Raw genomic sequence first — 57547 nt, forward strand, 5'->3', positions numbered from 1 at the left:
CTCCTGGATCACGGTTTCCGCCAGGTTGGCGCGGCGCGTGCCTAACGACGCATTCATAGAAGGGTTGCTCCTGAAACTGATTGGCTCATCACGGTTGATTCTCCGGCAGGTTGCGCGCAGCCCTGATGCCCCTTGCGGCGGGATCCGTAGCCAACCAGCGGTGATGTTGTCGGCATATGTTATCAAACATCTTACTAGTCAGGCTCACGCCCTGCTTTTTGATTGCGTGCATCGCTTGTCGCCGGAAAGATTATTTTACCTTCTCCCGTAGCATACACCCATTGACAGTTGCCTGCTGACTGTTATCTTACAAGTGCGATGGCGTTCCGGCCAATTCGCATGCGGTAAGCGATGTCGAGGTTCGTCCAACCACTACTGGGAGCTGAGCATGAATAACAACAAAGGAGGGCGTACAGCCCTCGCGACCGCGGTAACATTGCTGATGGCCATGGGGACGGCACACGCAGCAGACAGTGAAATCGTCAGGATCGGCTTCGCCGGCCCCCTGACCGGGCCTTCGGCGCACCAGGGACAGGACGTCGAGCATGGCATCCAGATCGCGGTGGAAGAGGCCAACCAGCAGCAGCTGAAAATCGGTGACAAGGTGGCCCGGTTCAAGCTGGTTTCCGAAGACGATGTCGCCGACCCGCGCACAGGCACTGCGGTGGCGCAGCGGCTGGTGGACTCGAAAGTGGCGGTGGTGATTGGTCACTACAACTCTGGCACCAGTATTCCCGCTTCGAAAATCTACGCCGCCGCCGGCATTCCGCAAATCTCGCCTTCGGCCACCAACCCCACCTTGACCCGCCAGGGTATCCCCTCGGTGTTTCGCACCGTCAATGACGACGCCACCCTCGGCCGTTATGCCGGCAATTACCTGGTCAGCCAGCTCAAGGCCCAGCGCATTGCCATCTTCGATGACCGCACTGCGTATGGCCAAGGCCTGGCCGATGAGGTGACCAAGGCGGTCAAGGCGGCGGGTGGCAACGTGGTGGTGCGCGAGTACACCAATGACAAGTCGACCGACTTCAATGCCATCCTCACCACGGCCAAGGCGCAAAAGGCCGATGCAGTGTTCTTTGCCGCCCTCGACTACCAGGCCGCCCCGATGGCCAAGCAGATGAAGAACCTGGGCCTGAAGGCGCGCTTCATGAACATCGGCAACCTGCCCAACGATTCGTTCAGGCAGATGGCCGGCAGCGCCGCCGAAGGCACCTACGCCTGGAACTACGGCACGCCGTTGCAAGACATGCCCAGGGGCGCGGCTTTCGAGCAGAAGCTCAAGGACAAGTTCGGCGTGGGCGTGGTGCAGTCGTCGCCCGCCGCCTATGACGCCACCTGGGCGGCAATCAACGCCATGGTCAAGGCCGGTTCCGACGACCCCAAAGTGTACCTGCCTGTGCTCAAGAGCCAGAGCTACGAAGGCGTCACCGGCACCATCGCCTTCGACGACCAGGGCAACCTGAAGAATCCGGCGGCCACCGTGTTCCAGTTCGCTGACGGCGGCTGGAAAACCCTGTCGGTCGAGCGCGACTAAGCAGCACCTCATAACAAGCAGGCGCCGGCCTGCGACATAACAAGAAGACTTTTCCCACCTGCCAGGCCTGTTGGCGTGTGGCGCTGAGCCGCCGCGCGCCGACGACAACGCAGTTTCGAGGATTCAGCGCGTGGACGGTAATTTCGATATCTTGTTGCAACAGGTCCTCAACGGCCTAGTGCTGGGCAGCATCTATGCCCTGGTAGCCCTGGGCTACACCATGGTCTACGGCATCATCGGCCTGATCAACTTCGCCCACGGCGAGGTGGTGATGGTTGGCGCCATGGTGACCATTTCGGTACTGACAATGCTCGCTGGCGCAGGCTTTGCCCCCGGGCTCATTACCTTGCTTCTGGCGATCATGGCCGCCGCGGTGGTGTGCATGCTGCTGGCCCAGGGAATGGAAAAGTACGCTTATCGGCCCTTGCGCAAAGCCCCGCGGTTAACCCCGCTGATTCTCGCCATTGGCATCTCCATCGCCCTGCAGAATCTGGCGATGATGATCTGGGGGCGCGGCTACAAGACCTTCCCTGAAGTGGTCGAGACGCAGCCGGTCGACGTGTTCGGCGCCACCATCACCAACGTGCAGCTGTCGATCATGCTGATAGCCGTGGTGATCATGCTTGGCCTGTGGCTGCTGGTGGACAAAACCCGCCTGGGCAAGGCCATGCGCGCCACCGCGCAAAACCAGGAAGTGGCCGGGTTGATGGGCATCAACATCAACCGCGTGATCAGCGCCACCTTCCTGATCGGCGCCAGCCTGGGTGCCATCGCCGGGGTAATGCGTGCGATCAACTATGGCCAGGCCGATGCCTACATGGGCTTGCTGCTGGGCCTGAAGGCGTTCTCGGCGGCGGTGCTGGGCGGTATCGGCAACCTGTTCGGCGCCATGGCCGGCGGCCTGTTGCTGGGGCTGATCGAGTCGCTGGCAGCGGGCTACACCGGCCAGATCACCGGCGGTTTCCTGGGCGCCAACTACCAAGACATCTTCGCCTTCGCGGTACTGATTCTGGTGTTGCTGTTCCGGCCAAACGGCCTGCTTGGCGAACGCCAGGCCGACCGGGCGTGAGGAGGCGGTCATGAAAAACCTCAAGACCCAGTACCTGCTGTTGATCCTCGGCTTCATTGCCTTGCCGTTCCTGATCGAGGCCATCCCCATGCTCGGCCCCACCTGGGTGCGCATCCTTGGCTTTGCCATGCTCTACGTGCTGCTGGCGTTGGGCCTGAACATCGTCATCGGTTACGCCGGGCTGCTCGACATGGGCTACATCGGCTTCTACGCCATTGGTGCCTACCTGTACGCACTGCTGGCCTCGCCGCACTTGCAAATGGCCGGCCTGATCGAGGCTGTGCTGGACTGGCCGGTGTGGGTGATCATCCCGCTGGCAGCCGTGGCCGCAGCCATTTGCGGTGTGCTGATCGGGGCGCCGGTGCTCAAGTTGCGCGGCGATTACCTGGCTATCGTCACCCTGGGTTTCGGCGAGATCATCCGCATTTTCATGAACAACCTGGACCAGCCGGTGAACCTCACCAACGGCCCCCAGGGCATCAGCAACATTGCCCCGCTGCATGTCGATTTCGGGCCATGGGCCCATGCGCCGGATGTAGGTGCGGCACCAGTGCTGTCGTTGCAGCAAAGCTGGAGCTTGCTCGGCCTGCAGGTTTCGCCGGTGATCAGCTACTACCTGTTCTTCCTGTTCATCGTCATCCTCTGCATCGTGCTGTCCAAGCGCCTGGAGGTGTCGCGCATCGGCCGTGCCTGGATGGCCCTGCGTGAAGACGAAGTGGCCGCCGAGGCCATGGGCCTGAACAAGCGCAACCTCAAGTTGCTGGCGTTCGCCATGGGCGCGACCTTTGGCGGGGTGTCTGGCGTGCTGTTCTCCAGCTACCAGGGCTTTGTCAGCCCCGAATCGTTCACCCTGATGGAGTCGATCATGGTGCTGGCCATGGTAGTGCTCGGCGGCATGGGCTCGATCCGTGGCGTGGTGCTGGGAGCGCTGATCCTGTCAGTGATGCCCGAGCTGTTCCGCGACCTGGTCAACTGGATCCAGCCATGGGTGATGGACAACGTTACCTTCATCAGCCGCGACATCCTGCGCAACGTGCTGGATGCCTCGACCCTGCGCATGCTGGTGTTCGGCCTGGCGCTGATCCTGGTCATGCGTTTCCGGCCCGAAGGGCTGTGGCCATCCGACCGCCGCCGTGCCGAGCTGCACGAGGGTGAAGCGCAAACAGAGCCCCCGCCGGTCGTTGCAGTACCTCAACAGGCACCCTTCGAACTCCCGATCAAAGAGGCTGACAAGGCATGAGCGATATCCTTCTCGAACTGCATCAGGTCAGTAAATTCTTCGGTGGCCTGCAGGCCCTGCACGGCATCGACCTGAATATTCGCCGTGGCGAGATTCGCGGGCTTTTGGGCCCTAACGGTGCTGGCAAGACCACCCTGTTCAACGTGCTTACCGGCCTGTACCGGGCCGAACAGGGTCGTGTGATGTTCGACGGCAAGCCGCTGCGCATCAGCAAGCCGCACAAGGTGGTGGAGGCGGGTATTTCCCGCACCTTCCAGAACATTCGCCTGTTCCACAACATGACCGCCCTGGAAAACGTGATGATTGGCCGCCATGTGCGCACCCGCAGCGGTGTGTTCGGCGCCATCCTGCGTACCCCGGCCTGCGTGCGTGAAGAGCGCGAAATCCGCCAGGCCGCCCGTTACTGGCTGAATTACGTGGGCATCGGCCACCTGGCCGGCGAGTTGGCCAAGAGCCTGTCCTACGGCGACCAGCGTCGCCTGGAAATCGCCCGGGCACTGGCCACCGAACCCAAGCTGATTGCGCTCGACGAGCCGGCTGCAGGCATGAACGCCTCGGAAACCGAAGGCCTGCGCCAACTGATGTGCAAGATGCAGGCGGATGGCAAAACCGTGTTGTTGATCGAGCACGACGTGAAACTGGTGATGGGCCTGTGCGACCACATCACCGTACTTGAATTCGGTCGCAAGATCGCCGACGGCTTGCCGGCCGACGTGCGCAAGGATCCACGTGTGATCGAGGCTTATCTGGGTGCAGAGGCAGTGGCATGAAGAACATTCTGCAGGTGAGCGACCTGAAGGTCAGTTATGGCGCCATCCAGGCCATCAAGGGCATCGACCTGAGGGTGGGCGAGGGTGAGATGGTGGCGCTGATCGGCGCCAACGGCGCGGGCAAGACCACCACCTTGAAAACCCTGGCCGGGCTACTGAAACCGAGTGCCGGCAGCATCACCTTCGATGGCAAGGCGCACGCGGCGATCAAGGGCCACGACCTGATCCGCGAAGGGCTGGCGCTGGTGCCGGAGGGGCGAGGGATCTTTCCCAAGCTGACGGTGCACGAAAACCTCGAAATGGGCGCCTTCAGCCGGCGCGACGGCAAGGACGCCATCGCTGCCGACATCGAGCGCATGTACGGCATCTTCCCGCGCCTGAAGGAACGCGCCTTCCAGCTGGCCGGCACCATGTCGGGTGGCGAGCAGCAGATGTTGGCGATTTCCCGGGCATTGATGGGGCGGCCCAAGCTGCTGTTGCTGGACGAGCCGTCCATGGGGTTGGCGCCGATCATCGTGCAGAAGATTTTCGAAACCATCGTCGAGGTGGTCAAGGGTGGGGTGACGTTGCTGCTGGTGGAGCAGAACGCCCGGCTGGCATTGCAGACCTGCCAGCGCGCTTACGTGATTGATGGTGGGCGCATCAGCCTGGAAGGCTGCGCCAAGACCTTGCTGCATGACGACCAGGTGAAGAAGGCCTACCTGGGCGAATGATTCACTCACAATGACAAGAGCGTCTGTCCTGGGGTTGAGCGTTTGTATCGCTGGCCTCTTCGCGGGCTTGCCCGCGAAGAGGCCGGTAAGCCCATGCCTGATTTTCGCCCTGGCGAGGCACACCAAAATGCTTAAATGTGTGGCGCGCTGTGAGCCGTCACTCCTCCCGCAAACTCAGGTTTCAGATGCCCCTGCTCATCCAGCAGATAAGCATCCATCACCTCCCGCACCACCGGCCCTGCCACCCGGCCCCCAGCCTCACCGTTCTCGATCATCACCGCCACCACCACACTCGGGTGGTCGGCCGGTGCAAAGCCGACAAACAAGGCGTTGTCACGGTGCCGCTCCAGGGTCTTGTTGCGGTTGTAGCGCTCACCTTGCTTGATCGCCACCACCTGCGCGGTACCACTCTTGCCGGCAATCCGGTACTGTGCCCCCGCTGCCGCCGCACGGGCGATGCCACGCGGGTCGTGCATGACCATCTGCATGCCCTGGCTGACCTGGTCCCAGGCATGTTTGTCGTGCAGCACGATGTTGGGCATCGGGTTAGGGTCGACTGGCGCATCGCCGCCCACGGTCATCGCCAGGTGGGGGCGGTGCCACACCCCTTTGCTCGCCAGCAGGCTGGTGGCCTGGGCCAGTTGCAGCGGGGTGACCTGCATGTAGCCCTGGCCAATGCCCAGGATCAGCGTTTCGCCCGGGAACCATGCCTGGCGGCGCGTGGCGCGCTTCCACTCGGCCGACGGCATCAGCCCGGAGGCTTCCTCGAACATGTCCAGTGACACCTTCTGGCCCAGCCCGAATTCGGCCATGTAGTCGTGCAGGCGGTCGATGCCCAGCTTGTGCGCCAGGTCGTAGAAGTAAGTGTCGTTGGAGCGCATGATGGCGGTGTACATGTCCACCCAGCCGTCGCCGCTGCGGTTCCAGTTGCGGTACTTGTGGTCGTAGTTGGGCAGCTCGTAGTAGCCCGGGTCGAATACACGGCTACCCGGGGTGATCACGCCGCTGTCGAGGCCTGCGATGGCTACCTCCGGCTTCACCGTCGAGCCTGGGGCATACAGGCCGCGCAGCACGCGGTTGAACAGCGGGCGGTCGATGGAATCGCGCAGTTCGGCGTACTGCTTGAAGCTGATGCCTTTGACGAACAGGTTGGGGTCGAAGCTGGGGTTGCTGACCATTGCCAGTACATCGCCATTGGCCGGGTCCAGCACCACCACCGAGCCGCGGCGGTCGCCCAGCGCTTTTTCTGCGGCTATCTGCAGGTGGGCGTCCAGGGTCAGGACGATGTCCTGGCCCGGGGTCGGGTCCTTGTGGTTGAGCACGCGCATCACCCGGCCCTGGGCGTTGGTCTCGACCTCTTCGTAGCCCACGTGGCCGTGCAGCTGGCTTTCGTAGAAGTGTTCGATGCCGGTCTTGCCGATCGATTGGGTGCCTCGGTACTCGGTACTGTTGAGGACCTTGGCCTCTTTCTCGTTGATACGCCCCACATAGCCTACCGAATGGGCGAAATGTTCGGCCAGCGGGTACTCGCGGATGAACTGCGGCTCAACCTCCAGGCCTGGCAGGCGGAACTGGTTCACGGCCACCAGGGCGATCTGCTCTTCGCTCAGGCCCACCATCAAGGTGACGGGCTCGAACGGTTTGCGGCCCCGGCGCAGGTCCTTGTCGAACTGCTTGCGGTCGTCGTCGGTCAGGCCCAGTACCTGGGTCAGGGCATCGAGCACCTTGGCCGAGTCGCCACCGGCCCGCTCGCGGGTCATGGTCAGGTCGAAGCTGGGTTTGTTGTCTGCCAATACCACGCCGTTGCGGTCGTAAATCAGCCCGCGTTCGGGGGCGATGGGCAGTACGTGCACGCGGTTGTTTTCCGACACGGCTGTCTGCTGGTCGTGCTGCAGCACCTGCAATACGTACAGCCGTCCCACCAGAACGGCACACAGGCTGAACACCAGGGCGGCGCAGGCCAGAAGCCGGCGGTTGACCAGGTGCTTTTCCTTTTCGTGGTCCTTGAGGGGGATGGGCTGTGGCATCAGGGCTCTTCTTTCTACGGGTATCGCGTTGGCCGTGCGGGCGCGCGAACGGGCGGGGGATGCTACGCAACACGCCCCGCAGCCTCAAGGTGAGTGGAGCCCATCAGAAATCGCGTAGGGGCTGTGTGCCCCGTGATCAGGGCGCTGGCGCACATCATGAAGATTTGTTCATGGCTAACCCTGGGTGAAGGGGATTGGGGGCGATTCTGGTGTATTTGTGGATCCATAGATAAAATTTGTGCGATAAACGAACAAGAAATCATTTATAGGATAAATGTATAAGCTGTTGAAAATACGTAATAAAATTTTATTTTAGTCGTTTTATTTCTTTGTTAACCGCGTTTCACCCCGAGCCTCCACCTTCGAAGTGATTGTTTGTGGATCCACTATCTGGTTGATTAGCGCCTGACAACGGCCGGAGCCCTCCAGCCGTATGCGACAACAATTACAAAAAGGGTCCAGTCATGAGTGGTTTTCCAGGGCTACGGAACCGTCAGGGTTCCTTGCGCTTTGCCTGCGTGTGCGTATCTGTTCTCCCACCTGTGAACCGGCAGGTGACCTTATGAATGCCGATCTCAAGCAACGCCTGGACAACGACCCGATGGGCCGCTTCCAGTGCCTGGCCATTGGTATTTGCATCATCCTCAACATGATCGATGGCTTCGACGTACTGGTGATGGCCTTCACGGCTGCCTCGGTGTCTGCCGAGTGGGGCCTGAACGGGGCACAGGTAGGGCTGCTGCTCAGCGCCGGCCTGTTCGGCATGGCGGCCGGCTCGTTGTTCATTGCGCCGTGGGCCGACCGCTTTGGTCGCCGCCCGCTGATCCTGCTGTGTTTGGCGCTGTCTGGTGTCGGCATGCTGCTTTCGGCGATGAGCCAAACCCCGTTGCAACTGGCGTTGCTGCGTGGCCTGACCGGGCTGGGCATCGGCGGCATCCTGGCCAGCAGCAACGTGATTGCCAGTGAGTACGCCAGCAAACGCTGGCGCGGGCTGGCGGTGAGCCTGCAGTCCACCGGCTACGCCCTGGGCGCGACGTTGGGCGGCTTGCTGGCGGTGTGGCTGCTGGGGCAATGGGGCTGGCGCTCGGTGTTCCTGTTTGGCGGCATTGTCACCGTGCTGGTGATCCCGCTGGTGCTGCTGTGGTTGCCGGAGTCGCTGGACTTTCTGCTGGCACGTCGCCCGGCCAATGCGCTGGCACGGGTCAATCGCCTGGCCGTTCGCCTCGGCCAGCCGGCGCTGGCACAACTGCCAACACCCACTGCAAGGGAACAGGGCGCCGCCAGCGGCTTCCGGCAACTGCTGGCGCCTGCCATGCGCCGCACCACGCTGGTGATCTGGCTGCTGTTTTTCCTGGTCATGTTCGGCTTCTACTTCGTCATGAGCTGGACGCCGAAACTGCTGGTTGCCGCTGGCCTGTCGGCACAGCAGGGCATTACCGGCGGGGTGCTGCTGAGCGTCGGCGGCATCCTCGGTGCGGCGCTGATCGGCGGCCTGGCTTCGCGTTGGCCGCTCACACGGGTGCTGGCGTTGTTCATGCTTATCACCGCAGCGCTGCTGGTGTTGTTCGTGGCCAATGGCGCATCGGTCAGTGCGGCGCTGGCGTTGGGGCTGCTGATCGGGCTGTTTTCCAATGGCTGCGTGGCCGGGCTGTATGCGTTGTCGCCGGTGGTCTATGACGCTTCGGTACGTGCGACAGGCGTGGGTTGGGGCATCGGCATCGGGCGCATGGGGGCGATCCTGTCGCCCACCGTGGCCGGTGTGTTGCTCGATGGTGGCTGGCAACCGCTGCACCTGTACGGGGTGTTCGCCAGCGTGTTCGTGCTGGCGGCAGGGTGCTTGCTGTTGCTGCGACCGGTGGCCAAGCCGGCACCTGCTCTACCTACCGATGCATTGAGCCACTAAGTGCCGCCCGGCCTGGCCGGGCACCTGAATGCAGCTTATCGCCCCAGGTGTCTGTTGGTCTGGGGCTGGCGGCTGCGCCCAAGTAAAGCGGAGAACAATAATAATGATGCACACAACTTGCACGCTGGCCCGTTCGGTCCTGGCGGTATCGCTGGCGCTTGGCCTGGGTTTGCCGGCCTGGGGCGAGGAGGGAGGCTTCCTTGACGATGCCAAGGCCGGGCTGACCCTGCGCAACTATTACTTCAACCGCGATTTCCGCGACCCGGGGGCGGCCAAGAGCAAGGTCGAAGAATGGGCCCAGGGCTTCATCTTCAAGTTCAGCTCTGGCTACACCCCGGGGGTGATCGGTGTTGGCCTGGACGGTATCGCCATGTTCGGTGTGAAGCTGGACAGCGGCGGTGGCACCAGCGGTTCCGAATTGCTGCCGGTGCACGATGACGGGCGTGCAACCGACGATTATGGCCGGGCAGGGTTGGCGGCGAAGCTGCGTATTTCCGCGACCGAACTGAAGGTTGGTGAGCTGCTGCCCGACATCCCTCTGCTGCGCTACGACGATGGCCGCCTGCTGCCGCAGACATTCCGTGGGGCGATGCTTGATTCGCGAGAGATCGAAGGCTTGAGTCTGCAGGTCGGCCAGTACCGTGAAGTAAGCCTGCGCAACTCGTCCGACATGCAAGACCTTTCTGCCTGGGCCGCGCCCGGGGTCACCTCGGACGGCTTCAACTACGCCGGTGCCGAGTACCGCTTCAACCAGCAGCGCACACTGATCGGTGCCTGGCATTCGCAGCTGGAGGACATCTTCCAGCAAAGCTACTTCAACCTGCTGCACAACCAACGGGTGGGGGAGTGGACGTTGGGGGCCAATCTTGGCTATTTCATCGACCGGGATGACGGCCAGGCGCGCATCGGCGACATCCAGAGCCGTACGGGTTACGCCTTGCTGTCGGCCTCGCACAGTGGCCACACGCTGTACCTGGGGTTGCAGAAGGTCAGTGGCGACAGCCAGTGGATGTCGGTGTATGGCAGCAGTGGCCGTACCTTGGGCAACGACATGTTCAACGGCAACTTCAGCAACGCCGACGAGCGCTCGTGGCAAGTGCGTTATGACTACAACTTTGCCGCATTGGGGGTGCCAGGGCTGTTGGCCATGGTGCGTTACGGGCATGGTGAGAACGCGACCACGGCGGCCGGCCGCAATGGCAAGGAGTGGGAGCGCGATACCGAAGTGAACTACACCTTCCAGAGCGGGGCGTTGAAAAACCTTAACATCCGGCTGAACAACGCGACCAACCGGCGTAGCTTCAACAGTGATTTCGATCAGACCCGCCTGATTGTCAGCTATCCGCTGTCGCTATAAAGCTTTTACCGCGCCGCCTTTAAGGCATTGGGGCTGCGCAGCAGCCCCAATGACACGCCGCACCGTCTCTCGTATTGCCCGAACAAACCAACAGCACCTCCCCGCCATACGCTAAGATGCCCGCTCATGTCCCTGGAAGTAGCCCAGATGAGCAAGCCTGGTCAAATGGTGCTGGTCGCGTTGCGCAAGATGATCGCCTCGGGCGAGCTTGCAGCTGGCGAGCGCTTGATGGAAGTCCCCACCGCCGAACTGTTCGGCGTGTCACGCATGCCGGTGCGCATGGCGTTTCGCACCCTTGAGCAGGAAGGTCTGCTGGTGCGTTTTGGCGGTCGGGGTTTTCAGGTGCGTTCGGTCAGTGCCGATGACATCGCCGGCGCCGTCGAGGTACGCGGCGTACTGGAAGGCCTGGCTGCCCGCCAGGCTGCGGAACGTGGCCTGTCAGCCCAGGCCCGCGAAGCGCTGCAACGTTGCCTGGTCGAAGGCGACCAGTTGTTCGACAAGGGCTTCGTCACCGAGGAAGACCTGCAGGCCTACCACGATCTCAACATGCGCTTTCACCAGGTTATCATCGAAGCCAGCCACAACCCGGCCATCGCCGATGCCCTGGCGCGCAACGATCACCTGCCGTTTGCCTCCGTCACAGCGCTGGCCGTGGACCGCCACGACCTGCCCCGCGAATACCGGCGCTTCAACTTCGCGCACATGCAACACCATGCGGCGTTCGATGCCTTGGTCAATCGCCAGGGCGCCCGCGCCGAAGCCATCATGCGCGAGCACGCCAACGCCACCTTGCGCTACGCCGAAACCTTCGGCGGGGCAATGGTGGAAGAGGGCATGAAGGTGATTCTGCCCTCGTCGTAGGCCGGTTCAGATATCCAGCACCAGCAGGGGTGTCTTCGAGCGCGAGCAGCAGGGCGTGAACTGGTCGTTCAGCGCCTGCTCTTCGTCGGTCAGGAACATGTCGCGATGGTCTGGCGTGCCTTGCAGCACGCGCGTCAGGCAGGTGCCGCAAATGCCCTGTTCGCACGACACCGCAACCTCGATGCCGTGCTGTTCCAGTACCTGCACCACCGTCTGGTCGGCAGGCACCTCGAACACCCGGCCGGTGCTGCCGACCTGTACCGAGAAGCTGCCGTCGTTGCTGGCATCCACCGGCGCTGCGGCAAAATATTCCCGATGCAGGCAAGCCTCCTGCCAGCCCAGGCCCCTGGCGCTGTCCAGCACATGCTGCATGAAACCACCTGGCCCACACACATACAGGTGTACATCCGGCTGCGGGTTATCCAGCACCCGGGCGATGTCCAGTGCCGTTTCCGGCTGCTCGTCAAAATGCACGAACAGGCGGTCGGCGAAAGGCGCTTTACGAATGCGTTCAACAAAGGCGGCACGCTCACTCGAGCGGGCGCAGTAGTGCAGTTCGAAATCCCCACCGCTTTGCGCCAGCTGCTCGGCCATGCATAGGATAGGGGTAATCCCGATACCTCCGGCAAACAGCACACTGCGCCGAGCCCCTTCCGCCAGCGGGAACAGGTTGCGGGGTTCGCTGATGCGCAGGCGTGCGCCGGCCTGTACCTGCTCGTGCAGGCGGCGTGAACCACCCCGCGAGGCCGGGTCGTTGAGCACACCGATCAGGTAGCGGTGGCGCTCTTCGGGGTGGTTGCACAAGGAATACTGGCGCACCAGCCCATCGGGCAAGTGCACATCTATATGTGAGCCCGCGCTGAACGCGGGCAGCAGGCTGCCATCCGCTGCTGCCAGCTCGAAGCTGCAAATGCCCTGCGCTTCATCGTTGCGGGAAACCACTACGGCATCGATCATCTTGGCTTCTCCTCAGGCAGGGGTAGCGCTGGTGGCAATCAGTTGTGGTTGCGGCATGCGCTCTTTGGCAATCAGCCGCTCCAGGATCTTGCGCGACTGCACGCCACCGGCATCGATGTTCAGCTTCAGCAGGTTGCGTTCCGGGTAGGCCAACAGGTTCTGTTGCTGGCGCTCCAGCATCTCCAGGTCTTCGCTGAAGATCTTGCCCTGGCCTTCCCGGATGTTGTCGGTCAGCGCCTGGTCCTGCGCCGCAAAATTGCGCGCCATGCCCCAGAAGTACCAGATCGAGGTGTCGCTCTCTGGCGTGATGAAGTCCACCACGATGCTCGACGCCTTGTGCTGCGCCTGCGCGTGGTAGCCCCCTTTGCCGGCATGCGCCACGCCCACTTCGATCAGCACATGGCTGGGCGGGGTGAAGCGGCAGATCTGCCAGCGGTCCACCGGCACATCGTCTGCCAGCCCGTTGCCACGCAGGGCCATGCGCCAGAAGGGCGGGGCCATGATGTTTTCCATGTGCCGGGCGGTGACCACTTCGTCGCCGGTGACGGTGGTGACGGGCGGTGCCTCGTCGATTTCTTTCTGGCCGATGCTGGAGGCGTGCACGTAGGTTTCGTGGGTGAGGTCCATCAGGTTGTCAATCATCAGGCGGTAGTCGCAACCGATATGGAACAGCCCACCGCCATAGGCCCACTCTTCATTGACGGCCCATTCCAGGTGCGGGATCAGCGCCGGGTCGGCCAGCGCCTGGTCGCCGGGCCAGACCCAGATGAAGCCATAGCGCTCGACGGCGGCGAAGGTTTTGTTGCAGGGAAAGCCCCGTACCCGCTGGCCCGGCATCGACACGGTCTTGCCATCGCAGCCCATCACCAGGCCGTGGTAACCACACACCAGGTTGCCGTCTTCAACGTAACCCAGCGACAACGGCGCACCACGGTGCGGGCAGAAGTCCTCCACGGCGGCCACGCGGTTTTCCTGGGCGCGGTAGAACACGATCTTCTCGCCGCAGATCTGTCGGCCCAAGGGTTTGGTGGCGATTTCGTCGGGGGTGCAGGCTACGTACCAGGTGTTTTTGGGGTACATGGGGGAGGCTCTCCGGGTTTTGTTTTTATTTAATGGATCCATTAGAGCCAGGCCTGCCTTCCTTGGTCAACACAAAAATCTATGAATAACGATGTTATGGGCGATTATCGGATCTATAATGGATCCATAATTGATGGCATACCGCGTTCCCTGTGGGAGCGGGTTCACCCGCGAACACCGGCGTAGCCGGTGCCATACACCGCGTTGCGCCTTCGCAGGTAGTCGCGTATCGCCATTCGGGTGGTGGCGATGACCACGGCCCTCACGACGGATTTCGCATCGAGTGGTGGTATGTCACCGCCAACCTCAAGGACGCCCAGGGGCGCGACTGGGGCGCGCAGTGGACGCTGTTCCGCTCGGCACTGCGCCCCGGCCCAGAAACCGCTGACTGGAACAGCCCGAACCTGTGGATGGGGCATGCGGCTTTGACCGGCCCGGGTGGGCATCAGTCTGGCGAAAGCCTGGCGCGCGGTGGTATCGGCCAGGCCGGCGTGCACGCCCAGCCGTTTCGGGCGTGGATTAATGACTGGGTATTGCAGGGCAACGATGGCATCGAAAGCCTGCGGATGAGCGCCAGTGGTGAAGCGTTCCGCTACGACTTGCGCTTACGCAGTGAGCGGCCCTTGGTGCTGCACGGCGACCAGGGTTACAGCGAAAAATCTGGCAAGGGGCAGGCTTCCTATTATTACAGCCAGCCTTTTTACCGCGTGCACGGGGAGGTGGAGCGTGATGGCCTGTGCATTGCTGTCACTGGTCAGGCCTGGCTGGACCGGGAATGGAGCAGCCAGCCGCTGGCTGCCGGGCAGACGGGATGGGACTGGTTTTCCCTGCATCTGGACAGTGGCGCCAAGCTGATGCTGTTCCAGGTGCGCGAGGCGCAGGGTGAAGCGTATCGCGCCGGCACTTGGGTAGGCCCGCAAGGAGAGGTGGAGGCGCTTCATGGGGAGCAGATCCAGATGCAGGCGCTTGCTTTGGTGACTCAGAAAAATGACAAGCAGGTGCCAACGCGCTGGCGGGTGCAGGTACCAGCGCATGGGGTAGATATACACGTGGATGCAGTGGAACCGCAGGCATGGATGGATACGCGGTTTCCGTATTGGGAAGGGCCGGTGCGGTTGACGGGGAGTGCGGGTGGGCGCGGGTATCTGGAGATGACCGGATACTAGCCTCAGCCCATTCAATCCTTGATCAGGCCCCTTAACACGGTCCGTGCTTCCTCGGTACGCAAACAGTCGATAAACAGCCGGCTCTCCCGCGCCACCGTCGCCTCCAGCTCGGCCCGCTGGCTGTCCTTGAGCAGCCGCTTGCTGATACGCAGCGCCGCCTGCGGGTAGCCTTGCAGCTGCTGCGCAAGCCGCCGGGCGGCGGCCAGGCACTGTTCGCCATCCTCATGCAGCTCGTTGGCCAGCCCCCAGGCCACCATCTGTTCGCCATTGAGCAGTTCATTGCCCAGCAGCAAGCGGGCCGCACGGGCCTGGCCAAGCAAGCGAGGCAGCAGCAGGCTGGAGCCAAACTCCGGGCACACACCCAGTGGCGCGAACGGCATGCGCAGCTTGGTCGAACGGCTGACAAGCACCTGGTCGCAATGCAACAGCAAGGTGGCACCAATGCCGATGGCCGCGCCACTGACTGCCGCGATCAGCGGCTTGTCCAGGCCCATCACCACCCGCATCAGGCGAAATACCGGGCTGTCCAGATCACCGGGCGGGTTGTCGAGAAAATCGCGCAGGTCGTTGCCCGCGGTGAAGCACTGCGGCCCACCGGTGATGATGATTGCCTCCACACCCGGGTCTTCACTGGCCGCCAACAGCAGGTCACCCAGCCGCTGGTACATGGCCGTGTTCAGTGCGTTGAGCTTGTCGGGGCGGTTGAAGGCCAGGGTCAGCAGGCCCTGGTCCAGGTCGCGTGTGATCAGGTCGTTCATGGCAGCCGCTTTTGTTGTTGTGGGCAGGAGAGCCAAGGGTTTATCACGCACGCCGGCTTGTTGTACAGTCGTTCAGTCCAGCCCCCGAACCGAGAGCCGCCCATGAACCAGGAAGCCCGCTACCACCGCATGCTGCCGGAATTGCGCAAAGCCAACCTGGTCGAAGCGACCCTGGTGTGCCTCAAGCGCCATGGCTTCCAGGGGGCTTCGATCCGCAAGATCTCGGCCGAGGCGGGGGTTTCGGTAGGGCTGATCAGCCACCACTACGCCGGCAAGGACGAACTGGTGGCCGAGGCCTACCTGGCGGTTACCGGGCGGGTGATGGGCCTGTTGCGTGAAGCCATGGCCCAGGCCGCGCCCAATGCCCGCGAGCGGTTGTCGGCGTTTTTCCGCGCTTCGTTCTGCGCAGAGTTGCTCGACCCGCAACTGCTTGACGCCTGGCTGGCGTTCTGGGGCGCGGTCAAGACAGCTGATGCAATCAACCAGGTGCACGACCATTCCTATGGCGAGTACCGCAAGGAGCTGAGCCAGCTGCTGGCCTCGCTCGCCGGGGATGAGGGCTGGCAGGGCTTCGATGCCGACCTCGCCGCCATTAGCCTCAGCGCCTTGCTCGACGGCCTGTGGCTGGAGTCGGGGCTCAACCCCGGCACCTTCACGCCCGAGCAGGGCGTGACTATCTGCGAAGCCTGGGTCGATGGCCTGCAAGCCGGTGGTCGGCGCCGTTTCAGCCTGCCCGAGGGCTGTTGATCGCCTGTTCAGTAACGAGTACGCTGCTGGCGCGAGTGTGTAGAACAACACCAATAAAAAGAGACGACACGCAATGACGCCTCGGGTATTGATCGTCGATGACGATCCGCTTATTCGTGACTTGCTGCAGGCCTATCTTTCCCAGGAAGGCTACGACGTACACTGCGCTGATACGGCAGAAAAAGCCGAAGCCTTGCTCGGCAGCCAGGATGTCGACCTGGTGCTGCTGGATATCCGCCTGCCCGGCAAGGACGGCCTCACCCTGACCCGCGAGCTGCGGGTGCGCTCGGAGGTGGGCATCATCCTCATCACAGGGCGCAACGACGACATCGACCGTATCGTTGGCCTGGAATGCGGCGCCGATGACTACGTGATCAAACCGCTCAACCCCCGTGAGCTGGTGTCGCGCGCCAAAAACCTGATCCGCCGCGTGCGCCATGCTCGCGAAGTGCACCCCGTGCCGGCCTGTGCGCAGTCGCTGAAGCAGTTTGCCGACTGGGCGCTGGACACCGACCGCCGCCGCCTGATTGACGCGCGCGGGGGGCAAACCCTGCTCACCCACGGTGAATTCCAGTTGCTCAGCGTGTTTCTGCGCAACAGCGGCCATACCCTCAGCCGTGATCAGTTGATGGACCAGATTCGCAACCGTGAGTGGGTGCCCAACGACCGTTCCATCGACGTGCTGGTCGGCCGCCTGCGGCGCAAGCTGCACGATGACCCGGCCGAGCCGCAACTGATCATCACCATCCACGGTACCGGCTACCTGTTCACTGCCAGCGTGGCAGCATGACCCCCCGCGCCTTGGGGGTGGCGCTGGTGCTGCTCGCCGCGCAGGCCGGTGCGGCCGAGACGGTGCGCTATTGCGACTACCCGGTGTACCCGCCGATCTCCTGGAGCGATGGCCACCAGGTGCGCGGCCTGGCGCCGACCGTAGTGCGCGAGCTGTTCACCCGCATGGGCTACGACGTGCAGACGGTAGTGCTGGGCAACTGGAAGCGCTGCCTGATGGACGCCGCCGCCGGGCGAGTGGACGTGGTATTGGCCTACAACAGCGACCAGCGTGACCAGCGCATGCGTTTTTCCACCGAGCCGGTGGTACGCGAAGAGGTGGCGGTGTTCTACAACCGCCTTCGGCCGGTTCGGTTCCAGCGCGTGGAGGACCTTGCGGGCTACCGTGGCGGGCTGCTGTACGGTGAAAGCTACGGCGCCGAATTCGACCGCTTCGTGGCCCGCCACCAGAACATCGAGCGTGTGTCTTCCAGCCAGCAGAACTTCGGCAAGCTGATCCGTGGGCGCATCGATTATGTGATCCAGGAGCGGCGCACCGGCCAACTGTTCATCGAGCACCTGCCCGGGGCGCAGGATATCCGCGTATTGCCCAGCGCCCTGAGCGTGGACTACCTGCGCGTTGCGGTGTCGCGGCGATCACCCCTGAACCGGCACATGGACGAAATCGACGCGCAGTTGCAGCGTATGAACCAGGCCGGAGAGATCGCGCGCTGGCTGGAGCAGAGTGAAGTCACCTACAGGGACATGATCAACCTGCCGGTGGATGCCCGATGATCCCGCTGCGCGCTGACGGCCTGCTGCGCCGCCTGCTGTTGTTCATCCTGTTGTTCAGCTTGTGCTTCACCGTGCTGGCCAGCGGGGTGCAGCTGTACTTCGAGTACCGCCGCGAGATGCGCGACATTGACGCGCGTATGGCGCTGATCCGTGCCGGCTATCTGGCCAGCCTGGAGCGCAGCTTGTGGGACCTGGACGAGGCGCAGCTGGACACCCAACTGCGCGGCCTGGTGGACTTTTCCGATGTGGCCCGGGTGCGCCTGGTCAGCGACGACTTCCAACTGCAGCGAGGGGCGGCCGAGCCCAAAGGGCCGCTGCGCGTCGAGCGCTTCCCGCTCGACTTTCAGCCCCCTTCGGGGCCTGCCAGGCACCTGGGTGAGCTGGAAGTGACCATTGACCTGGGGGCCGTGCATCAGCGGCTGTATGCCACCGGCTTGACCAGCCTGCTGTGGATGGGCGTGTTTTTGTGCGGGTTGGCGGTGGCGCTGTCGGGGCTTTTCTACCGACTGGTCACCCGCCATCTGCAAGTGATGGCCGAGTTCGCTCGCCGTATTGGCGCCGGCCAGTGGCAGGAGCCGTTGCGGCTGGGCCGTCGCCCTTCATCGCGCCCGGATGAAATCGACACGGTGGCCAATGCCTTGGACGATATGCGCCGCGCCATCCTCAGCGACATCGAGCGCCGCGAGCGTGATCGGCTTGAACTGCAGGACAAGCGCGACGAACTGCAGGCCATGGTCGAGCGGCGTACCGCCAGCCTGGCCCGGGCCAAGGACGAGGCCGAGGCTGCCAACCTGGCCAAGTCGCGCTTTCTGGCGACCATGAGCCATGAGCTGCGTACGCCGCTTAACGGCATTCTGGGCATGGCCGAATTGTTGCGTGGCGGGCGGTTGGAGTTGCCTGACCGTCAGCGCGTCGAGGCCTTGTACAAGGCCGGCGAGGGGCTGCTGGCGATTCTCAACGAGGTGCTGTATTTCGCCCGGCTCGAAGAAGGCGAGAGCCGGGCCGAGCGGGTGGATTTTTCCTTGCGCCAACTGTGCCAGGAAGTGTTGACGCTGCTTGAGCCCATGGCCAAGGACAACGGCGACACGTTGCACCTGCATATCGATGAGCAGCTGGGCGAGTACCAGCACGGTGCCGAGCAGTACCTGCGTCAGGTGCTCAGCAACCTGCTGGCCAATGCCATCAAGTTCACCGAGCACGGCCAGGTGCAGCTTGGGGTGCGGGTGCTTGCCAGTAGCGAACACGCGCAGCGCTTGCGGCTGTCGGTCAGTGACAATGGCATCGGCATCGAGCCCGCCGTGCAGGCGAAAATCTTCGACCGCTTCGTCCAGGCCAGCGAGGCCGTGGCCCGTCGCTATGGCGGCACCGGCCTGGGCCTGGCGATCTGCAAGCACCTGGTGGAAAAACTGGGCGGCAGCATCGGCCTGGACAGCGTGCCGGGGCAGGGCAGTTGCTTCTGGTTCGAGCTCGAAATGGCCCACGGGCAACCCGTGCCGGGCCGGTCACCCGCCATGCCGCCCATGCCCAGCCTGGATATCCTGGTGGTCGAAGACGTGGCACTGAACCGCGAGGTGGCGAGAGGGTTGCTGCTGCGCGATGGCCATCGGGTGAGCTTTGCCGAAGACGCCGGGCAGGCCCTGCAGGTTTGCGCGCAGCTTCGCTTCGACCTGATCCTGCTGGACGTACACTTGCCGGGCATGAGTGGGGTGGAACTGTGCCAGAGGCTGCGTGCCTCACCCGGACCGAACCGCGCCAGCCGGATTCTGGCGCTGACGGCCGGGGTGCAACCGGGGCAGGTATCGGGTTATCTGGCGGCCGGCATGCAGGGGGTATTGGCCAAGCCGTTGCGGTTGGAGACCCTGCGCAAGGCGTTGGCCGAAGTGGCGCCCAGCGAAGGAGGCGGCACTGACGCAGACATGGACTGGTCGCTGCTGGAGACCCACCGTTCGCTGCTGGGTGAGCAGAAACTGCAGGGCTTGCTGAAGGTGCTGCGCCAGTCACTGGAGCAGCACGCCACGGCACTGACCGAGGCGCTGCTGGCCCAGGACGATACCGAAGTGCTGCACCTGGCCCATCGTTTGGCCGGCAGTTGCGACTCCCTGGGCTTTTCTGGCCTGGCGGTGCTATTGCGCTGCCTTGAAGAGGCGGCCCGGCAGCACGACGAACAGGCGTTGAAGGCGCTTGGCGAGCCATTGGCAAGCCAGCTCGGTCAGGCCCGCGCCACCCTGGAGCAGCTGATCCAGGGCTGACGTACAAAAAACTTACGACTTTTTACATCTTCGATCCGTTCGTACAACGGCGCCTTACATCTGTTTCCAATAATCCATGGCAACCGTGCTGTACGCGGTCCATGAGGCTTACTGGAGACAAGAACAATGACATGCCCTAGTGCTCAGCCCTTCCTTCGTACCACCCCGCGCACCGGCCGTAATGGCGAGGTGCACCATGACTGACACCCACGAGAAGATCCAGCTCACCCGCGCACTGAAAAGCCGCCACATCTTCATGTTGTCGCTGGGCGGGGTGATCGGCACCGGCCTGTTCATGGGCTCGGGCGTGACCATCAACCAGGGTGGCCCGGTGGGCGCGATCCTGGCCTACCTGGTGGCAGGCTTGCTGATGTATCTGGTGATGGTCTGCCTGGGTGAGCTGTCGGTGCAGATGCCGGTGTCCGGCTCGTTCCAGGCCCACGCCACCAAGTTCATCGGCCCCGCCACCGGCTTCATGATCGGCTGGGTGTACTGGATGAGCTGGGCCACTACGGTGGGCCTGGAGTTCACCGCCGCCGGCATGCTGATGACCCGCTGGTTTCCCGAGGTGCCGATCTGGTACTGGTCGGCGCTGTTCGTGGTCGTGCTGTTCGGCCTCAACGCCTTGGCCACCCGCGCTTTTGGCGAGGCGGAGTACTGGTTCTCGGGCATCAAGGTGGCGACCATCCTTGGTTTCATTGTCATTGGCTTGTTGGTGATTTTGGGCGCCATCCCGCTGAGCAGCGGGGCACCGGCACCGATGCTGGACAACCTGGTGGGCGAGTCGCTGTTCCCACACGGCCTGTCGGCAGTCTTCGCCGTGATGATGACCGTGGTCTATGCCTTCCAGGGGTGTGAAATCATGGGGGTGGCAGCCGGTGAGACCGAGCACCCGGAAAAGAGCATCCCGCGGGCCGTGCGCAACGTGGTGTTCCGTGTGCTGATCTTTTATGTGCTAGCGATTGCCGTGCTGTCGGCCATCGTGCCGTACGAGCAGGCCGGCTTGATGGAAAGCCCGTTCGTACAGGTGTTCGACATGGTCGGCATCCCTTACGCCGCCGACCTGATGAACTTCGTCATCCTTACCGCCATCCTGTCAGTGGGCAACTCCGGGCTGTATGCGTCCACGCGCATTCTGTGGGCCATGTCCAAGAGCGGCATGGCGCCGAAAAGCCTGTCGCCGCTGAGCAAGCGTGGTGTGCCGCTGCGGGCGCTGAGCATCACCCTGTGCTTTGCGTTGATCTCGTTGATGACCAGCTTCATTGCCGCCGACACCCTGTTCATGGTGCTGATGGCGGTGAGCGGCATGTCCGGCACCGTGACCTGGATCGTCATTGCCCTGGCGCAATACCGCTTCCGCAAAGCCTACCTGCGTGAAGGTGGGCAACTGCAAGGGTTGAAGTACAGGGCGCCGCTGTACCCGTTGGTGCCGCTGCTGTGCATCACCTTGTGCAGTTCGCTGTTTGTGTTCCTGGCGCTGGATGAAACCCAGCGGCCGTCGCTGTACTGGGGCTTTGGCTTCATTGCCCTGTGCTATGCGGCGTACTTCTTTGTCAATCGCCGTCGGCAGGGGGCCTTGGAGGCAAGTGCACCGGGGATTTGATGCCGTAGTCCGTTGGTTGCTGGTGTTCGTCGCAGCATGTTTGTTGCCCGTGAGATCGAGCGCCGCCCGCGCGGCGCATCGCGAGCTACGCTCGCTCCTACGTTTGTTTCGGGCCAGTAACGCCTGTGGCAGGCGCGCGCGACCGCCTCGTTTATACGATGCGATATCGCGCCGTGCGCCAAGGCGTACGCGCGCGAATCCCCCAGGAATAATTGGCCTGAAACAAACGTAGGAGCGAGCGTAGCTCGCGATGCGCCGCGCGGGCGGCGCTCGATTTCACAGTCGGTAAACATGTCGCGGCATGCACAACAAAAACTGAGTTGTGCGAAGTTGTAACAGCCCATCCCGCCTTGCTGAACACTCGTTTAGTATCTCCCTCGTCAGCCCCTCAAATAGACACAACAATACCGAGGCCCACATGACCACCCCGTCGTCGTCTCTGTTGAGCAAGGTCGAAGCCGGCGTTGCCTGGATCACCCTCAACCGCCCCGAGCAGCGCAACGCGCTGGATATCTCCACCCTCAAGCAGCTGCACGCCTTGCTCGACAGCCACAACGGCGACCCGGCCGTACGCGTGGTGGTATTGACCGGCAGCGGCCGCAGCTTCTGCGCCGGTGCCGACCTGGCCGAGTGGGCCGCCGCCGAGGCCGCAGGCACCCTGGAAACCTATGGCTGGACCGAAACCGCCCACGCCCTGATGTTGCGCTTGCACAGCCTCGACAAGCCCACCCTCGCTGCCATCAACGGCACCGCCGTGGGCGGGGGCATGGACCTCAGCCTGTGCTGCGACCTGCGCATAGCCGCCGCCTCGGCGCGCTTCAAGGCCGGTTACACCAGCATGGGCTACAGCCCCGATGCCGGCGCCAGCTGGCACCTGCCTCGGCTGATCGGCAGCGAACAGGCCAAGCGCCTGTTGTTCCTCGATGAACTGTGGGGCGCCGAACGCGCCCTGGCAGCCGGGCTGGTCAGCGAAGTGTGCCCTGACGAACAACTACCCGCCGTAGCCGCCGAACTGGCCGGGCGCCTGGCCAACGGCCCGACCTTTGCCTACGCGCAAACCAAGCGGCTGATCCGCGACGGCGCCCGGCGCACCCTGCCCGAACAGCTGGAAGCCGAGCGCCATGCCGGCCTGCTGTGTGGCCGTAGCCAGGACGGCGCCGAGGCGCTGCAAGCCTCGGTTGAACGTCGCGCCCCCCGTTTCACCGGCCAGTAACCCGATACAGACCCTGACCAGGACCTTCGCAGATGAATTTCCAACTGACCCAAGAACAAGAAATGTTGGTGGAAGCGGTACGCAGCTTTGTTGCTAAAGAGCTGCAGCCCCATGAGGAAGCGGTGGACCGTGCCGATGCCGTGCCCCCGGAACTGGCCGCGCAGATCCGTGGCAAAGCCCTCGCTGCCGGGTTCTACGCCTTCAACATGCCCGAGGAAGTCGGCGGCGGTGGCCTGGACTACCTGTCCCAAGCGCTGATCGAACGCGAGCTGTCCAAGGTGTCCTGGGCGCTGCATGTGTTCGTTGCCCGGCCTTCGAAAATCCTCATGGCCTGTAAAGATGAGCAGATCAACGACTACCTGCTGCCCTGCGTACAGGGCGAGAAAACCGATTGCTTCGCCCTCACCGAGCCGGGGGCCGGCTCTGATGCCAACGCCATCAAGACCCGCGCCGTGCGCCAGGGCGATGACTTTGTCATCAATGGCAGCAAGCACTTCATCAGCCACGCGGGCCATGCCGACTTCGCCATTGTCTTTGCCGTCACCGACACCTACGAGCACAACGGGCGCAAGCGCAACGCGGTCACGGCCTTCCTGGTGGACCGTGGTACGCCGGGCATGACCATCCGCCGTGGCCCCAAGTGCGTGAGCAACCGCGGCTATCACACGTATGAGCTGTTCTTCGACGATTGCCGGGTGCCGGCCAGCAAGGTGCTGGGTGAAGTCGACAAAGGCTGGGAAGTGGCCAACGCCTGGCTCACCGCCGGCCGGGTGATGGTGGCCGCCAACTGCGTAGGCCAGGCCCAGCGGGCCCTCGACCTGTCGCTGCAATGGGCCGCCGACCGCAAGCAGTTCGGCCAGGCCATTGGCAGCTATCAAGGTGTGTCGTTCAAGCTGGCCGACATGGCCACGCAGATCCGCGCTGCGGAAATGCTCACCCTGCACACTGCCTGGAAGATGGACCAGGGCAGCATGACCGATGGCGAGGCCGGCATGGCCAAATTGTTCGCCAGTGAAGTGCTGGGCAAGGTGGCCGACGAAGCCGTGCAGATCTTCGGTGGCATGGGCCTGATGGATGAAGGGCCGGTCGAGCGCATCTGGCGCAATGCGCGCATCGAGCGCATCTGGGAGGGCACCTCGGAAATCCAGCGGCACATCATCGCCCGTGAACTGCTGCGCCCGCTGTTGCGCTGACCGGCCTGGAGAACGCACATGTCGCAATCGATTCGTGACAACCTCAAGCGCCTGCTGGCGCCCCGGCACCTGGCCTTCGTGGGCGGGCGCAGCATGGCGCGGGCGCTCAAGCGTTGCGCTGAAGGGGGCTTTGGCGGCGAGCTGTGGCTGGTCAACCCGCAGCACGAAAGCCTGGAGGGCATCCCTTGCGTAGCGCGTGTGGCCGACTTGCCCTATGCCCCGGACGCGGTGTTCATCGCCACCAACCGCGAGCTGACCTTGCAGTGTGTGGCCGAGTTGGCTGCACGCGGGGCCGGTGGCGCCATCTGCTATGCCTCGGGCTTTGCCGAATGTGGCGAGGAGGGCCGCCAGTTGCAGCAGTGCCTGCTTGATGCTGCTGGCGACATGGCTTTGCTCGGCCCCAACTGTTACGGCCTGCTCGACTACCTGCACGGGGCCGCCCTGTGGCCGGTGGCCCATGGTGGTAAACAGGTGGAAAAGGGTGTGGCGATTCTCACCCAGAGCGGCAACTTTGCCTACAACCTGTCCATGAGCGACCGCTCGCTGCCGGTGGCCTACATGGCCTCGGTCGGTAACCAGGCGCAACTGGGTGTGGCCGAGTTGATGGACGTGTTGCTTGACGACCCACGGGTAACGGCGATCGGCCTGCATCTGGAAGGCCTGAAAAACGTGCCGGGCTTCGCGCGTGCCGCTCACAAAGCGCTGCAAAAGGGCACGCCGATCATTGCCCTGAAAACGGGCGTGTCGCAGATCGGTGCTGAACTGGCGCTCAGCCACACCAGCTCGTTGTCCGGCTCCGATGCCTTGTACGACAGCCTGTTCCAGCGCTTGGGGGTGATCCGTGTCAGTGGCCCGGTCAGCTTTGTCGAAACCCTCAAGGCCGCCGCTTGCGGGCGTCTGCCGGCAGGCGGTGAACTGATCGCGCTGGCCTGCTCAGGCGGCGATGCCGGCCTGATTGCCGACTATGCCGAACGCAACCAGCTGAATCTGCCAAGCCTTCAACAAGAACAGGTGACTGCACTGGCCGACGTGCTGCCAGCCTATGCCAACCTGGTCAACCCGCTGGATTTCACCACGGCCATCTGGGGCGATGAAGCCGCCCTGCAACGCATGCTCGACAGCACGATGAGCGGCGCAGCCGATGCGGCCATGCTGGTGCTGGATTACCCGGCAGCATTTACCGGCGAACGCAAGGAGTGCGACCTGTTGCTGGGGCTGTACTGCGATGCGCTGGAACGCCACGGCAAGATTGGCTTCGTTACCTCGGCCTTCCCGGAGCTGCTACCCGCCAGCGCACGTGAGCGCCTCCATTCACATGGCATCGCTGCCTTGCAGGGTGTGGAGGACGGCTTGGCGGCCTGGGGCCGCATCGTCGGCTACCAACGCAACCGCCAGCGGCTGCTGGAACAGGGCGAGACCGCACAGGTCCCGTTATGCCCGCAGGCGCTCACGGGCGAAAGCCAGTTGCTGGATGAATGGCAATCCAAGCAAGCGCTGCGGGCCTTTGGCTTGCCGGTGCCAGCGGGCGTACTGAGCACGCCCGAGCGTGCCGTGGCAGACGCCGCACGCGTGGGTTACCCGCTGGTGCTGAAGGCCGTCAGCGCGCAGTTGCCACACAAGACCGAAGCCGGTGCGGTGGCGCTGAACCTGCGCGATGCTGCTGCGCTGGAAGCCGCACTGGTGCAGATGCGCCAGCGCATCGCCGCCTACGCCCCGCACGTAGCATTCGACCAGGTACTGCTCGAACCCATGGCCGAGCCGCCGCTGGCCGAGCTGATCGTTGGCATCAAGCGTGAGCACGACTTCGCCCTGGCGCTGGTGATGGGTGCCGGAGGCGTGTTGGTCGAGCTGCTCAAAGACAGTGTCAGCCTGTTGTTGCCCACCACCGACAGCGCCATCCGTGCCGCACTGCTGAATCTGCGCAGCGCCAGCCTACTGCAAGGCTTCCGTGGTCGCCCGGCTGCGGACCTCGACGCCCTGGTTGCAGCCATCCGCGCGGTGGCCGACTACGCCTGCGAAAACGCCGGGCACCTGCTGGAACTGGATGTGAACCCATTGATGGTGGGTGCCCGCGGCACCACTGCGGTCGACGCGTTGATCCGTCTCGGCCAGGCGTAAGGAGAACGACATGAATAACCACAGCATGACTGCCGGTCAGGCGCTGGTACGGCTATTGGCCAATTACGGCGTGCAGACCGTGTTCGGCATCCCCGGCGTGCATACCCTGGAGCTGTACCGTGGCCTGCCGGGCAGTGGCATCCGCCATGTGCTGACGCGCCACGAGCAGGGCGCCGGTTTCATGGCCGACGGCTACGCGCGGGTCAGTGGCAAGCCTGGGGTGTGCTTTGTCATCACCGGCCCCGGCGTGACCAACGCCGCCACCGCCATCGGCCAGGCCTATGCCGACTCCATCCCGATGCTGGTGATTTCCAGCGTCAACCACACCGCCAGCCTGGGCAAGGGTTGGGGCTGCCTGCACGAAACCCAGGACCAGCGCGCCATGACTGCGCCGATCACCGCGTTTTCCGCTGTGGCCCTGCGCGGCGAAGACCTGCCCGAGCTGATCGCCCGCGCCTGGGCCGTGTTCGACAGCGAACGGCCGCGGCCGGTGCACATTTCGGTGCCACTGGACGTGCTGGCCGCGCCGGTAAGCCGCGACTGGAGCAATGAGGTGGTGCGCCGCCCCGGCCGTGGCCAGCCGTGCCGGGAAACCCTCGACCGGGCGGCCCTGAAGCTGGCGGCGGCCAAGCGGCCGATGATCATCGCCGGCGGGGGGGCGCTGCACGCTGCCGAGCCTCTGGCGCAGTTGAGCACGCGCCTGGCGGCACCGGTGTTCACCAGCGTGGCCGGCAAGGGCCTGCTGCCACCGGATGCGCCTCTCAATGCCGGCTCTAGCCTGTGCGTGGAGCCCGGTTGGCAACTCATCAGCGAGGCCGATGTGGTGCTGGCCGTGGGCACCGAAATGGCCGACACCGATTTCTGGCGCGAGCGCCTGCCGATCACGGGTGAACTGCTGCGCGTGGACATCGATCCGCGTAAGTTCAACGACTTCTACCCCTGTGCCATGGCCCTGCACGGCGATGCCCGGCAAACCCTGTGCGGTTTGCTCGACCACCTGCCGGAGCTCGCCCGCGAACCGGCTCAGGCCCACGAAGCCGTGGCCAACCTGCGCCAGGCCATTCGCAACGGGCATGCGCCATTGCAGGCCACGCACCAGGCCATTCTGGACCGCATTGCCGCCGTGCTGCCCGACGATGCGTTCATCAGCAGCGACATGACCCAGCTGGCCTACACCGGCAACTACGCTTTCGCCAGCCGGGCGCCACGCAGCTGGCTGCACCCCACCGGCTACGGCACCCTCGGCTACGGCGTGCCGGCCGGCATCGGCGGCATGCTCGCCACCGATCACCGCCCAGGCCTGGTGCTGGTGGGTGACGGCGGTTTTCTTTACACCGCCCAGGAACTGGCCACTGCGGTCGAAGAACTGGACCGCCCGCTGGTCGTGCTGCTGTGGAACAATGACGCCCTCGGTCAGATCCGTGACGACATGCTCGGCCTGGACATCGAGCCGGTCGGCGTACTGCCGCGCAACCCGGACTTCATCGGCCTGGCCCGCGCCTTTGGTTGCGCAGTGCGCCAGCCGCGAGACCTGGACGCGCTGCAGGCCGACCTGGCCATTGGCTTCGCCACACCTGGCGTGACCTTTATCGAACTCAAACACACCTGTGTGCGCTAAACCGCGCACAACACCCATAACAAGAGAAACCACCATGCCATTTCGCCGTACCCTTCTGGCCGCTTCCCTGGCCCTGCTGATCACTGGCCAGGCTCCGCTGTACGCCGCGCCGCCGCTGTCGATGGACAACGGCACCACCGCCTTGACCGTGCAAAACAGCAACGCCTGGGTCGAAATCAGCGCCAGCGCCCTGCAACACAACATCCGCACCTTGCAGGCCGAACTGGCCGGCAAGTCCAAGCTGTGTGCCGTGCTCAAGGCCGATGCCTATGGCCACGGTGTCGGCCTGGTGATGCCGTCGATCATTGCCCAGGGCGTGCCCTGCGTGGCGGTGGCGAGCAACGAGGAAGCCCGCGTGGTCCGCGCCAGTGGCTTCACCGGGCAACTGGTGCGGGTACGCCTGGCCAGCCTCAGCGAAGTGGAGGACGCCTTGCAGTACGACATGGAAGAACTGGTGGGCAGTGCCGAATTCGCCCGCCAGCTCGACGCCATCGCCGAGCGCCATGGCAAGCCGTTGCGCATCCACCTGGCGCTCAACTCCAGCGGCATGAGCCGCAACGGGGTGGAGATGAGCACCTGGTCCGGCCGTGGCGAAGCGCTGCAGATCACTGACCAGAAACACCTCAAGCTGGTCGCGCTGATGACCCACTTTGCGGTGGAAGACAAGGACGATGTGCGCAAGGGCCTGGCAGCGTTCAACGAGCAGACTGACTGGCTGATCAAGCACGCCAAGCTCGACCGCAGCAAGCTCACCCTGCACGCCGCCAACTCGTTCGCTACGCTGGAGGTGCCGGAGGCACGCCTGGACATGGTGCGCACCGGTGGCGCGCTGTTCGGTGACACGGTACCGAGCCACACCGAGTACCAGCGTGCCATGCAGTTCAAGTCGCGTGTGGCCGCCGTGCACAGCTACCCGGCCGGCAACACCGTCGGCTATGACCGCACCTACACCCTGGCCCGTGATTCGCGGCTGGCCAACATCACCGTTGGTTACTCCGACGGTTACCGTCGGGCGTTTACCAACAAGGGCCATGTGCTGATCAATGGCCACCGCGTACCGGTGGTGGGCAAGGTGTCGATGAACACGCTGATGGTCGATGTCACCGACTTCCCGGATGTGAAAGGGGGCAACGAAGTGGTGCTGTTCGGCAAGCAGGCCGGGGGCGAGATCACCCAGGCCGAAATGGAAGACATCAACGGCGCGTTGCTCGCCGACCTGTACACCGTGTGGGGCAGTTCCAACCCGAAGATCCTCGTCGACTGAACCCGCCATTGAAGGGAGATTGCCATGCGCTACGCCACGCTCACCCAACGCATCGCCGGCGACGGGGCTGCGGCCTGGGACATTCACTACCGCGCCCTGGCGCTGCAGGCCGAGGGCAAGGACATCCTGTTGCTGTCGGTGGGTGACCCGGACTTCGACACCCCTGCGCCGATTGTCCAGGCGGCCATCGACAGCCTGCGAGCGGGCCACACCCATTACGCCGATGTGCGCGGCAAGCTGGCCCTGCGCCAGGCCATCGCCAACCGCCACCGGCAGCGTAGCGGCCAGGCGGTCAGCGCAGACCAAGTGACCGTGTTGGCGGGTGCCCAGTGCGCGCTGTACTGCGTGGCCCAGTGCGTGCTGGACCCGGGCGACGAGGTGATCGTTGCCGAGCCCATGTATGTCACGTACGAGGCCGTGTTCGGTGCTTGTGGTGCCAAGGTGATACCGGTGCCGGTCAAGCCGGAGAACGGTTTTCGCGTCTGCCCGCGAGACGTGGCCGAGCGCATCACGCCGCGCACCCGCGCGCTGGCCCTGAACAGCCCGCACAACCCCTCGGGTGCAAGCCTGCCCCGTGCGACCTGGGAAGCACTCGCCGAATTGTGCATTGCCCATGACCTGTGGCTGATTTCCGACGAGGTATACAGCGAGCTGCTGTACGAGGGTGAACATGTGAGTCCAGCCAGCCTGCCGGGCATGGCTGAACGTACCGCCACCCTCAACAGCCTGTCGAAATCGCATGCCATGACCGGCTGGCGGATGGGCTGGGTGGTCGGTTCGGAGGAACTCGCCACGCACTTGGAAAACCTCGCCCTGTGCATGCTGTACGGTTTGCCTGACTTCATTCAGGACGCTGCGGTGGTGGCCCTGGAGCAGCAGCTACCAGAACTGGACGCCATGCGCGAGGCCTATCGCCAGCGCCGAGACCTGGTGTGCGAGCAACTGGCTGGCTGCCCGGGCCTCAAGGCGTTGAAGCCCGATGGTGGCATGTTCGTGATGGTTGATATCCGCGAAACCGGCCTCAGTGCCCAGGCCTTCGCCGACCGCCTGCTGGACAGCCAGGGCGTGTCGGTACTGGCCGGCGAAGCCTTTGGCCCCAGCGCCGCCGGGCATATTCGCCTGGGGCTGGTGCTGGGCAACGAGGCGTTGGTCGATGCCTGCCAGCGCATCGCACGCTGTGCCGGCGAGTTGATGCAAGGCTAAGCGACGGCGGCCAAACATCCTGTTTTGTGCAAGGAGAACACAAGTGAATGTACTGATCGTCCACGCTCACCCCGAGCCACAATCGTTTACCGCCGCACTGCGCGACCAGGCCGTGGAAACCTTCCGTGCCCAGGGCCGCCAGGTGCAAGTCAGCGACTTGTACGCCATGGGCTGGAACCCGGTGGCCAGTGCCGAAGACTTTACCCATCGTGAGAACCCGGACTATCTGGTGTATGCCCTGGAGCAACGCCAGGGGGTCAAGCGCGGTGCCATTGCCGAGGACATCCAGCAGGAGCTGGACAAGCTGCTGTGGGCTGACCTGCTGGTGCTTAACTTCCCGATCTTCTGGTTCTCGGCGCCGGCCATGCTCAAGGGCTGGATCGACCGGGTGCTGGTGTCAGGGGTGTGCTATGGCGGCAAGCGCTTCTACGACCAGGGCGGTTTGGCGGGCAAGAAGGCGCTGGTGACCGTGACCCTCGGCGGGCGCGAGCACATGTTTGGCGAAGGGGCGATTCATGGGCCGCTGGAAGACATGTTGCGGCCGATTCTGCGGGGTACCCTGGCCTACGTGGGGTTCGAGGTGTTGCCCCCGTTCGTGGCCTGGCATGTGCCGTACATCAGCGATGAGGCGCGCCAGGGCTTCTTGCAGCAGTACCGACAGCGGCTGGAGCAGCTCTCGGATGATCAGCCGCTGGTGTTCCCGCGGTTGGCGCAGTTCGATGAGGCGCTGTACCCGCTGACCTGATCTTTCTCCTGTACCAACCCTTGGGGCCGCAACGCGGCCCCAACCTGTTATCGGCATACGACATTGCGCAAACCTGGCAATGCCGTATGCCAAAAACGACCACCCACACATTCGGGGTATGTTCCCCCTCGGCAAATCCCCCGATAGTGAACCCAACGGCTCGAACCGGAGCATTCACACGATGGAGTTGCCATGCGCAAGGTACTGAAGGTGATGGGTGGTCTGCTGCTGGTGTCTGGCGCCAGCCTCGCCCAGGCGGCAGCGGTAGACAGCGGCAACACGTTGCGGTTGTACAACTGGACCGACTACATCGGCGAAACCACCTTGGCCGACTTCGAGAAGGCCACCGGCATCAAGGTCATCTACGACACCTTCGATGGTTACGAAACGGTGCAGACCAAACTGCTCACCGGCCGTTCCGGCTACGACCTGGTCATGCTCAACGCCTCCCTGGTACCCCCGCTGATCAGTGCCGGCGTGTTCCAGGCGCTGGACAAGCAGCAGCTGCCCAGCTGGCACAACCTCGACCAGCAAGTCGTCAACAACCTGCAAGGCTATGACCCTGGCCTGAAGTACTCGGCGCCCTACACCTGGGGCAGCTCGGGGGTCACCTACAACGTCGACAAGATCACCGCACGCATGCCCGACGCCCCCATCGGCTCGCTGGCCATGCTGTTCGACCCCAAGATCGTCTCGCGCTTCGCCGACTGTGGCGTCACCCTGATGGACGCGCCCACCGAGGTCATCCCGCTCGCCCTGCAATACCTGGGCAAGGACCCGCGCAGCGCATCTGCGGCCGACCTCAAGGCCGCCGAACAACTGCTGCTGAGCATCCGCCCCTACATTCGCAAGTTCGACTCGGTCAACTACCTCACCAGCCTGCCCAACGGCGATGTCTGCCTGGCACTGACCTGGTCCGGCGACTACGCCACCGCCCAGGCCCGGGCGGTGGAGGCGAAGAAGGACATCAAGCTGTCGTTCTTCATCCCCCAGGAAGGCTCGTTGATCTGGTTCGACAACCTGTACATCCCCAAGGATGCGCCGCACACGGCCAACGCCCACCGCTTCATCGAGTTTTTGCTGCAGCCGCAGACCATGGCCAAGGTCACCGACTACATCCACTACGCCAACAGCAACGCCGCCGCCACTGCGCTGGTGCGTGACGACATCCGCCAGGACCCGGCGATCTACCCAGATTCATCCACCCGCGAACGCCTGTTCGCGCAGAAAACCCAGAGCCCCAAGGACATGCGCGCCATTACCCGGGTCTGGAGCACGGTCAAGACCGGTTTCTGAATACTGCCCAACGATTCCCGCCAAGGAGCTGCCCATGGCCACCCCAAGCAACGCATTCGCCATCGCCCACGACCCGCTGGTGGAAGCCGACAAGGCCCACTACATGCACGGCTACCATGTGTTCGACGAGCACCGCGAGCAAGGCGCACTGAACATCGTCGCCGGCGAGGGCGCGTACATTCGCGACACCCACGGCAACCGCTTCCTCGATGCCGTTGGCGGCATGTGGTGCACCAACATCGGCCTGGGCCGTGAGGAAATGGCCTTGGCCATCGCCGACCAGGTTCGCCAACTGGCCTATTCCAACCCGTTCTCCGACATGGCCAACGATGTGGCCATCGAGCTGTGCCAGAAACTGGCGCAGCTGGCCCCTGGCGACCTGAACCATGTGTTCCTCACCACCGGCGGCTCGACCGCTGTCGACACCGCTTACCGGCTGATCCAGTACTACCAGAACTGCCGCGGCAAGCCACATAAGAAGCACATCATTGCCCGCTACAACGCCTACCACGGCTCCACCACCCTGACCATGTCGATCGGCAACAAGGCCGCCGACCGGGTGCCGGAGTTCGATTATCACCATGACCTGATCCACCACGTCTCCAACCCCAACCCGTACCGCGCGCCGGACGACATGGACGAGGCCGAGTTCCTCGACTTCCTGGTGGCCGAGTTCGAGGACAAGGTCCTGTCGTTGGGCGCTGACAACGTGGCAGCGTTCTTCGCCGAGCCGATCATGGGCTCGGGCGGGGTGATCATTCCACCCAAAGGCTATTTCGAACGCATGTGGCAGCTGTGCCAGACCTACGACATCCTGTTCGTCGCCGACGAGGTGGTGACCTCGTTCGGGCGCCTGGGCACCTTCTTCGCCAGCGAGGAACTGTTTGGCGTTACCCCCGACCTCATCACCACCGCCAAGGGCCTGACCTCGGCCTACCTGCCGCTGGGCGCGTGCATTTTCTCCGAGCGCATCTGGCAGGTTATCGCCGAGCCGGGCAAGGGCCGTTGCTTCACCCATGGTTTCACCTACAGCGGTCACCCGGTGTGCTGCACGGCGGCGCTGAAGAACATCGAGATCATCGAGCGCGAGCAGTTGCTGGATCACGTCAAGGACGTTGGCAGCTATCTGGAACAACGCCTGCAGAGCCTGCGCGAGTTGCCGCTGGTGGGCGATGTGCGTTGCATGAAGCTGATGGCCTGCGTCGAGTTCGTGGCCGACAAGGCCAGCAAGGCGCTGTTCCCGGATGAGGTTAACATTGGTGAACGTATCCACAGCAAGGCCCAGGCCAAGGGGCTGCTGGTACGCCCGATCATGCACCTGAACGTGATGTCGCCGCCGTTGATCATCACCCATGCGCAGGTGGATGAAATCGTCGAGACCCTGCGCCAGTGCATCATCGAAACCGCGCGCGAGCTCACCGCGCTTGGCCTGTACCGGGGCCGATGAGCCTGGCGCAAAGGCCTGTGCGGGGGCGTGCCTGGCAGGCTAGACTGCCGGGCATGACCCAGGCCACCCCCGACACCCCGCTTACCCTCACCATGGGCGCGCTGCAGCAATGGCATGCAGCGTTGCAGCGCGCGCTGGCCAATAGCGAAACGCCTGAGGCGCTGGAGTATGTGGCCGCTGCCATCGGCCAGCTGGTACAGGTGGAATCGATGATGATCAGCCTGGAGTGCCAGGGGCGGGCGCCGCAGCTGTTGTACCAGCAAGGCATCCCCGAACTGCACCGCGCCGCTGTGCTGGAACGCTACTTCAGCGCCGGTTACCTGCTCGACCCGTTCTGCCTGGCGGTGCAAGGCGGCCTGGCCGAAGGCTTTTACCACCTGCAGGAAATCGCCCCCGACAACTTCTTCGACAGCGACTACTACAAGACTTATTACCTGGCCACCGGTTGCAGCGAAGACAGCTACTACATCGTCGACCTCAGCGCGGGTCGCAAGCTGTCATTGAGCCTGTTCCAAGGTTGCAGCGGTACGCCCCTGAGTGCCGGGCAGGTCGACCTGCTGCGGGCGCTGGAGCCGATGGTGCGCGAACTGCTGGGGCGCTATGCCCGACACAACCTGGAGCCTGGCACTGCATCGGTTGAGCGCGGCGGCTTGCAGGCGGCATTTGATAGCTTTGGCTGCCAGGTGCTCACTGACCGCGAGCGCGAGGTGGCACACATGATCTTGCGCGGGCATTCGGTGAAGTCGACTGCGCTAGAGCTGGGTATCTCGCCTGAAACGGTGCGCATGCACCGCAAGAACCTGTACCTGAAGCTGGAGATCAACTCGCAGTCCGAGTTGTTTGCGCGGTTTATCGACTGGTTGCGCGGCGATCACCTGGAAATCTAGAAGCTATCGCCGCCCCTGTGGGAGCGGGCATGCCCGCGCAACAGGCACTGCGGTGGATGGCACGGGCTCTGCCGTGTTCGCGGGCTTGCCCGCTCCCACAGGGATCGCGTCAGCTTTGAAATTTCGGGTTGGTTACGAAGCGGCCAGCCGGGCCTCCAGTGCGGCAATATGCGCCTGCAGCCGTTCATGTTCCTGGCGCTCGGCGCTGATGTCTTCGAACACGCTGATCAGGTGTTCCGGCTCGCCATTGGCATGGCGCTGCAACGAGGTGCGGGCGCGCACCCAGATGTACGCGCCGTTTTTGTGGCGCACGCGTTTTTCTACCTCGTAACGCTCGGTTTCACCGGTCAGCATGCGTTGTAACAGCTGCAGGTTCTGCGCCAGGTCGTCGGCGTGGGTGATCTGCTGGAAGGTCATGCCGTAGAGCTCTTCGGCGCGGTAGCCCAGCAGCTCGCACAGGCTGTTGTTGACCCGCTGCCAGGTGCCGTCCGGGTCGATGTAGGCGAGGGCGCCCCAGGCGAGTTCGAAGATCGCCCGGAAGCGTTCCTCGCTTTGGCTCAGCGCCTGTTGGGCCACCTGACGTTCGGTGTTGTCCATGCTTATACCGACCATTTTCACCGAGCGCCCAGCGCTGTCGCGCACTACGGTGGCGCGGGAGGAAATCCAGCGTACTTCGCCATCGGGGCGGGTGATGCGGAAGTCGCACTCACAACCCGTTCCTTCGGCTACCGCCTCGGCGTACATCGCCTGCATGCGCTGCACGTCTTCGTCGGGCAGGTGCTTCCAGAAGTCTTCGTTGTGGTGCACCGGCCAGCCGTACACCTGCTCGACGTTAGGCGAGTAGGTGACTTCGTCGCTGATCAGGTTCCACTCCCAGGTGACGATGCGCGCGCCTTCCTGGGCCAGCTTCATGCGCGTTTCGCTCTCCATGATCTCGGCGGTCAGGCGCCGGCGCAGGTCGGTCATCGGCAGCTCGACCACCTGCGGTTGCTGGATGTTCTGCAGGGCTTCGTCGCCATAGCGCAACCAGATCCAGTTGACTTTGAGAAAGTCGGCCAGCTTGCGTAGGTTGTCGTAGTCGATCTCGCCGCCACGGGTCCACTTGTGCACCGCGGTGCGCGAGATGCCCAAGGCCGTGCCCACGGCTTGCAGGGTCAGCTTGTGATGCTCAAGCAGTTCCTTGAGGCGGAAGGCGAAGCTGTTTTCCAACATCGGCAGGGTGTCCTGATCTGGGCCAAGAGCCTGCCAGTATACGCAAGCCGTCAACTTTTGGTTGACGGCCGTTGCAGCGGTCACTTACAGATCCAGCACCAGCCGCGCTGTACGGGCGCGCGAGACGCACAGCATGATGCTCTGCTGGGCAGCCTTCTCCTCGTCGCTCAGGTACTGGTCATAATGCTCGGCCTCGCCCTCCAGAATGGCGGTCTCGCACGTACCGCACACGCCTTCGCGGCACAGGCACTCGACCTTGGCGGCCTTGGACTTTTCGATGGCCTGCAGAATGGTCATGCCTTCTTCCACCTGCAACTCCACGCCCGACTGCGCCAGCACCACGGTAAAGGCGCTGCCGGTAACGGGGGTGGCGGCAAACTGTTCCCAATGCACGCGGTGCTCGGCAATGCCGGCCTGGGCCGCGCAGGCGATGACCGCGTCAATCAGCGGTTTGGGGCCGCACACGTACAGGTGCGCTTGCTCGTCCAGCCCTGCGCACAGGGCGGCGAGGTCGAGCTTGCGGTCGAGGCTGTCGATGTAGAAACGGGTATTGGCCGCGTGCGGGCCACTGGCCAACTGGTCCTGAAACGCGCCATGCTCCGGTGCGCGGAAGGCATAGTGCAGCTCGTAGTCGGTGCTGCCACCTTCCAGTTCATGCAGTTGCGCCAGGAACGGGGTAATGCCGATACCGCCGGCAATCAGCACATGGCGGCCAGCAGAAGGGTCCAGGGCAAACAGGTTGTTGGGCGACGAAATGGTCAGGCGGGTGCCGACTTCCACCTGCTGGTGCATGAACGCCGAGCCGCCCTTGGACTGCTCTTCCAGGCGCACGCCAATCTGGTAGCTGCGGGTGTCGCGCGGGTCGCTCATCAGCGAGTAGGCGTTGCTGAACTGGCTGCCGTCGGCGCCTTGCATCTGCACGATGACGTGGCTGCCACCGGTGAAGGCGGGCATCGCCGCGCCGTCTTCGCGGGCCAGGGTAAAGCGCTTGATCAGCGGCGTGGCGTGTTCCACGTCGGTTACGCGGACGCTGAACATTTCATAAGTGTTGGCCATGGTTCACCTCGACTGCCGGGGGGCGCGGCAGGCCCTGCCGCGCACCTTTACGTGCCAAAAAACGTGGAGGGGTTGCCATCAATCGTCGAGGTGGGCCACGGCGATCAGGTTGTGGAAGTGGGCGATGCCGTGCTCGCTCATGCCGCTGCGCTCGCGGTCGGCCATGATGCGGCCCTGGCCACGGTAGCCACGCGATTTCAGGCCCTTCTGCACGCTTTCGACCAGGCGCAGGTCTTCTGGGCGGAACACTTCGCGGTACCAGTCGATCAGCTTCTGCTGCTCTTCAGTGATGTCCTTGTTGAGGAAGTAGATGTCGTAGTGCTGCAGGGTGGTTTCGGCATCGACCGGGAACTCGTAGATCACGGTCATGAAGTTGGCCCCTGGCGGCACGTTGAACATGGTGCACGGCCAGGCCCAGAAGCCGGCGAACGACGGGTCCTTCACGTTTTCGTCGAACTTGAACGACTGCTCCGAAGGCTTGGCCAGGCCGTACTGCAGGGTCCAGTTGCCGTGCAGGCTGTGGCTGTACTGGCCAACGTCCACCGAGTCGGAGAAGCCTGGGTGCGCCGGGGCGCAGTGGTAGCACTCCAGGTAGTTGTCGACGATCGACTTCCAGTTGGCCGGGGTGTCGCTGACGAAGCGCGCGGCCAGGTGCAGGTCGTCGATTACCGCGCAGGCTTCACGCATGCGGGCTTGCATACCTGGCAGCTGGTCTTCGACGGAGCCGGCGTCCATGTCCATGTTGATGAAGATGAACCCAGCGTATTCTTCTACGCGCAGCTGCACCAGGGTGGAATTTTCCTTGTCGAAGTTGACCACGTTGTCGCAGTTGCGGGCGTGGGCCAGTTCGCCGTCGAGCTTGAAGGTCCAGGCGTGGTACGGGCAGGTGATGACGTTCTTGGCCTTGCCGCTGCCGCTGAGCAGCTGGTGGCCACGGTGCGGGCAGACGTTGTAGAACGCACGCAGCACGCTGTCACGGCCGCGCACGACAATGATGCTTTCGCCAATCACTTCGCGGGTGATGTAGGCGTTGTTGTCTGCCACTTCGCTGCGGTGGCCCACGCAGATCCAGCTGCGGGCGAAGATGGCTTCTTTCTCGTGCTCGAACACGGCGGCCTGGGTGTAGAAGTTGGCCGGGAGGGTGAAGGCCTCGTCGGCATTCGCGCAGAAATCGGCGGGCAGGCGTTTGAAGTCGTTCATGACAGGTATCTCACAAGCTCGGTTTATAGTTGTTGGTTAACGCGTATCTGCTGGTTAACAGATCAGGCAAAAAAATTTGCAGTCTTGCAAAGGGGCTGTGGTGCAGCCCCGATGATTCAATCAATGCACGGCAGCGGCGCTGCGTGGGGCATGCTCGGCGGGTTCCTCTCCGGCCATGCGTGCAGCTTCTTCCTCGATGACGTGGGCCGACACTTGGCCGTAGTCAGCGATCATCCACTTGAAGAAGCCGTAGATCTTCACCAGCAGAATTACCATGAACGGGATCGCGGTCAGCACCACGGCCGTCTTCATGGTCGACAACGACGCCTTGGCGAACAGCATGGCCAGCGGCACCAGGGTCAGCACCACGCACCAGAACAGACGGTGGGTTGGCGTCGGGTCGTCGCCTTCACGCAGGTTGCGGGTGCTGGTGGCGGCCACCGCGTAGGCTGCGGCATCCATGTGCGAAGCACAGAAGATGGCCATGATGAACAGGTACACACCGAGGAACACCTGGCCCCACGGCAATGCCAGCAGCAAGTGCGTCACGGCCGATTCGCCGCCTTGTTCAGCGAGCATCTTCGGTACATCCACCGCGCCGGTGATGAACTGGTGCATGCTGTAGCTTTCCAGCGCGCCGAAGAAGAACCAGCAACCGAAGCTGCCACCCAGCAGCAGGGCCAGTACCACTTCCTTGATCTGCCGGCCACGCGAAACGCGGGTGACGAACATGGCCACGCCGGGTGCGTACGACACCCACCACAGCCAGTAGAACACCGTCCAGTTGCGGGTGAAGGCGCCGTCGCCGGCCGGGTCGGTGAACAGGCTCATGTGCACGTAGTTCTGGATCATCAGGCCAATCGAGTTGGCGGTGTTGTTGATGGTGAACTGGGTCGGGCCGACCAGCAGGATCACGGCAGCAAACACCAGCGCGCCGATGCACACCATCTTGCTCAGGCGCTGCAGGCCGCCATCGATACCGATGTACGAGCTGAGCGAGAACATCACCGCCACGCCACCGATCACCATCAGTTGCACGGTGAAGGTGTCCGGGGTGCCGGTCAGGTCATGCAGGCCACGGGTGAGGGTGGAAGCGGTCAGGGCCAGCGACACGGTCAGTGCGCCCATCATGGTCAGCAGGAAGATCAGGTCGACGCTGCGGCCCACCGGGCCGGTGGCCTTGAAGCCGGTCACCGCTTCGACGATCGAGGCCAGGTTCAAGCCGCTCTTCTTGCGTACATGGAAGTGATAAGCCATGGCCAGCGAAGCCAGGGCGTAGATCGACCAGGCGCTGATACCCCAGTGGAAGAACGAGTAGCCGACGCTGTATTCCAGCGCCTTCGGGGTGGCGGCGGCGATGTTCAGGCCCGGGGTCTGGTAGTAGTAGGCCCACTCCATCACACCCCAGTAGAGGGTCGACGACCCCATGCCGGCGCAGATGAACATGAACACCCAGGTGGCGGTGGCATATTCTGGCTTGCCACTGCCCAGGCGAATGTTGCCGTACTTGCTGAAGGCCAGATACAGCACGGCCAGGGTACTGGCGAACACCAGCACCTGCACGCTGGTACCGAAGGTGCGGGTGGACAGTTCGAACAACTGGTTGGCGGCGCTTTCAGCCTGGGCGGGGAAGGCTGCAAGGCCAATCACGGTGAGCAGTACGGCAATCAGGCTCACGGTAATCAGGAACACATCAATCTTTTTATTCTTGTGCGACATCATCGTCTCCTGGACGTTGGCGTACTTGTTATACCCGGCAGGCATCCGGGGTGTTGCGGTGCTGCTCCTTCCTTGGTTGTTAACCTTTAGTTTACTAGAATCTAATGGTTAACAGATTTTGCATACAATCCACGCCGCTCGCAAGAGGCAAGGGGCCGATTGTCAGACAGTTCTGACAATCGGCCCCTGTGTATCAGGCTTCGACCAGTGCGGTAATGGCGTGGCCCACTTGTTGGGTGGACTGCTGGCCGCCCATGTCGCGGGTCACCTCACCGGCGGCGATGACCTGCTCGATGGCCTTGAGGATGTCGTCGTGGGCGGCGCGGTAACGTGGATCGGCGCCGTCGTTGCCGAGGAAGTCCAGCATCAGTGCGCCCGACCAGATCATCGCGATCGGGTTGGCGATGTTCTTGCCGTAGATGTCTGGCGCCGAACCGTGTACCGGTTCGAACAGCGACGGAAACTTGCGCTCGGGGTTGAGGTTGGCCGACGGTGCGATGCCGATGGTGCCGGCGCAGGCCGGGCCGAGGTCGGACAGGATGTCGCCGAACAGGTTCGAGGCTACGACCACATCGAAGCGGTCGGGCTGCAGCACGAAGCGGGCGCAGAGGATATCAATGTGCTGCTTGTCCCAGCTGATTTCCGGATAATTGGCCGCCATGGCGGCGGTGCGCTCGTCCCAGTACGGCATGCTCACGGCCATGCCGTTGGACTTGGTGGCCGAGGTGACGTGCTTGCGCTCGCGGGTCTGTGCCACATCGAAGGCATACTTGAGGATGCGGTCGACACCGCGGCGGGTGAACACCGACTCCTGCAGCACGAACTCGTTGTCGGTGCCTTCGAACATGCGGCCACCCAGGGAGGAGTATTCGCCTTCGGTGTTTTCGCGGATGACCACGAAGTCGATGTCACCTGGCTCACGGCCAGCCAGCGGGCACGGCACGCCCGGAAACAGGCGCACCGGGCGAATGTTCACGTACTGGTCGAAATCGCGGCGGAACTTGAGCAGCGAACCCCACAGCGAGATGTGGTCCGGCACCTTGTCTGGCCAGCCCACGGCACCGAAATACAGGGCGTCGAAGTCCTTGAGCTGTTCGAACCAGTCGTCCGGCATCATCTTGCCGTGGGCCAGGTAGTAATCGCAGCTGGCCCACTCGAAGAACTCGAAGCTGATGTCCAGGCCGTGCTTGCGCGCAGCGGCCTCGACCACGCGAATGCCTTCTGGCAGTACTTCGTTGCCGATGCCGTCGCCAGGGATTGCCGCGATTCTGAAGGTCTTGCTCATGGGGTGCACTCGTTGTCTAGGGAACAGGTGCTGGCCATGCTATAAGGGCTTGCTTCGGAGATAATCTGGCCAATCATGGATTCTTGGAACACGCTACGTGAATAATCTGCCCAGTCTGGACGACCTCAACATTTTCCTGCAGGTGGCCAAACGTGCCAGCTTCGCGGCCGTGGCCGACGAGTTGGGTATGTCGGCGGCGTACATCAGCAAACGCATTCGCATGCTCGAACAAACCCTGGAGGTGCGGCTGCTGCACCGCACCACACGGCGGGTAACGGTGAGCGAGGAGGGCGAGCGGGTGTATCAGTGGGCGTTGCAGATTTTCGATGCCGTGCAGCGCATGGGCGATGACATCAGCGCCCAGCACCGCGAGCCGGCCGGCCAGCTGCGCATAGCCAGCAGCCTGGGGCTGGGGCGGCGCTTCGTGGCGCCGGCCTTGTCGGAGCTGGCCGAACGCTACCCGCGACTGGACATTCGCCTGGACGTGCACGACCGCCTGGTGGACCTGATTGCGGAGGGCGTGGACCTGGACATCCGCGTGGGTAATGCCATTGCCCCCAACCTGATTGCCAAGCCGCTGGCGCGCAACCGCCGGGTGCTGTGCGCCGCGCCGGCCTACCTGGCGCGGCGCGGTGCGCCCAAGGTGCTGGGCGACCTGGCCAGCCATGATTGCCTGGTGATCAAGGAGCGCGATCACCCGTTTGGTGTGTGGCAACTGATGGGGCCTAACGGCGAAGAAAGCGTGCGGGTGACCGGCGGCCTGTCGACCAACCATGGTGAGGTGGCGCACCAGTGGTGCCTGGACGGGCGCGGGATATTGCTGCGTTCGTGGTGGGATGTGCACGACAGCCTGCAGGACGGGCGCCTGGTGCAGGTGCTGGAGGACTATCACCAGCCGGCGGATATCTGGGCGGTGTATACCTCGCCGCTGGCCAGTTCGGCCAAGGTGCGGGTGGCGGTGGACTTTTTTCGGCAGTACTTTGCCGAGCGTTACAGCTTACCGGGCTAACTTCTGCTGGCTGGCACAAAATCTTAGCGCTTGCGCGATCCCTGTGGGAGCAACTCACAAGCGGGCTTGCACGCGAACACCGGCGCAGCCGGTGCCATGTACCGAGTCGCCTGCTTCGCGGGCAAGCCCGCTCCCACAGGGTCCCTGCTAAATCAATGGGTTCGCTCGTGTATACCTCCCGGTATATGGACAGCCCATCACCTTGCCGCATAGCTTAACCCCTCGACGGGGCGCACCTTGCACACGCTATAACAACAGCGATGCCCCGTGACCTTTCAGTCCTGCCAACCCGACAACTCTAAAAATGAGGCGGCAAATGGAAAGCATCGGCACCTATGTCATCTACGTCATCATGGTGTGCGCGGTATTGGGTGCGGTGGCATCCATTTACAATCCCGAGGGCGAGCTGGGCCAGGAGTTCATCGCCGGCCTGCACAGTATCGGGCCCATCTTCATCCCGGTAGCGGGCATCATGGCGGCGATCCCCTACATTTCGGCGGGCATCAGCCATGTGATCGCGCCGCTGTTCCTGGCCATCGGTGCCGACCCCGGCATTGCCGGCCCCATCTTCATCGCCTCGGACATGGGCGGCTACCAGCTGGCCAAGGCCTTGGCGCAAAGCCCCGAAGGCTGGATCCTGGGCCTGATTACCGGCTTTCAGTGCGGCGCCACGATCATCTTCGTCATCCCGGTGGGGCTGGCCATGTTGCGCAAGGTCGACCACAAGTACATGGCCCTGGGGATCATGGCCGGGCTGCTGACCATCCCGCTGAGCATCATGATCATCGCCATGGCCATGCAGGCCCTGGGCCTGAGCGTGCGCCCCGACATCGCCACCACTGGCGCCGCCACCCAGGCGCTGCACTTCACCTGGGCGATGCTGCTGCGCAACCTGATGCCGCTGATCCTGTTCTGTATCGCCCTGGCGGCGGCGTTGCGCTATTTCCCGACGCTGATGGTGTACCTGTTCCTCAAGCTCGGCCAGTTCATGTACATCGCCGTGGTGCTGGTGCTGGTGGCGTCCATCGTGCAGTACTTCACCGGCCTGTTCAGCCACCTGTTCGGCAATTGGGGGTTCGCGCCAATCATTGCCGACGCCGACGACCAGTTCCGTGCCCTGGAAATAGCCGGCTACATCGGCCTGATGCTGTGCGGTGCGTTCCCCATGGTGCACCTGCTCAAGCGCTTCCTGGCGCGGCCGATCGAGCGGGTGGCCTCGCGCTTTGGCATGTCCGGTGTCGGTGCGGCCGGGGTGCTGGCGGCCTCTGCCAATATCCTGGCCATGTTCCGGCTGGTCAGCGAAATGCCGCCCAAGGACAAGGTGCTGGTGATCGCCTTTTCGGTGTGCGCCGCCTTTACCTTTGGCGACCACATGGCCTTCTCGGCCAACTTCCAACCCTCGTTGATATTGCCGCTGATGATCGGCAAGCTCAGTGCTGGCCTGATCGCCATGCTGCTGGCCAGTTGGCTGGCGGTGCCCAAGGCGCAGGAGATGGGGCGCCAGGATGATGCCGCCGGTGCGTTCAAGGTAGCGGCCGAGCCGTCCTGAGCCAAAAACGTCATGCACATGATCCGGAGCGTCCAGGGCGCCCCGGATTTTGTGTTTTTTGCCAATCAAGCCGGTAAGGTCGCACAGGCCTTCCGTGCACGAGAGCGTGGTGAACAATGACAAAAGATGAGGCGAAGGGGCTGGCGGCGGTAATCGAGGCGACCGGCAGCGAGCAACTGGGGCCGGCGCTGGATGCCTGGCTGCGGGGCACGCTGGCGTTCGACATGAGTTGCGCTTACCTGTTCCAGTTCAACCAGCCTGCGCTGTTGGTGCATAACGGCTACAACCATTCGGTAACCGAGCGCACCCTGAATGCCTACGTGCGAGGCGGTTACCTGCTCGATCCTTTCTACGTTGCCTGCGTCAACGAGCATCCGGCCGGGGTGTGGCGCATGAGCGAGCTGGCGCCTGACTGCTTCTTCTCTTCGGGCTTTGCCATCTCCAAGGATATCCACCCTTGCGTGTCGTCCGACTACGGCACGGCGATTGAAGAGGTGGGCTTCATCATGCCGTTGCGGTCCCAGGTGGCGATGGTCTATTCGCTGATGCGCAACCACGGCAGTGGCGATTTCAGTGCTGCGGAAATGGACCTGCTAGCGGGCATGGTGCCACTGCTGGCGTCGGTGTTCGGCCAGCATTGCCGGTTGCGTTATGCCGATTGCCTGCGCGCTACGCCGGAGGGGGCGGTGTTGGAGGATGCTTTTGTCGAGATCCTGCAAGGGCAGTTGACCGAGACTCAGCGCCTGATCGCCAAGTTACTGTTGCAGGGGCACAGCAATGCGTCGATTGCGCGGCAGCTGAGTATTTCTGATGGGACGGTGAAGGTGCACAAGCACAACATCTACCAGCGTCTGGAGATTTCCACCAACGCCGAGTTGTTCCGCCTGTTCATCGACTACCTGGCCAAGGCCTGATAAAGCAAAGGGCTGCAACGCAGCCCTAGGATGTGAAAGCAGCAGGTTATTTGAACAGCGGGCTCAGGTGCTCGCTCAGGTAGATGCCCTGCGGGTCAAGCTGCCGGCGCAAATTACGGAAGTCCTCAGCCCGCGGGTAGATGGCGCTCACATCCTCACCGGTCAGGAAGTGCAGCTTGCCCCAGTGCGGCCTGGCGCCATACGAACGCAGAATCTGATCCACCGCCCGCAGGTAGTCCCAGTAATCGGTACCCGGTTGGCCAGACACCGAAATGGTCACGCTGTCCTGCTCGAAGAACGGGCTCATCCATGCGTCATCGCCGGCCGTGAAACGGTACTCGATGGGGTAGATGGCCTCGGGGAAGTCCTCCAGCATCAGCTTGCGCACTGCGCGCAGCGCTTCCTTGCTGTGTCGTAGCGGCACGGCGTATTCCAGTTCGTGGAAATTGGGCAGGTACTCGATCGGGTACACATCCGAGCTGTACGCCACTTTTTCGAATTCGCTTTCCCAGGCCGGGCGGTCGGTAATGTCCATGACCTTCACTTCGCACACGTCGGTAGTGCGCCCGGTGGTGGAGGTCGCGGCAGTATCGGGCAGGCAATAGCAGTGGCGGCTTTGTTCGTACGGGCACCAGAAGAAGCTGAAGTGGCGGTGCGTGCGCGCCAGTTCATCGTGCTTTTCCATCACGCTTTCGAAGTCTTCGCGCCAGATGCGCTCGTGCAGGTTGAAGCTGTCGGTTACCTGCAAGGTCAGTTCCGAAACGATGCCCAGCACGCCAAGAGAAACCCGGCCAGCCTGCAACAGGTCGGGGGTGCTTTCGTCCACCACAAGGATTTCGCCATTGGGCTGCACCAGCTTCATGCCAACGATGGACGAAGCCAGATTGCCCAAGGTAAGGCCGGTGCCGTGGGTGCCGGTGGTCAGGGCGCCGGCAATCGACTGGCTGTCGATGTCGCCCTGGTTGACCATCGACAAGCCCGCTGCACGCAGTGCCTTGCCAAAGGCATTGATGGTGGTGCCGGCGGCAGCGGTGACGCGCTTTTTCTCAGGGTCGATGTGGCGCACGCCACTCATGTTGGCCAGGCTCAGGTGCAGGCCATTGGTCAGCGCCACCGGGGTAAAGGAATGTCCGGAACCGGCCACACGCACATTCATGCCATTGCTGCTGGCCTGGTTCACCATCGAACACAGTTCGTCTTCACTGGCTGGCGCCCCGCGTGCTGCACGGATGCAGGACTGATTGCCGGCCCAGTTGCGCCAATGCGCGTGTTCCAGGCCAAATTCGTTGATGTGCATGTTGTTGGAAGAGGTGGTCACGTTGGTCTCTCCTGCTGGTTGTTCTTCTGCTCAGATGGCCGTGTAGCCGTTGTCGGCAAACAGGTGTGCGCCGTTGACGAAACTGGCGTCGTCACTGGCCAGGAACAAGGCTGCGCTGGCCACTTCCGAAGGCTCGCACAAGCGCCCCTGAGCGGCTGCAATGGCCTCTTCGCTCACATCCACGCCATGGCGGCGCAGCATGTCGATCTCGCGCAGGCCGTGGGCGGTGGCGATAAAGCCTGGGCAAATGGCGTTGGCGCGGATGCCCCGGTCACGGAACTCCACGGCGATGGCCCGGGCGAACATGTGCGTGGCGCCCTTGCTGGTGCAATACAGCACCTCCATGGGTGTGCCCACCACAGCCGAGATGGATGAGGTGCAGACGATGCTGCCGCCACCGGCGGCCAGCATGCCCGGCAGGACGGCGCGGGTGACCAGGAACATGCTTTTCACGTTCACTGCCATCACCCGGTCCCACTCTTCTTCGCTGGTGTCCAGAAAGGGCAGGGCCGCGAGGATGCCGGCGTGGTTCATCAGCACGGTAATGTGCCCGAAGGCTTGCTCTACAGCCGCCACTGCCGCCTTCACTTGCTGTGCGTCCGACACATCGGCCGCCGCGAAAATAACGTCGTGGCCTGCATCGCGCAGTGCCCGGGCTACCTCGGCGCCCTTGCTGTCTGGCAGGTCGACAATGCCCACCCGAGCCCCTTCAGCTGCAAACAGCTGCGATGCAGCCAGCCCGCAGCCCCCCGCGCCACCAGTAATCAGCGCTATCTTGCCGTTGAGACGTCCCGCCATGTTCGACTCCCGTTATTTGTTATTGATCTGTTCTTGCAGCCCGGGCGTTTCGCGATTCGCGTGGCGGAGCATGAAACAGAACAACGGGAACATCCATATACCGATGGGTATACGGGCGGCGGGCTAGTGGTTTTGCCGTTCGATCAACGTCAGGCACCGCTGCACGACCGGGCTCACATCACCCTTGCGGCGGCTGAGGATGATCGGGCTCACCGCGCCGCTATCCAGCAAACCTACATACTCGATATCGGTACGGTGCTGCTGTTGCACCGACGCCGGCACCAGGGTCACCCCCACGCCCACCGCCACCAGGCCAATGGCGGTTTGCAGTTCGTTGGCCCACTGGCTGACGCGGATGCTCATGCCGTGCTGGGCGAACAGCGCCAGTACGTGGTCGGCATAACTGGGCCGGGGGTTGGCCGGATAGAGGATGAAGGCCTCGCTCGCCAGCTGGGCAAGGCTAAGCGGGCTGCCCGCCAGCGGGTGGCCCTTGGGCAGCACGGCCACCAGCGGGTCCTCGCGCAATACCTGTTGCGCAATGGCCGCGTCATCGATGCGAATCCGCCCGAAGGCGATGTCGATGCGCCCGCTTTTCAACGCTTCCACCTGCTGCAGCGTGGTCATCTCGCTCAGGCCCAGTTCCAGCTCGCTGTCCTGGCGCAGCTCGCGGATCAGCTCCGGCAGCACGTTGTACAGGGTCGAGGGGGCAAAGCCGATGCCCAGCCACTGGCGCTGGCCCTGGCCAATGCGCCGGGTGTTGTCGCTGATATTTTGCAATTGCTGCAACACGGTGCAGGTCTGCTCATAGAAGAAGCGACCCGCCTCGGTCAGCCGCAACGGGCGTTCGCGCACCACCAGCAGGGTACCGAGCTGGTCCTCCAGTTGGCTGATCTGCCGGCTCAGGGGTGGCTGGGCAATGTGCAGCAGCTCGGCGGCGCGGGTGAAATTGAGGGTTTCGGCCAAGACTTTGAAGTAACGCAGGTGGCGCAGCTCCACAAGACCTCCAGGGTATGGTGGGAGATTCATTTGATATTGGACGGTCATCAGGGTCTCGCGCAATCCTTGAACACGCAAGTAAATGCACCATTCGGGATTGCCACTGGCAGCCCGACCTGACGGGACCTGGCTACAATGACAAGCGCGCTGATTGAACGCATAGAAGCAATTATCGTCGACCTGCCGACCATTCGCCCGCACAAGCTGGCAATGCACACCATGCAGCAACAGACCCTGGTGGTATTGCGTGTGCGCTGCAGCGATGGCGTGGAAGGTATCGGCGAGGCCACCACCATCGGCGGCCTGGCCTATGGCTACGAAAGCCCCGAGGGCATCAAGGCCAATATCGATGCGCACCTGGCGCCTGCGCTGATCGGCCTGGCGGCAGACAACATCAACGCTGCCATGCTCAAGCTGGACAAGCTGGCCAAGGGCAATACCTTTGCCAAATCGGGTATCGAAAGCGCGTTGCTCGACGCCCAGGGCAAGCGCCTGGGCCTGCCGGTCAGCGAGCTTCTGGGCGGCCGTGTGCGTGACAGCCTGGAAGTGGCCTGGACCCTGGCCAGTGGCGACACCGCCCGCGACATCGCCGAAGCCCAGCACATGCTGGAGATTCGGCGTCACCGTGTGTTCAAGCTGAAGATCGGCGCCAACCCGGTGGAGCAGGACCTCAAGCACGTGGTGGCCATCAAGCGTGAGCTGGGGGACAGCGCCAGTGTGCGCGTCGACGTCAACCAGTACTGGGACGAATCCCAGGCCATTCGCGCCTGCCAGGTGTTGGGCGACAACGGCATCGACCTGATCGAACAACCGATTTCACGCATCAACCGGGGTGGCCAGGTGCGCCTGAACCAGCGCAGCCCGGCACCGATCATGGCCGATGAATCGATTGAAAGCGTCGAGGACGCCTTCAGCCTGGCCGCCGATGGTGCGGCCAGCATCTTCGCATTGAAGATCGCCAAGAACGGTGGCCCGCGTGCCGTGCTGCGTACTGCGCAAATCGCCGAGGCCGCCGGTATCGCCCTGTATGGCGGCACCATGCTCGAAGGTTCGATCGGCACCTTGGCGTCGGCCCACGCCTTCCTCACCCTGCGCCAACTCACCTGGGGCACCGAGCTGTTTGGCCCGCTGCTGCTGACCGAAGAGATCGTCAACGAGCCGCCGCAGTACCGCGACTTCCAGCTGCACATTCCCCGTACCCCAGGCCTGGGCCTGACCCTGGACGAACAGCGCCTGGCGCGTTTCGCCCGTCGCTGATCAGCAAGCAAGGAGATAATCATGCTGTTCCACGTGAAGATGACCGTGAAACTGCCCGTCGACATGGACCCGGCCAAGGCCGCCCGGCTCAAGGCCGACGAAAAGGAACTGGCCCAGCGCCTGCAGCGCGAAGGTACCTGGCGCCACTTGTGGCGCATTGCCGGGCACTATGCCAACTACAGCGTGTTCGATGTGCCCAGCGTCGAGGCGCTGCACGATACCCTGATGCAACTGCCGCTGTTCCCGTACATGGACATCGAGGTGAACGGCCTGTGCCGGCACCCTTCGTCGATCCACAGCGACGACCGCTGATTCGCACCTGACTACCCGACAAGAACAATACGAGGTAAGCACGATGACCGTGAAAATTTCCCACACTGCCGATGTTCAAGCCTTCTTCAACAAGGTGGCTGGCCTGGACCATGCCGAGGGCAACCCACGCTTCAAGCAGATCATCCTGCGCGTCCTGCAGGACACCGCGCGCCTGGTCGAAGACCTGGAAATCACTGAAGACGAATTCTGGCACGCCATTGACTACCTCAACCGCCTGGGCGGCCGGAACGAGGCGGGCCTGCTGGCCGCAGGCCTGGGTATCGAGCACTTCCTCGACCTGCTGCAAGACGCCAAGGACGCCGAAGCCGGCCTGGGTGGCGGCACTCCGCGCACCATCGAAGGCCCGCTGTACGTGGCCGGTGCGCCGCTGGCGCAAGGCGAAGCGCGCATGGACGACGGCACCGACCCGGGTGTGGTGATGTTCCTTCAGGGCCAGGTGTTCGATGCCGATGGCAAGCCGCTGGCCGGTGCCACCGTCGACCTCTGGCACGCCAACACCCAGGGCACGTATTCGTACTTCGATTCGACCCAGTCCGAATACAACCTGCGCCGCCGCATCATCACCGATGCCGAGGGCCGCTACCGTGCGCGCTCCATCGTACCGTCGGGGTACGGCTGCGACCCGCAGGGCCCGACCCAGGAATGCCTGGACCTGCTTGGCCGCCACGGCCAGCGCCCGGCGCACGTGCACTTCTTCATCTCGGCACCTGGGTACCGTCACCTGACCACGCAGATCAACTTCGAGGGCGACAAGTACCTGTGGGATGACTTCGCCTACGCCACCCGTGACGGGCTGATTGGCGAGCTGCGCTTTGTCGAAGATGCCGCTGCCGCGCGTGATCGCGGTGTTCAGGGTGAGCGCTTTGCCGAACTGGCGTTCGACTTCCACCTGCAGGCGGCTGCAGCGCCGGAGGCCGAAGCGCGCAGCCATCGGCCGCGTGCGTTGCAGGAAGGCTGAGTTCTAGCCTGGATTCACCGTGTTTTGGCCTGGGCCTTTCCGTGCGGGGAGGGCCTGGGCTTTTTGCTGTCGGCCGCTTGTCATCTAGAATCGGCCTTTTACCCCGAGCCCGCACCATGCTCCCGATCGCACTGCTACAGACTACCGCCGACCAGGCCCCGCTGATCCGTAACCTCTATCAGTTCTATGCTTACGAGTCCTCCGACTGGGAGCAGGAAGACGTCGAAGTGGATGGTCGCTTCTACATCCACGACGAGCACCTGCAGCGCCACTGGTAGGACGACGGTTGGGGCGCCTACCTGGTGCTGGCGGACGGCTTCATCGCCGGTTTCGTACTGGTGGAACGCAGCGAGCTGCCGGGCATCGATGCCCTCGAACTGGCCGACCTGTTCATCCTGAAGAAATACCGCCGGCAGGGTATTGGGCAGGCGGTGGCGTTGCAGTTTTTGAGCGGTGAGGGCGACTGGTTGCTGCGCTGTTACGCACAGGATCCACCCGCGGTGGCGTTTTGTAACGCTGTGCTGGCGAACCTGTCGCGCCCGGCACGGGCGATTGCCTTGGACGATGAACCTGACTTGCTGAATTTCTTGGTGAGTGGCGCCCGCCATTGAGGCTTTATCCGTCTTCGTTCGTTCTTGAAGGGGAATAGCGAGATTTTTGTGAGCCACTTCACAAAATCGCCGTGAGCGGCATAATGCCATCAACGCATTCCAAGACCCGGCCACAGCGTGCTGGGATCCCTTCTCATGCCCCTCGAGGGTTCAGGTAAAGTTCATGTCGCTAGCTGCAAACCCCGACATCATGTACCGGCTGTTGATCCAGAGCGTGGTGGACTATGCCATCTACCTGCTCACCCCCGAGGGTATTGTCGCCAACTGGAACCCCGGTGCCCAACGTGCCAAGGGCTACCATGCCGATGAAATTGTCGGCCAGCATTACTCGTTGTTTTATAGCGATGCCGAGCGTGGAGCCGGGCTGCCGGCGCTGAACCTGGAGCAAGCGCGCAGCACCGGGCGCTTTGAAGAAGTGGGTTTGCGCCTGCGTAAGGACGGCACCGCCTTTCACGCCCATGTGGTCATCGAAGCGGTGCACGACGATGCCGGGCAACTGGTGGGGTTCGCCAAGGTCACCCGCGACATTTCCGAGCGCCATCGCCAGGAGCAGGAGTTGTTACAGGCCAAGGAACTGGCCGAGCAGTACAGCCAGGAAATGACCAAGCTGTCTCAGTTCCTGGATTCGGTGATTGCCAACATTCCTGCCAGCGTCATTGTCCAGGACCTGGAAAGCCAGCGCATCCTGTTGGCCAACCAGCAGGCCGAGCGCCTGTTCGGCGGGCCGGGGCGCAGCATGATCGGCCAGTTGCCCGGTGACTGCCTTGCCCCCGCAGCGGCCGACTACCTTGAGCAGCAACTGGCGCGTGGCGCCCGCAGTACCAAGGGCCATGCTGCCGAAACCCGCGTCGACACGGCCCGCGGCCCGCGCACCCTTCGCAGCCGCACCTTGCTCAGCCAGAACCGCGAGGGCCAGGCTGACTACGTGCTGTTCGTCGCCGAAGATGCCACTGAAGAGTTGGCCGCCCATGCGCAGATCCACCACATGGCGCACCATGATGCGCTTACCGGGTTACCCAACCGAACGCTGTTCAACGAACGCCTGCGACAGGCCCTGGTGCGCGGCAGCGAAAACGCCAAGCTGACCGCCGCCTTATGCCTGGACCTGGACAATTTCAAGAACATCAACGACTCGTTGGGCCATGCCTTTGGTGACAAGCTTTTGCGGGCCTTGGGCAAGCGCTTGCGCCGAGAACTGCGTGAGCACGACACCTTGGCCCGTCTGGGCGGTGACGAGTTTGCCGTGGTGCTGACGGGCCTTGATGGTCGCGATGCCGCGTGCAACACCGCGCAGCGGCTGATCAACGCCATTTGTCCGCCGTTCCAGATCGAAGGGCATCAGTTCACGGTAGGGGTGAGCATCGGCATTGCTATCGCCCCCGATGACCACGACCAGGCCGAGCAGCTGCTCGGTTATGCCGACATGGCGCTGTACGAGGCCAAGCGCAATGGCCGCAACCGCTACGAGTGTTTCGACGTTGAGCTGGACGTCGCGGCCCGCCAGCGCCGCCTGGTGGAAACCGACCTGCGCACCGCACTGCATCTGGGCCAGCTGCAGCTTCACTATCAGCCGGTGGTCGACCAGCAGACGAGCAGCGTTACCGGTTACGAGGCGTTGCTGCGTTGGGAGCACCCGACCCGTGGCATGGTCATGCCCATGGACTTCATCCCCATCGCCGAAGAAACCGGGCTGATCCACGAACTGGGCACGCGTGCACTGAACCTGGCTTGCCAGGAAGCGGCCAGTTGGGACAGCGAGCAGACCGTGTCGGTCAACCTGTCGGCGGTGCAGTTCAAAAATGGCAACCTTGTCCATATCGTCGCCCTGGCGCTGGCCGACTCAGGCCTGCCGCCGCAGCGGCTGGAGCTGGAAATTACCGAATCGGTACTGCTGGGCAACAGCGAGGAAAACGTGCGCACCTTGCGTGCGTTGAAAGACCTGGGTGTGTCCATTTCGCTGGACGACTTCGGGACCGGCTACTCATCGTTGGGGTACCTGCGGTCGTTCCCGTTCGACCGGATCAAGATCGACAAGTCGTTCGTGCACGACATGTGCGACAGCCGCGAAGCAATGTCGATCATTCGCGCCATTACTGACCTGTCCAACAGCCTGATGATCAAGACCACGGCCGAGGGGGTGGAGTCGGAAGAGCAGATGCGACGGTTGGCGGCGGAAGGGTGTTCGCACTTTCAGGGTTACCTGTACGGGCGGCCGGCGCCGGCGAGTGAGCGCCTCAAGGAGGTCATTACGCCAGGCTGACGGCTTACGCGGTCTTACTCAAAATCTAAAAGCTTGTGCAATCCTTGTGGGAGCGGGCGTGCCCGGGAGCACCGGCGCAGCCGGTGCCAGCCACTGAGTTGATTTCTTCGCGGGCGCGCCCGCTCCCACAAGGCCCGTGTCGCGCTTATGAATTTCAGCTATTCCAATCCGGCGCAAACGCCGGGCTTACCAGCCGCTGGTCCTTCGGCAACCCGGCAATCGCCGCACGGTCTTCGTCATCCAGTTGCACGTCCAGCGCTGCCAGGTTGGCCATCTGGTTTTCGCGGCTGCTGGCCTTGGGAATCGCTGCCACGCCATCCTGGTCCAGCAGCCATTTCAGCGCCACCTGGCTGGGCAGCACGCCGTGCTTGTGGGCAATCGCCTGGATCACCGGCTGCGCCGCCGCCTGGCCACGGGCCAGCGGGGTGTAGGCGGTGAGCAGCAGGTCATGGCGACGGGCGTAGTCCAGCAGCGGTTGCTGGTCGAGCAGCACGTGGTACTCCACCTGAATGGCCGACAATGGCGCACCGAGTGTTTCCACCACCTGGCGCAACAGTCCAAGCGGGAAGTTGGCCACGCCGATATGCCGCGCCTTGCCTTCGTCACGCAGCGCTACCAACGTTTCGATGCTGCGGGCCAGGTCCCAGTCCTGGCCGGGCCAGTGAATGTGGAACAGGTCGACGTGCTCGGTGCCCAGCGCGCGCAGGCTGTCTTCCAGTGACTGACGCATGGCCTTGGGTTCTAGGCGGTCCCACCACACCTTGGTGGTCAGGTGGATCTGCTCGCGCGGCACGTCGCTGTCGCGCAGGGCCTGGCCGACAGCCGCTTCGTTGTCGTAAGCGGTGGCGGTATCGATGTGTCGGTAACCCACGTCCAGCGCCTGGCGCACGGCCTGGGTGCACTCGGTGCCAGTCATCGGCCAGGTGCCCAGGCCAATTGCGGGCAGGGCCAGGCCGTTACGGGTGGTGAGCCTTTGCATGTCAATTCCTTGTAGGGTGTGCAGGGGCAGCGTCGATGGTCGACGATCAGCACGGCACGGACCATGCGCGCGGAGCACAAAGTGGTCGATCAGCGAACAGAAAATGCTGTCGGCCTGGACAAGCGGCAATTGAACTTCCTTATGCTGCGTCATCTCTTCTAGAATCCGAACTGTTGTACCCGCCAGGCCATGCCTGTGCGGCCTTCCCTGGGCGCTGCCTGCTGGCGCGCCGTCATCGAGAGAGCCATGAGTTCCAGCACACCGCTGTCCGGCGTCAACCAACCTCTGCGTGGCATCGCCCTCGTTGTGGTGGCGACGTTTCTGTTTGCCAGCCACGATGCCCTGTCCAAATTCCTCGGCGGCCTGTACCCGATCATCATGGTGGTGTGGGCACGCTATTTAGTGCATACGCTGCTGATGGCCGGTATCTTTCTGCCCAAGTCGGGTATGAACGTGCTGCGCACCCGTCGGCCGCTGTTGCAGACACTGCGTGCCCTTAGCCTGCTCAGCACCAGCCTGTTGTTCACCACGGGCCTGCAATACCTGCCGCTGGCCGAGGCCACGGCAGTCAACTTCCTTGCCCCGGTGCTGGTCACCGCGTTGTCGGCACCGCTGCTGAAAGAGCGGGTGACGGTGGGGCAGTGGGTGGCGGTGGTGTTGGGCTTTATCGGTGTGCTGGTGGTGGTACACCCGGGGGGAGCAATGTTCACCCCTGCCATTCTGTACCCGTTCGGTTCGGCGCTGGGGTTCTGTTTCTACCAACTGCTGACGCGCATCCTGGCGGCGCACGACAGCCCGACCACCAGCAACTTCTATGCGGGGCTGTGCAACACCTTGGCATTAAGTGCGCTGGTGCCATTCTTCTGGGAAATGCCGCGTTGGGACCATGCGTTGCTGATGCTGGCGCTGGGGGGCTTTGGCATGACGGCGCACCTGCTGCTGACCCAGGCCTTCCGCCATGCGGCGCCAGCGTTGCTGGCACCGTTCAGCTACTGCCAGATCGTGTTTGCCGGGTTGCTCGGGTTCGTGATCTACAGCCAGGTGCCGGATACCTTGAGCCTGGTGGGTATTTCGGTGATTTGCCTCAGTGGGCTGGGGGCGGCGTGGATGCAGCGGCGTAAATGAGGCGCTCGCCGCTGCGACAATGTCAGGGCTGGTAGTCGCCCGCCTTGATGTATTCAGCGCCTGTGAGATCGAGCGCCGCCCGCGCGGCGCATCGCGAGCTACGCTCGCTCCTACGTTTGTTTCGGGCCAATTATTCCTGTGGGTTTCGCGCGCGGACGCCTTGGCGCATGCCTCTATATTGCGTCGTGCAAACTAAGGCGATCGCGCGCGCTTGGCACAGGCGTTACTGGCCAGAAACAAACGTAGGAGCGAGCGTAGCTCGCGATGCGCCGCGCGGGCGGCGCTCGATCTCACAAGCGCCAAACTTCTTCAGTCAGGCACCTACCGAGCCATGAACTGGAGGATGCGCTCGCGCAGCCAGCGCTCGGCGGGGTCGTTGTCCTGGGCGCCGCTCCACACCATCGACAGCTCGGCCTCGGTGATATCGAACGGCGCCGGGTCGGCGCGCAAGCTGCCGTCGTCGGCCAGGGCGCAGGCGGCGTAGTCCGGCACCGTGGCGATCATCTCGGTATTGCGTAGCAGGGCACGCAGGCTGCCGAACTGCGGCACCGCCAGCACCACCTTGCGGCAACGGCCGATGCGCGCCAGGTCCAGGTCGATATTGCCGCTCATGTCGCCGGAGAACGACACCATCACATGCGGGCGGGCGCAGTATTCGTCGAGGGTCAGCGGGCCGGGTCTGTCGTCGGCACGCAGCACCCGCACACCGATGTTACGCAGCTTGCGGCGCTTGGCGGTGGCCGGCAGGTCGGTGGTATAGCTCACACCCACCGAAATTTCACCGCTGGCCAGCAAGCCGGGCATCAGCAGGAAGTTGGCACGCCGTACCACCACGCTGATGTCCGGGGCCTCTTTGCGCAAGGCCTGCAGCAGGGCCGGGAACAGGCCGAATTCGGCGTCGTCCGACAGGCCCAGGCGGAACACGTTGCAACTGCTGGCCGGGTCGAACTCGCGGGCTCGGCTGATGGCGGCGGAAATCACGTCCATGGCCGGGCCTAGCTCCCTGAAGATTTGCATGGCCCTTGGCGTGGGCTCCATGGCCCGACCGCTACGGATCAGCAGCGGGTCGTCGAACAGCTCGCGTAGGCGGGCGAGGGCGGCGCTGACGGTGGACTGGGTGATGAACAGTTTTTCACCCACGCGGGTCAGGTTGCGTTCGATCATCAGGGCTTCGAACAGCACCAGCAGGTTCATGTCGACGCGGCGCAGGTCGTTGCGGTTCATTGGGCTCGGGTTCCGGGGGTAGAGGGCTTGGCGATGTATTGAAGCATGGGGGCGGCCTGCTTGCCTTGTATGGATGTGCCGGCCAACGCCTGACAGAGCCAGCCTATCACCCCCTAACAGCCACTCTATTAGAAGTCTGCCCAAGCTCGGCTAGTCTTTCCCCTGGCCCCGCGAATTGCGCTAGGGGGCGGTGTGTCAGCACCTGCGTGCAAGACCGCACCGGCCCGCCGTGACAGCTTCGCAAGCCCCGTGTAGACCTGATGAGGGGTAGCACGAGCCCACGCGCTCGGCTGAAAGAACACCTGGCATAGACCGGAAATCTGGATAACCGACCCAAAGGTACCCGCAGATGTCGAACGAATCGAAATGCCCGTTCCATCAAACCGCAGGTGGCGGCACCACCAACCGTGACTGGTGGCCCGACCAGCTCAACCTGAGAATTCTTCACCAACATTCGTCCAAGTCCAGCCCTGACCCGGACTTCGATTACGCCAAGGCGTTCAAGAGCCTGGACTTCCAAGCCCTGAAAAAAGACCTGACCGCCTTGATGACCGATTCGCAGGACTGGTGGCCCGCCGACTTCGGCCACTACGGCCCGCTGTTCATCCGCATGGCCTGGCACAGCGCCGGTACCTACCGCATTGGCGATGGTCGGGGTGGTGCGGGCTCGGGTCAGCAGCGTTTCGCCCCGCTCAACAGCTGGCCGGACAACGTCAGCCTGGACAAGGCCCGGCGCCTGCTGTGGCCGATCAAGCAAAAGTACGGCAACAAGATTTCCTGGGCCGACCTGATCGTGCTTACCGGCAACGTCGCTCTCGAATCCATGGGCTTCAAGACGTTCGGCTTCTCGGGCGGGCGCGCCGATGTGTGGGAGCCCGATGAAGACGTGTACTGGGGTTCGGAAAAGGTCTGGTTGGGGGGCGATACCCGCTACGGCAAGGACCAGGTCAAGGCCCAGCCGCCAGGCCAGGGTGACCTGGTGGCCGAGCCGGCCAAACATGGCGAAGAGCAGAACCGCGACCTGTCGGCCGAGCGCAACTTGGAAAACCCGCTGGCCGCCGTGCAGATGGGCCTGATCTACGTGAACCCGGAAGGGCCGGAGGGTAACCCCGACCCGGTGGCTTCGGGCAAGGACATCCGCGAGACCTTCGGCCGCATGG

48 protein-coding genes and 1 pseudogene (2 of these 49 running past the window's edge) are annotated in these 57547 nt (G+C 63.3%); 34 read left to right on the forward strand and 15 right to left on the reverse strand.

Annotated features, from left to right (window positions below; genetic code table 11):
- Positions 1-57: the start of a FadR/GntR family transcriptional regulator gene (locus tag ACF8R4_RS09140; protein ID WP_016714594.1), read on the reverse strand. The gene continues 669 nt to the left of window position 1, outside the view; 57 of the gene's 726 nt are visible here — the first part of the coding sequence; it begins with the start codon at positions 55-57; the stop codon falls past the left edge of the window.
- A 331-nt stretch (positions 58-388) separates the two neighbouring features.
- On the opposite strand from ACF8R4_RS09140, the gene ACF8R4_RS09145 reads away from it, so the two are divergent.
- From ACF8R4_RS09145 to ACF8R4_RS09165, 5 genes are all read left to right on the forward strand, one after another.
- Complete coding sequence (locus tag ACF8R4_RS09145; protein WP_392492259.1) at positions 389-1537, forward strand: branched-chain amino acid ABC transporter substrate-binding protein; 1149 nt, start codon at positions 389-391, stop codon at positions 1535-1537.
- A gap of 130 nt (positions 1538-1667) precedes the next feature.
- Positions 1668-2606: a branched-chain amino acid ABC transporter permease gene (locus ACF8R4_RS09150; RefSeq protein ID WP_060497153.1), complete on the forward strand. Its 939-nt coding sequence runs from the start codon at positions 1668-1670 to the stop codon at positions 2604-2606.
- A gap of 10 nt (positions 2607-2616) precedes the next feature.
- Entirely contained in the window at positions 2617-3846 is a 1230-nt protein-coding gene (locus tag ACF8R4_RS09155; RefSeq protein WP_164524634.1) for an ABC transporter ATP-binding protein, read from the forward strand.
- A complete protein-coding gene (locus ACF8R4_RS09160) occupies positions 3843-4616 on the forward strand; it encodes an ABC transporter ATP-binding protein (protein ID WP_060497151.1) in 774 nt (257 codons plus the stop codon). The genes ACF8R4_RS09155 and ACF8R4_RS09160 overlap by 4 nt, the downstream gene beginning before the upstream one ends.
- On the forward strand, positions 4613-5329 hold the full coding sequence (locus ACF8R4_RS09165) for an ABC transporter ATP-binding protein (RefSeq protein WP_060497150.1): 717 nt from the start codon (positions 4613-4615) through the stop codon (positions 5327-5329). Before ACF8R4_RS09160 ends, ACF8R4_RS09165 begins: the two co-directional genes overlap by 4 nt.
- Positions 5330-5460: 131 nt before the next feature.
- Here ACF8R4_RS09165 and mrdA read toward each other — a convergent pair whose 3' ends face one another.
- The gene (gene mrdA, locus ACF8R4_RS09170; protein ID WP_392492263.1) at positions 5461-7356 is read right to left on the reverse strand and encodes a penicillin-binding protein 2; all 1896 of its coding nucleotides are present in this window, start codon (positions 7354-7356) and stop codon (positions 5461-5463) included.
- 562 nt (positions 7357-7918) lie between these two features.
- Between mrdA and ACF8R4_RS09175 the strand changes: the two genes are divergently transcribed.
- From ACF8R4_RS09175 to ACF8R4_RS09185, 3 genes are all read left to right on the forward strand, one after another.
- A complete protein-coding gene (locus ACF8R4_RS09175; RefSeq protein ID WP_104834553.1) occupies positions 7919-9259 on the forward strand; it encodes an MFS transporter in 1341 nt (446 codons plus the stop codon).
- 103 nt (positions 9260-9362) lie between these two features.
- Positions 9363-10616: an OprD family porin gene (locus tag ACF8R4_RS09180; RefSeq protein WP_177337065.1), complete on the forward strand. Its 1254-nt coding sequence runs from the start codon at positions 9363-9365 to the stop codon at positions 10614-10616.
- A 147-nt stretch (positions 10617-10763) separates the two neighbouring features.
- The gene (locus tag ACF8R4_RS09185; RefSeq protein ID WP_392492291.1) at positions 10764-11477 is read left to right on the forward strand and encodes a GntR family transcriptional regulator; all 714 of its coding nucleotides are present in this window, start codon (positions 10764-10766) and stop codon (positions 11475-11477) included.
- Between the two features lie 6 nt (positions 11478-11483).
- On the opposite strand, the gene ACF8R4_RS09190 is transcribed toward ACF8R4_RS09185, so the two are convergent.
- Both ACF8R4_RS09190 and ACF8R4_RS09195 read right to left on the reverse strand, forming a co-directional pair.
- Positions 11484-12434, reverse strand: a complete 951-nt coding sequence (locus ACF8R4_RS09190; RefSeq protein WP_156867411.1) for a PDR/VanB family oxidoreductase — start codon at positions 12432-12434, stop codon at positions 11484-11486.
- Between the two features lie 12 nt (positions 12435-12446).
- Positions 12447-13514: an aromatic ring-hydroxylating dioxygenase subunit alpha gene (locus ACF8R4_RS09195; protein ID WP_156867412.1), complete on the reverse strand. Its 1068-nt coding sequence runs from the start codon at positions 13512-13514 to the stop codon at positions 12447-12449.
- 152 nt (positions 13515-13666) lie between these two features.
- On the opposite strand from ACF8R4_RS09195, the gene ACF8R4_RS09200 reads away from it, so the two are divergent.
- Positions 13667-14680, forward strand: coding sequence for a lipocalin-like domain-containing protein (locus tag ACF8R4_RS09200; protein ID WP_312827067.1), 1014 nt, complete (start codon positions 13667-13669; stop codon positions 14678-14680).
- Positions 14681-14691: 11 nt separating this feature from the next.
- Here the strand turns inward: ACF8R4_RS09200 and ACF8R4_RS09205 are convergent, their stop codons facing one another.
- Complete coding sequence (locus ACF8R4_RS09205; RefSeq protein ID WP_060497144.1) at positions 14692-15438, reverse strand: enoyl-CoA hydratase-related protein; 747 nt, start codon at positions 15436-15438, stop codon at positions 14692-14694.
- A gap of 102 nt (positions 15439-15540) precedes the next feature.
- Between ACF8R4_RS09205 and ACF8R4_RS09210 the strand changes: the two genes are divergently transcribed.
- From ACF8R4_RS09210 to ACF8R4_RS09280, 15 genes are all read left to right on the forward strand, one after another.
- On the forward strand, positions 15541-16185 hold the full coding sequence (locus tag ACF8R4_RS09210) for a TetR family transcriptional regulator C-terminal domain-containing protein (RefSeq protein ID WP_060497143.1): 645 nt from the start codon (positions 15541-15543) through the stop codon (positions 16183-16185).
- A gap of 73 nt (positions 16186-16258) precedes the next feature.
- Positions 16259-16975 carry a response regulator gene (locus ACF8R4_RS09215; RefSeq protein WP_016715658.1) on the forward strand — a complete coding sequence of 239 codons (717 nt, stop codon included), beginning with the start codon at positions 16259-16261 and terminating at the stop codon, positions 16973-16975.
- Complete coding sequence (locus ACF8R4_RS09220) at positions 16972-17748, forward strand: ABC transporter substrate-binding protein (protein ID WP_060497142.1); 777 nt, start codon at positions 16972-16974, stop codon at positions 17746-17748. The genes ACF8R4_RS09215 and ACF8R4_RS09220 overlap by 4 nt, the downstream gene beginning before the upstream one ends.
- Positions 17745-19997 carry an ATP-binding protein gene (locus tag ACF8R4_RS09225; protein ID WP_392492267.1) on the forward strand — a complete coding sequence of 751 codons (2253 nt, stop codon included), beginning with the start codon at positions 17745-17747 and terminating at the stop codon, positions 19995-19997. The genes ACF8R4_RS09220 and ACF8R4_RS09225 overlap by 4 nt, the downstream gene beginning before the upstream one ends.
- A gap of 196 nt (positions 19998-20193) precedes the next feature.
- Positions 20194-21600 carry an amino acid permease gene (locus tag ACF8R4_RS09230; protein WP_392492269.1) on the forward strand — a complete coding sequence of 469 codons (1407 nt, stop codon included), beginning with the start codon at positions 20194-20196 and terminating at the stop codon, positions 21598-21600.
- 418 nt (positions 21601-22018) lie between these two features.
- The gene (locus ACF8R4_RS09235; protein WP_104834557.1) at positions 22019-22813 is read left to right on the forward strand and encodes an enoyl-CoA hydratase/isomerase family protein; all 795 of its coding nucleotides are present in this window, start codon (positions 22019-22021) and stop codon (positions 22811-22813) included.
- 32 nt (positions 22814-22845) lie between these two features.
- Positions 22846-24006 (forward strand): acyl-CoA dehydrogenase family protein, encoded by a 1161-nt coding sequence (locus tag ACF8R4_RS09240; RefSeq protein WP_060497127.1) that lies wholly within the window; start codon positions 22846-22848, stop codon positions 24004-24006.
- A gap of 18 nt (positions 24007-24024) precedes the next feature.
- Positions 24025-26124 (forward strand): acetate--CoA ligase family protein, encoded by a 2100-nt coding sequence (locus tag ACF8R4_RS09245; RefSeq protein WP_060497126.1) that lies wholly within the window; start codon positions 24025-24027, stop codon positions 26122-26124.
- A gap of 10 nt (positions 26125-26134) precedes the next feature.
- Entirely contained in the window at positions 26135-27742 is a 1608-nt protein-coding gene (locus tag ACF8R4_RS09250; protein WP_104834558.1) for a 5-guanidino-2-oxopentanoate decarboxylase, read from the forward strand.
- A 34-nt stretch (positions 27743-27776) separates the two neighbouring features.
- The gene (gene alr, locus ACF8R4_RS09255) at positions 27777-29006 is read left to right on the forward strand and encodes an alanine racemase (RefSeq protein WP_060497124.1); all 1230 of its coding nucleotides are present in this window, start codon (positions 27777-27779) and stop codon (positions 29004-29006) included.
- 24 nt (positions 29007-29030) lie between these two features.
- A complete protein-coding gene (locus ACF8R4_RS09260) occupies positions 29031-30209 on the forward strand; it encodes a pyridoxal phosphate-dependent aminotransferase (protein ID WP_060497123.1) in 1179 nt (392 codons plus the stop codon).
- 43 nt (positions 30210-30252) lie between these two features.
- Positions 30253-30954, forward strand: a complete 702-nt coding sequence (locus ACF8R4_RS09265; RefSeq protein ID WP_060497122.1) for an NAD(P)H-dependent oxidoreductase — start codon at positions 30253-30255, stop codon at positions 30952-30954.
- A gap of 192 nt (positions 30955-31146) precedes the next feature.
- The gene (locus ACF8R4_RS09270) at positions 31147-32250 is read left to right on the forward strand and encodes a polyamine ABC transporter substrate-binding protein (protein WP_060497121.1); all 1104 of its coding nucleotides are present in this window, start codon (positions 31147-31149) and stop codon (positions 32248-32250) included.
- A gap of 34 nt (positions 32251-32284) precedes the next feature.
- The gene (locus ACF8R4_RS09275) at positions 32285-33697 is read left to right on the forward strand and encodes an aminotransferase (RefSeq protein ID WP_060497120.1); all 1413 of its coding nucleotides are present in this window, start codon (positions 32285-32287) and stop codon (positions 33695-33697) included.
- A gap of 53 nt (positions 33698-33750) precedes the next feature.
- The gene (locus ACF8R4_RS09280; RefSeq protein WP_223623931.1) at positions 33751-34584 is read left to right on the forward strand and encodes a helix-turn-helix transcriptional regulator; all 834 of its coding nucleotides are present in this window, start codon (positions 33751-33753) and stop codon (positions 34582-34584) included.
- Between the two features lie 132 nt (positions 34585-34716).
- Here ACF8R4_RS09280 and ACF8R4_RS09285 read toward each other — a convergent pair whose 3' ends face one another.
- From ACF8R4_RS09285 to ACF8R4_RS09305, 5 genes are all read right to left on the reverse strand, one after another.
- The gene (locus ACF8R4_RS09285) at positions 34717-35796 is read right to left on the reverse strand and encodes a helix-turn-helix transcriptional regulator (RefSeq protein WP_060497139.1); all 1080 of its coding nucleotides are present in this window, start codon (positions 35794-35796) and stop codon (positions 34717-34719) included.
- An 84-nt stretch (positions 35797-35880) separates the two neighbouring features.
- Positions 35881-36852, reverse strand: a complete 972-nt coding sequence (locus ACF8R4_RS09290) for a PDR/VanB family oxidoreductase (protein WP_060497118.1) — start codon at positions 36850-36852, stop codon at positions 35881-35883.
- A gap of 78 nt (positions 36853-36930) precedes the next feature.
- Positions 36931-38052 (reverse strand): aromatic ring-hydroxylating dioxygenase subunit alpha, encoded by a 1122-nt coding sequence (locus tag ACF8R4_RS09295; protein ID WP_200929431.1) that lies wholly within the window; start codon positions 38050-38052, stop codon positions 36931-36933.
- Between the two features lie 120 nt (positions 38053-38172).
- A complete protein-coding gene (locus ACF8R4_RS09300; protein ID WP_060497138.1) occupies positions 38173-39771 on the reverse strand; it encodes a BCCT family transporter in 1599 nt (532 codons plus the stop codon).
- A 193-nt stretch (positions 39772-39964) separates the two neighbouring features.
- On the reverse strand, positions 39965-41056 hold the full coding sequence (locus ACF8R4_RS09305; protein ID WP_392492273.1) for a tartrate dehydrogenase: 1092 nt from the start codon (positions 41054-41056) through the stop codon (positions 39965-39967).
- Positions 41057-41153: 97 nt separating this feature from the next.
- Here ACF8R4_RS09305 and ACF8R4_RS09310 point away from each other — a divergent pair, with 97 nt between their 5' ends.
- The 3 genes from ACF8R4_RS09310 (at position 41154) to ACF8R4_RS09320 (ending at position 44528) form a co-directional block, all read left to right on the forward strand.
- Positions 41154-42065 (forward strand): LysR substrate-binding domain-containing protein, encoded by a 912-nt coding sequence (locus ACF8R4_RS09310; RefSeq protein ID WP_104834564.1) that lies wholly within the window; start codon positions 41154-41156, stop codon positions 42063-42065.
- 316 nt (positions 42066-42381) lie between these two features.
- Positions 42382-43614, forward strand: a complete 1233-nt coding sequence (gene eutH, locus ACF8R4_RS09315) for an ethanolamine utilization protein EutH (protein ID WP_392492275.1) — start codon at positions 42382-42384, stop codon at positions 43612-43614.
- A 116-nt stretch (positions 43615-43730) separates the two neighbouring features.
- Entirely contained in the window at positions 43731-44528 is a 798-nt protein-coding gene (locus ACF8R4_RS09320; protein ID WP_060497113.1) for a helix-turn-helix transcriptional regulator, read from the forward strand.
- Between the two features lie 46 nt (positions 44529-44574).
- Here the strand turns inward: ACF8R4_RS09320 and ACF8R4_RS09325 are convergent, their stop codons facing one another.
- The 3 genes from ACF8R4_RS09325 to catR all read right to left on the reverse strand — a co-directional run bounded on the left by ACF8R4_RS09325 (position 44575) and on the right by catR (position 47640).
- On the reverse strand, positions 44575-45846 hold the full coding sequence (locus ACF8R4_RS09325) for a D-arabinono-1,4-lactone oxidase (protein ID WP_392492276.1): 1272 nt from the start codon (positions 45844-45846) through the stop codon (positions 44575-44577).
- Between the two features lie 30 nt (positions 45847-45876).
- Positions 45877-46644, reverse strand: a complete 768-nt coding sequence (locus ACF8R4_RS09330) for an SDR family NAD(P)-dependent oxidoreductase (protein ID WP_060497137.1) — start codon at positions 46642-46644, stop codon at positions 45877-45879.
- A gap of 123 nt (positions 46645-46767) precedes the next feature.
- Positions 46768-47640 (reverse strand): HTH-type transcriptional regulator CatR, encoded by an 873-nt coding sequence (gene catR / locus ACF8R4_RS09335; protein WP_060497111.1) that lies wholly within the window; start codon positions 47638-47640, stop codon positions 46768-46770.
- 135 nt (positions 47641-47775) lie between these two features.
- On the opposite strand from catR, the gene ACF8R4_RS09340 reads away from it, so the two are divergent.
- The 5 genes and pseudogenes from ACF8R4_RS09340 to ACF8R4_RS09360 all read left to right on the forward strand — a co-directional run bounded on the left by ACF8R4_RS09340 (position 47776) and on the right by ACF8R4_RS09360 (position 53059).
- Positions 47776-48897: a muconate cycloisomerase family protein gene (locus ACF8R4_RS09340; protein ID WP_060497110.1), complete on the forward strand. Its 1122-nt coding sequence runs from the start codon at positions 47776-47778 to the stop codon at positions 48895-48897.
- A gap of 21 nt (positions 48898-48918) precedes the next feature.
- Positions 48919-49209, forward strand: coding sequence for a muconolactone Delta-isomerase (gene catC / locus ACF8R4_RS09345; protein WP_060497109.1), 291 nt, complete (start codon positions 48919-48921; stop codon positions 49207-49209).
- Between the two features lie 43 nt (positions 49210-49252).
- Complete coding sequence (gene catA / locus ACF8R4_RS09350; protein ID WP_060497108.1) at positions 49253-50188, forward strand: catechol 1,2-dioxygenase; 936 nt, start codon at positions 49253-49255, stop codon at positions 50186-50188.
- 116 nt (positions 50189-50304) lie between these two features.
- Positions 50305-50799 (forward strand): annotated as a pseudogene (locus tag ACF8R4_RS09355) (GNAT family N-acetyltransferase).
- Between the two features lie 163 nt (positions 50800-50962).
- The gene (locus tag ACF8R4_RS09360; RefSeq protein WP_156867416.1) at positions 50963-53059 is read left to right on the forward strand and encodes a bifunctional diguanylate cyclase/phosphodiesterase; all 2097 of its coding nucleotides are present in this window, start codon (positions 50963-50965) and stop codon (positions 53057-53059) included.
- A gap of 154 nt (positions 53060-53213) precedes the next feature.
- Here ACF8R4_RS09360 and ACF8R4_RS09365 read toward each other — a convergent pair whose 3' ends face one another.
- Entirely contained in the window at positions 53214-54038 is an 825-nt protein-coding gene (locus tag ACF8R4_RS09365) for an aldo/keto reductase (protein WP_104834570.1), read from the reverse strand.
- 246 nt (positions 54039-54284) lie between these two features.
- On the opposite strand from ACF8R4_RS09365, the gene ACF8R4_RS09370 reads away from it, so the two are divergent.
- Entirely contained in the window at positions 54285-55163 is an 879-nt protein-coding gene (locus tag ACF8R4_RS09370; RefSeq protein ID WP_060497105.1) for a DMT family transporter, read from the forward strand.
- Positions 55164-55484: 321 nt separating this feature from the next.
- Here the strand turns inward: ACF8R4_RS09370 and ACF8R4_RS09375 are convergent, their stop codons facing one another.
- Entirely contained in the window at positions 55485-56387 is a 903-nt protein-coding gene (locus tag ACF8R4_RS09375; RefSeq protein ID WP_392492280.1) for a LysR substrate-binding domain-containing protein, read from the reverse strand.
- Positions 56388-56736: 349 nt separating this feature from the next.
- On the opposite strand from ACF8R4_RS09375, the gene katG reads away from it, so the two are divergent.
- Positions 56737-57547: the start of a catalase/peroxidase HPI gene (gene katG / locus ACF8R4_RS09380; RefSeq protein WP_392492281.1), read on the forward strand. Its footprint extends 1445 nt past the window's final position; only the first 811 of its 2256 coding nucleotides appear in the window; its start codon is at positions 56737-56739; its stop codon lies off the right edge, out of view.

The sequence above is a fragment of the Pseudomonas sp. FYR_2 genome, assembly GCF_043106425.1.
Classification (GTDB): Bacteria; Pseudomonadota; Gammaproteobacteria; order Pseudomonadales; family Pseudomonadaceae; genus Aquipseudomonas; species Aquipseudomonas monteilii.

Coding starts and splice junctions, on each gene's coding strand:
- ACF8R4_RS09145 (WP_392492259.1), top strand. CDS start 389: ATGAATAACAACAAAGGAGGGCGTACAGCCCTCGCGACCGCGGTAACA.
- ACF8R4_RS09155 (WP_164524634.1), top strand. CDS start 2,617: ATGAAAAACCTCAAGACCCAGTACCTGCTGTTGATCCTCGGCTTCATT.
- ACF8R4_RS09160 (WP_060497151.1), top strand. CDS start 3,843: ATGAGCGATATCCTTCTCGAACTGCATCAGGTCAGTAAATTCTTCGGT.
- ACF8R4_RS09165 (WP_060497150.1), top strand. CDS start 4,613: ATGAAGAACATTCTGCAGGTGAGCGACCTGAAGGTCAGTTATGGCGCC.
- mrdA (WP_392492263.1), bottom strand. CDS start 7,356: ATGCCACAGCCCATCCCCCTCAAGGACCACGAAAAGGAAAAGCACCTG.
- ACF8R4_RS09175 (WP_104834553.1), top strand. CDS start 7,919: ATGAATGCCGATCTCAAGCAACGCCTGGACAACGACCCGATGGGCCGC.
- ACF8R4_RS09180 (WP_177337065.1), top strand. CDS start 9,363: ATGATGCACACAACTTGCACGCTGGCCCGTTCGGTCCTGGCGGTATCG.
- ACF8R4_RS09185 (WP_392492291.1), top strand. CDS start 10,764: ATGAGCAAGCCTGGTCAAATGGTGCTGGTCGCGTTGCGCAAGATGATC.
- ACF8R4_RS09190 (WP_156867411.1), bottom strand. CDS start 12,434: ATGATCGATGCCGTAGTGGTTTCCCGCAACGATGAAGCGCAGGGCATT.
- ACF8R4_RS09195 (WP_156867412.1), bottom strand. CDS start 13,514: ATGTACCCCAAAAACACCTGGTACGTAGCCTGCACCCCCGACGAAATC.
- ACF8R4_RS09205 (WP_060497144.1), bottom strand. CDS start 15,438: ATGAACGACCTGATCACACGCGACCTGGACCAGGGCCTGCTGACCCTG.
- ACF8R4_RS09210 (WP_060497143.1), top strand. CDS start 15,541: ATGAACCAGGAAGCCCGCTACCACCGCATGCTGCCGGAATTGCGCAAA.
- ACF8R4_RS09215 (WP_016715658.1), top strand. CDS start 16,259: ATGACGCCTCGGGTATTGATCGTCGATGACGATCCGCTTATTCGTGAC.
- ACF8R4_RS09220 (WP_060497142.1), top strand. CDS start 16,972: ATGACCCCCCGCGCCTTGGGGGTGGCGCTGGTGCTGCTCGCCGCGCAG.
- ACF8R4_RS09225 (WP_392492267.1), top strand. CDS start 17,745: ATGATCCCGCTGCGCGCTGACGGCCTGCTGCGCCGCCTGCTGTTGTTC.
- ACF8R4_RS09230 (WP_392492269.1), top strand. CDS start 20,194: ATGACTGACACCCACGAGAAGATCCAGCTCACCCGCGCACTGAAAAGC.
- ACF8R4_RS09235 (WP_104834557.1), top strand. CDS start 22,019: ATGACCACCCCGTCGTCGTCTCTGTTGAGCAAGGTCGAAGCCGGCGTT.
- ACF8R4_RS09240 (WP_060497127.1), top strand. CDS start 22,846: ATGAATTTCCAACTGACCCAAGAACAAGAAATGTTGGTGGAAGCGGTA.
- ACF8R4_RS09245 (WP_060497126.1), top strand. CDS start 24,025: ATGTCGCAATCGATTCGTGACAACCTCAAGCGCCTGCTGGCGCCCCGG.
- ACF8R4_RS09250 (WP_104834558.1), top strand. CDS start 26,135: ATGAATAACCACAGCATGACTGCCGGTCAGGCGCTGGTACGGCTATTG.
- alr (WP_060497124.1), top strand. CDS start 27,777: ATGCCATTTCGCCGTACCCTTCTGGCCGCTTCCCTGGCCCTGCTGATC.
- ACF8R4_RS09260 (WP_060497123.1), top strand. CDS start 29,031: ATGCGCTACGCCACGCTCACCCAACGCATCGCCGGCGACGGGGCTGCG.
- ACF8R4_RS09270 (WP_060497121.1), top strand. CDS start 31,147: ATGCGCAAGGTACTGAAGGTGATGGGTGGTCTGCTGCTGGTGTCTGGC.
- ACF8R4_RS09275 (WP_060497120.1), top strand. CDS start 32,285: ATGGCCACCCCAAGCAACGCATTCGCCATCGCCCACGACCCGCTGGTG.
- ACF8R4_RS09280 (WP_223623931.1), top strand. CDS start 33,751: ATGACCCAGGCCACCCCCGACACCCCGCTTACCCTCACCATGGGCGCG.
- ACF8R4_RS09285 (WP_060497139.1), bottom strand. CDS start 35,796: ATGTTGGAAAACAGCTTCGCCTTCCGCCTCAAGGAACTGCTTGAGCAT.
- ACF8R4_RS09290 (WP_060497118.1), bottom strand. CDS start 36,852: ATGGCCAACACTTATGAAATGTTCAGCGTCCGCGTAACCGACGTGGAA.
- ACF8R4_RS09295 (WP_200929431.1), bottom strand. CDS start 38,052: ATGAACGACTTCAAACGCCTGCCCGCCGATTTCTGCGCGAATGCCGAC.
- ACF8R4_RS09300 (WP_060497138.1), bottom strand. CDS start 39,771: ATGTCGCACAAGAATAAAAAGATTGATGTGTTCCTGATTACCGTGAGC.
- ACF8R4_RS09305 (WP_392492273.1), bottom strand. CDS start 41,056: ATGAGCAAGACCTTCAGAATCGCGGCAATCCCTGGCGACGGCATCGGC.
- eutH (WP_392492275.1), top strand. CDS start 42,382: ATGGAAAGCATCGGCACCTATGTCATCTACGTCATCATGGTGTGCGCG.
- ACF8R4_RS09320 (WP_060497113.1), top strand. CDS start 43,731: ATGACAAAAGATGAGGCGAAGGGGCTGGCGGCGGTAATCGAGGCGACC.
- ACF8R4_RS09330 (WP_060497137.1), bottom strand. CDS start 46,644: ATGGCGGGACGTCTCAACGGCAAGATAGCGCTGATTACTGGTGGCGCG.
- ACF8R4_RS09340 (WP_060497110.1), top strand. CDS start 47,776: ATGACAAGCGCGCTGATTGAACGCATAGAAGCAATTATCGTCGACCTG.
- catC (WP_060497109.1), top strand. CDS start 48,919: ATGCTGTTCCACGTGAAGATGACCGTGAAACTGCCCGTCGACATGGAC.
- catA (WP_060497108.1), top strand. CDS start 49,253: ATGACCGTGAAAATTTCCCACACTGCCGATGTTCAAGCCTTCTTCAAC.
- ACF8R4_RS09360 (WP_156867416.1), top strand. CDS start 50,963: ATGTCGCTAGCTGCAAACCCCGACATCATGTACCGGCTGTTGATCCAG.
- ACF8R4_RS09365 (WP_104834570.1), bottom strand. CDS start 54,038: ATGCAAAGGCTCACCACCCGTAACGGCCTGGCCCTGCCCGCAATTGGC.
- ACF8R4_RS09370 (WP_060497105.1), top strand. CDS start 54,285: ATGAGTTCCAGCACACCGCTGTCCGGCGTCAACCAACCTCTGCGTGGC.
- ACF8R4_RS09375 (WP_392492280.1), bottom strand. CDS start 56,387: ATGAACCGCAACGACCTGCGCCGCGTCGACATGAACCTGCTGGTGCTG.